This window comes from Dryocola boscaweniae, assembly GCF_025215095.1.
Taxonomy (GTDB): domain Bacteria; phylum Pseudomonadota; class Gammaproteobacteria; order Enterobacterales; family Enterobacteriaceae; genus Dryocola; species Dryocola boscaweniae.
In genome coordinates, this window is record NZ_JALHAP010000069.1 from 1 (window position 1) to 57259 (window position 57259).

55 protein-coding genes and 1 rRNA gene (1 of these 56 cut by a window edge) are annotated in these 57259 nt (G+C 51.0%); 25 read left to right on the forward strand and 31 right to left on the reverse strand.

Going from position 1 to position 57259, the window contains the following annotated elements; all coding sequences use genetic code 11:
* The first annotated feature begins 4 nt into the window (after positions 1–4).
* Positions 5–120, forward strand: a 5S ribosomal RNA gene (gene rrf / locus MUA00_RS02950).
* 88 nt (positions 121–208) lie between these two features.
* Here rrf and mobB read toward each other — a convergent pair.
* Entirely contained in the window at positions 209–715 is a 507-nt protein-coding gene (gene mobB / locus MUA00_RS02955) for a molybdopterin-guanine dinucleotide biosynthesis protein MobB (protein ID WP_271121717.1), read from the reverse strand.
* The gene (mobA, locus tag MUA00_RS02960) at positions 716–1345 is read right to left on the reverse strand and encodes a molybdenum cofactor guanylyltransferase MobA (protein WP_271121716.1); all 630 of its coding nucleotides are present in this window, start codon (positions 1343–1345) and stop codon (positions 716–718) included.
* A 24-nt stretch (positions 1346–1369) separates the two neighbouring features.
* Here mobA and MUA00_RS02965 point away from each other — a divergent pair, with 24 nt between their 5' ends.
* The 3 genes from MUA00_RS02965 (at position 1370) to dsbA (ending at position 3353) form a co-directional block, all read left to right on the forward strand.
* The gene (locus MUA00_RS02965; protein ID WP_271121715.1) at positions 1370–1639 is read left to right on the forward strand and encodes a YihD family protein; all 270 of its coding nucleotides are present in this window, start codon (positions 1370–1372) and stop codon (positions 1637–1639) included.
* A gap of 76 nt (positions 1640–1715) precedes the next feature.
* A complete protein-coding gene (locus tag MUA00_RS02970) occupies positions 1716–2702 on the forward strand; it encodes a serine/threonine protein kinase (RefSeq protein ID WP_271121714.1) in 987 nt (328 codons plus the stop codon).
* Positions 2703–2729: 27 nt separating this feature from the next.
* Positions 2730–3353 carry a thiol:disulfide interchange protein DsbA gene (dsbA, locus tag MUA00_RS02975; protein WP_271121713.1) on the forward strand — a complete coding sequence of 208 codons (624 nt, stop codon included), beginning with the start codon at positions 2730–2732 and terminating at the stop codon, positions 3351–3353.
* Positions 3354–3365: 12 nt separating this feature from the next.
* On the opposite strand, the gene MUA00_RS02980 is transcribed toward dsbA, so the two are convergent.
* Entirely contained in the window at positions 3366–4271 is a 906-nt protein-coding gene (locus tag MUA00_RS02980) for an acyltransferase (RefSeq protein ID WP_271121712.1), read from the reverse strand.
* A 447-nt stretch (positions 4272–4718) separates the two neighbouring features.
* Here MUA00_RS02980 and polA point away from each other — a divergent pair, with 447 nt between their 5' ends.
* Both polA and MUA00_RS21390 read left to right on the forward strand, forming a co-directional pair.
* A complete protein-coding gene (gene polA / locus MUA00_RS02985; protein ID WP_271121711.1) occupies positions 4719–7505 on the forward strand; it encodes a DNA polymerase I in 2787 nt (928 codons plus the stop codon).
* Between the two features lie 165 nt (positions 7506–7670).
* Entirely contained in the window at positions 7671–7718 is a 48-nt protein-coding gene (locus MUA00_RS21390) for a spot 42 RNA, inhibition of DNA synthesis (RefSeq protein WP_071892919.1), read from the forward strand.
* Positions 7719–7804: 86 nt separating this feature from the next.
* Here MUA00_RS21390 and yihA read toward each other — a convergent pair whose 3' ends face one another.
* On the reverse strand, positions 7805–8440 hold the full coding sequence (gene yihA / locus MUA00_RS02990; protein ID WP_271121710.1) for a ribosome biogenesis GTP-binding protein YihA/YsxC: 636 nt from the start codon (positions 8438–8440) through the stop codon (positions 7805–7807).
* A 570-nt stretch (positions 8441–9010) separates the two neighbouring features.
* Between yihA and yihI the strand changes: the two genes are divergently transcribed.
* Both yihI and hemN read left to right on the forward strand, forming a co-directional pair.
* Positions 9011–9526, forward strand: a complete 516-nt coding sequence (yihI, locus tag MUA00_RS02995; protein WP_271121709.1) for a Der GTPase-activating protein YihI — start codon at positions 9011–9013, stop codon at positions 9524–9526.
* A 190-nt stretch (positions 9527–9716) separates the two neighbouring features.
* Positions 9717–11090, forward strand: a complete 1374-nt coding sequence (gene hemN, locus MUA00_RS03000; protein WP_271121708.1) for an oxygen-independent coproporphyrinogen III oxidase — start codon at positions 9717–9719, stop codon at positions 11088–11090.
* Positions 11091–11209: 119 nt separating this feature from the next.
* Here the strand turns inward: hemN and glnG are convergent, their stop codons facing one another.
* The 3 genes from glnG to glnA all read right to left on the reverse strand — a co-directional run bounded on the left by glnG (position 11210) and on the right by glnA (position 15233).
* Positions 11210–12622 carry a nitrogen regulation protein NR(I) gene (gene glnG / locus MUA00_RS03005; RefSeq protein WP_271121707.1) on the reverse strand — a complete coding sequence of 471 codons (1413 nt, stop codon included), beginning with the start codon at positions 12620–12622 and terminating at the stop codon, positions 11210–11212.
* A gap of 8 nt (positions 12623–12630) precedes the next feature.
* A complete protein-coding gene (glnL, locus tag MUA00_RS03010; RefSeq protein ID WP_271121706.1) occupies positions 12631–13680 on the reverse strand; it encodes a nitrogen regulation protein NR(II) in 1050 nt (349 codons plus the stop codon).
* Between the two features lie 143 nt (positions 13681–13823).
* Positions 13824–15233: a glutamate--ammonia ligase gene (gene glnA / locus MUA00_RS03015; RefSeq protein WP_271121705.1), complete on the reverse strand. Its 1410-nt coding sequence runs from the start codon at positions 15231–15233 to the stop codon at positions 13824–13826.
* A gap of 430 nt (positions 15234–15663) precedes the next feature.
* Between glnA and typA the strand changes: the two genes are divergently transcribed.
* From typA to fabY, 5 genes are all read left to right on the forward strand, one after another.
* On the forward strand, positions 15664–17487 hold the full coding sequence (gene typA / locus MUA00_RS03020; protein WP_271121704.1) for a ribosome-dependent GTPase TypA: 1824 nt from the start codon (positions 15664–15666) through the stop codon (positions 17485–17487).
* A 152-nt stretch (positions 17488–17639) separates the two neighbouring features.
* Positions 17640–18239, forward strand: coding sequence for a glucose-1-phosphatase (gene yihX / locus MUA00_RS03025; RefSeq protein ID WP_271121703.1), 600 nt, complete (start codon positions 17640–17642; stop codon positions 18237–18239).
* The gene (locus MUA00_RS03030; RefSeq protein ID WP_271121702.1) at positions 18233–19105 is read left to right on the forward strand and encodes a virulence factor BrkB family protein; all 873 of its coding nucleotides are present in this window, start codon (positions 18233–18235) and stop codon (positions 19103–19105) included. The genes yihX and MUA00_RS03030 overlap by 7 nt, the downstream gene beginning before the upstream one ends.
* Positions 19102–19539 (forward strand): D-aminoacyl-tRNA deacylase, encoded by a 438-nt coding sequence (gene dtd, locus MUA00_RS03035; protein WP_271121701.1) that lies wholly within the window; start codon positions 19102–19104, stop codon positions 19537–19539. Before MUA00_RS03030 ends, dtd begins: the two co-directional genes overlap by 4 nt.
* A gap of 46 nt (positions 19540–19585) precedes the next feature.
* Complete coding sequence (gene fabY / locus MUA00_RS03040; protein ID WP_271121700.1) at positions 19586–20527, forward strand: fatty acid biosynthesis protein FabY; 942 nt, start codon at positions 19586–19588, stop codon at positions 20525–20527.
* A 24-nt stretch (positions 20528–20551) separates the two neighbouring features.
* Here fabY and MUA00_RS03045 read toward each other — a convergent pair whose 3' ends face one another.
* Positions 20552–22234: an AsmA family protein gene (locus MUA00_RS03045; RefSeq protein ID WP_271121699.1), complete on the reverse strand. Its 1683-nt coding sequence runs from the start codon at positions 22232–22234 to the stop codon at positions 20552–20554.
* A gap of 125 nt (positions 22235–22359) precedes the next feature.
* Complete coding sequence (locus MUA00_RS03050) at positions 22360–23751, reverse strand: nucleobase:cation symporter-2 family protein (protein WP_271121698.1); 1392 nt, start codon at positions 23749–23751, stop codon at positions 22360–22362.
* Between the two features lie 227 nt (positions 23752–23978).
* Between MUA00_RS03050 and gltS the strand changes: the two genes are divergently transcribed.
* A complete protein-coding gene (gene gltS, locus MUA00_RS03055; RefSeq protein WP_271121697.1) occupies positions 23979–25181 on the forward strand; it encodes a sodium/glutamate symporter in 1203 nt (400 codons plus the stop codon).
* On the opposite strand, the gene recG is transcribed toward gltS, so the two are convergent.
* From recG to gmk, 5 genes are read right to left on the reverse strand one after another with little or no spacing between them, the layout of a single operon-like run.
* Positions 25182–27263: an ATP-dependent DNA helicase RecG gene (gene recG / locus MUA00_RS03060; protein WP_271121696.1), complete on the reverse strand. Its 2082-nt coding sequence runs from the start codon at positions 27261–27263 to the stop codon at positions 25182–25184.
* A gap of 3 nt (positions 27264–27266) precedes the next feature.
* The gene (gene trmH, locus MUA00_RS03065; RefSeq protein ID WP_271121695.1) at positions 27267–27956 is read right to left on the reverse strand and encodes a tRNA (guanosine(18)-2'-O)-methyltransferase TrmH; all 690 of its coding nucleotides are present in this window, start codon (positions 27954–27956) and stop codon (positions 27267–27269) included.
* Positions 27957–27960: 4 nt separating this feature from the next.
* Positions 27961–30072, reverse strand: coding sequence for a bifunctional GTP diphosphokinase/guanosine-3',5'-bis pyrophosphate 3'-pyrophosphohydrolase (gene spoT / locus MUA00_RS03070; protein WP_271121694.1), 2112 nt, complete (start codon positions 30070–30072; stop codon positions 27961–27963).
* Positions 30073–30091: 19 nt separating this feature from the next.
* Positions 30092–30367 carry a DNA-directed RNA polymerase subunit omega gene (rpoZ, locus tag MUA00_RS03075; RefSeq protein WP_034461476.1) on the reverse strand — a complete coding sequence of 92 codons (276 nt, stop codon included), beginning with the start codon at positions 30365–30367 and terminating at the stop codon, positions 30092–30094.
* A 53-nt stretch (positions 30368–30420) separates the two neighbouring features.
* Positions 30421–31044: a guanylate kinase gene (gmk, locus tag MUA00_RS03080; protein ID WP_271121721.1), complete on the reverse strand. Its 624-nt coding sequence runs from the start codon at positions 31042–31044 to the stop codon at positions 30421–30423.
* 254 nt (positions 31045–31298) lie between these two features.
* Here gmk and ligB point away from each other — a divergent pair, with 254 nt between their 5' ends.
* Positions 31299–32987, forward strand: coding sequence for an NAD-dependent DNA ligase LigB (gene ligB, locus MUA00_RS03085; protein ID WP_271121693.1), 1689 nt, complete (start codon positions 31299–31301; stop codon positions 32985–32987).
* On the opposite strand, the gene MUA00_RS03090 is transcribed toward ligB, so the two are convergent.
* Positions 32984–33601 (reverse strand): trimeric intracellular cation channel family protein, encoded by a 618-nt coding sequence (locus MUA00_RS03090; RefSeq protein WP_271121692.1) that lies wholly within the window; start codon positions 33599–33601, stop codon positions 32984–32986. The two genes, ligB and MUA00_RS03090, sit on opposite strands and share 4 nt — an antisense overlap.
* Positions 33602–33829: 228 nt before the next feature.
* Here MUA00_RS03090 and MUA00_RS03095 point away from each other — a divergent pair, with 228 nt between their 5' ends.
* A complete protein-coding gene (locus MUA00_RS03095) occupies positions 33830–34177 on the forward strand; it encodes a hypothetical protein (RefSeq protein WP_271121691.1) in 348 nt (115 codons plus the stop codon).
* 37 nt (positions 34178–34214) lie between these two features.
* Here MUA00_RS03095 and MUA00_RS03100 read toward each other — a convergent pair whose 3' ends face one another.
* A complete protein-coding gene (locus MUA00_RS03100; RefSeq protein WP_271121690.1) occupies positions 34215–35078 on the reverse strand; it encodes a YicC/YloC family endoribonuclease in 864 nt (287 codons plus the stop codon).
* A 123-nt stretch (positions 35079–35201) separates the two neighbouring features.
* Between MUA00_RS03100 and rph the strand changes: the two genes are divergently transcribed.
* Both rph and pyrE read left to right on the forward strand, forming a co-directional pair.
* Complete coding sequence (rph, locus tag MUA00_RS03105) at positions 35202–35918, forward strand: ribonuclease PH (protein ID WP_271121689.1); 717 nt, start codon at positions 35202–35204, stop codon at positions 35916–35918.
* Positions 35919–35979: 61 nt separating this feature from the next.
* Positions 35980–36621 (forward strand): orotate phosphoribosyltransferase, encoded by a 642-nt coding sequence (gene pyrE / locus MUA00_RS03110; RefSeq protein ID WP_271121688.1) that lies wholly within the window; start codon positions 35980–35982, stop codon positions 36619–36621.
* A 28-nt stretch (positions 36622–36649) separates the two neighbouring features.
* Here pyrE and slmA read toward each other — a convergent pair whose 3' ends face one another.
* From slmA to coaBC, 3 genes are all read right to left on the reverse strand, one after another.
* On the reverse strand, positions 36650–37246 hold the full coding sequence (slmA, locus tag MUA00_RS03115; protein ID WP_271121687.1) for a nucleoid occlusion factor SlmA: 597 nt from the start codon (positions 37244–37246) through the stop codon (positions 36650–36652).
* A gap of 122 nt (positions 37247–37368) precedes the next feature.
* Positions 37369–37827: a dUTP diphosphatase gene (dut, locus tag MUA00_RS03120; RefSeq protein WP_271121686.1), complete on the reverse strand. Its 459-nt coding sequence runs from the start codon at positions 37825–37827 to the stop codon at positions 37369–37371.
* Positions 37805–39016, reverse strand: coding sequence for a bifunctional phosphopantothenoylcysteine decarboxylase/phosphopantothenate--cysteine ligase CoaBC (gene coaBC / locus MUA00_RS03125; RefSeq protein WP_271121720.1), 1212 nt, complete (start codon positions 39014–39016; stop codon positions 37805–37807). Before coaBC ends, dut begins: the two co-directional genes overlap by 23 nt.
* Positions 39017–39193: 177 nt before the next feature.
* Here coaBC and radC point away from each other — a divergent pair, with 177 nt between their 5' ends.
* The 4 genes from radC (at position 39194) to mutM (ending at position 41374) form a co-directional block, all read left to right on the forward strand.
* A complete protein-coding gene (radC, locus tag MUA00_RS03130) occupies positions 39194–39859 on the forward strand; it encodes a RadC family protein (RefSeq protein WP_271121719.1) in 666 nt (221 codons plus the stop codon).
* Positions 39860–40074: 215 nt separating this feature from the next.
* Entirely contained in the window at positions 40075–40311 is a 237-nt protein-coding gene (gene rpmB / locus MUA00_RS03135) for a 50S ribosomal protein L28 (RefSeq protein ID WP_004154798.1), read from the forward strand.
* A 13-nt stretch (positions 40312–40324) separates the two neighbouring features.
* On the forward strand, positions 40325–40492 hold the full coding sequence (rpmG, locus tag MUA00_RS03140; protein ID WP_002208990.1) for a 50S ribosomal protein L33: 168 nt from the start codon (positions 40325–40327) through the stop codon (positions 40490–40492).
* Between the two features lie 72 nt (positions 40493–40564).
* On the forward strand, positions 40565–41374 hold the full coding sequence (gene mutM / locus MUA00_RS03145) for a bifunctional DNA-formamidopyrimidine glycosylase/DNA-(apurinic or apyrimidinic site) lyase (RefSeq protein WP_271121685.1): 810 nt from the start codon (positions 40565–40567) through the stop codon (positions 41372–41374).
* Here the strand turns inward: mutM and coaD are convergent.
* From coaD to rfaQ, 7 genes are all read right to left on the reverse strand, one after another.
* Positions 41371–41856: a pantetheine-phosphate adenylyltransferase gene (gene coaD / locus MUA00_RS03150; RefSeq protein WP_271121684.1), complete on the reverse strand. Its 486-nt coding sequence runs from the start codon at positions 41854–41856 to the stop codon at positions 41371–41373. The genes mutM and coaD overlap by 4 nt on opposite strands.
* Positions 41853–42629 carry a glycosyltransferase family 2 protein gene (locus tag MUA00_RS03155; RefSeq protein WP_271121683.1) on the reverse strand — a complete coding sequence of 259 codons (777 nt, stop codon included), beginning with the start codon at positions 42627–42629 and terminating at the stop codon, positions 41853–41855. Before MUA00_RS03155 ends, coaD begins: the two co-directional genes overlap by 4 nt.
* Positions 42629–43903: a lipid IV(A) 3-deoxy-D-manno-octulosonic acid transferase gene (gene waaA / locus MUA00_RS03160; protein WP_271121682.1), complete on the reverse strand. Its 1275-nt coding sequence runs from the start codon at positions 43901–43903 to the stop codon at positions 42629–42631. Before waaA ends, MUA00_RS03155 begins: the two co-directional genes overlap by 1 nt.
* Before the next feature lie 163 nt (positions 43904–44066).
* Entirely contained in the window at positions 44067–45062 is a 996-nt protein-coding gene (locus MUA00_RS03165) for a glycosyltransferase (RefSeq protein ID WP_271121681.1), read from the reverse strand.
* A 20-nt stretch (positions 45063–45082) separates the two neighbouring features.
* Entirely contained in the window at positions 45083–46183 is a 1101-nt protein-coding gene (locus tag MUA00_RS03170) for a glycosyltransferase (RefSeq protein WP_271121680.1), read from the reverse strand.
* Positions 46184–46186: 3 nt separating this feature from the next.
* Positions 46187–47317, reverse strand: a complete 1131-nt coding sequence (locus MUA00_RS03175; protein ID WP_271121679.1) for a glycosyltransferase family 4 protein — start codon at positions 47315–47317, stop codon at positions 46187–46189.
* Complete coding sequence (rfaQ, locus tag MUA00_RS03180; protein ID WP_271121678.1) at positions 47314–48393, reverse strand: putative lipopolysaccharide heptosyltransferase III; 1080 nt, start codon at positions 48391–48393, stop codon at positions 47314–47316. The genes MUA00_RS03175 and rfaQ overlap by 4 nt, the downstream gene beginning before the upstream one ends.
* Positions 48394–48544: 151 nt before the next feature.
* Here rfaQ and MUA00_RS03185 point away from each other — a divergent pair, with 151 nt between their 5' ends.
* Positions 48545–49513: a polysaccharide deacetylase family protein gene (locus tag MUA00_RS03185; RefSeq protein WP_271121677.1), complete on the forward strand. Its 969-nt coding sequence runs from the start codon at positions 48545–48547 to the stop codon at positions 49511–49513.
* Positions 49514–49996: 483 nt separating this feature from the next.
* On the opposite strand, the gene MUA00_RS03190 is transcribed toward MUA00_RS03185, so the two are convergent.
* From MUA00_RS03190 to rfaD, 5 genes are read right to left on the reverse strand one after another with little or no spacing between them, the layout of a single operon-like run.
* On the reverse strand, positions 49997–50917 hold the full coding sequence (locus tag MUA00_RS03190) for a glycosyltransferase family 2 protein (protein WP_271121676.1): 921 nt from the start codon (positions 50915–50917) through the stop codon (positions 49997–49999).
* A 60-nt stretch (positions 50918–50977) separates the two neighbouring features.
* Entirely contained in the window at positions 50978–52042 is a 1065-nt protein-coding gene (locus MUA00_RS03195; protein ID WP_271121675.1) for a glycosyltransferase family 9 protein, read from the reverse strand.
* Between the two features lie 6 nt (positions 52043–52048).
* Complete coding sequence (rfaC, locus tag MUA00_RS03200) at positions 52049–53026, reverse strand: lipopolysaccharide heptosyltransferase RfaC (RefSeq protein WP_271121674.1); 978 nt, start codon at positions 53024–53026, stop codon at positions 52049–52051.
* Complete coding sequence (gene rfaF, locus MUA00_RS03205; RefSeq protein ID WP_271121673.1) at positions 53026–54075, reverse strand: ADP-heptose--LPS heptosyltransferase RfaF; 1050 nt, start codon at positions 54073–54075, stop codon at positions 53026–53028. The genes rfaC and rfaF overlap by 1 nt, the downstream gene beginning before the upstream one ends.
* A 16-nt stretch (positions 54076–54091) precedes the next feature.
* Positions 54092–55024, reverse strand: a complete 933-nt coding sequence (gene rfaD / locus MUA00_RS03210) for an ADP-glyceromanno-heptose 6-epimerase (protein ID WP_271121672.1) — start codon at positions 55022–55024, stop codon at positions 54092–54094.
* 218 nt (positions 55025–55242) lie between these two features.
* On the opposite strand from rfaD, the gene kbl reads away from it, so the two are divergent.
* Both kbl and tdh read left to right on the forward strand, forming a co-directional pair.
* A complete protein-coding gene (gene kbl, locus MUA00_RS03215) occupies positions 55243–56439 on the forward strand; it encodes a glycine C-acetyltransferase (RefSeq protein WP_271121671.1) in 1197 nt (398 codons plus the stop codon).
* Positions 56440–56449: 10 nt separating this feature from the next.
* On the forward strand, positions 56450–57259 hold the 5' portion of the coding sequence (tdh, locus tag MUA00_RS03220; protein ID WP_271121670.1) for an L-threonine 3-dehydrogenase. It continues 216 nt past the right edge of the window; the window shows 810 of its 1026 coding nt (coding positions 1–810); it begins with the start codon at positions 56450–56452; the stop codon falls past the right edge of the window.

The window sequence follows — 57259 nt, forward strand, 5'->3', positions numbered from 1 at the left end:
TATGCCTGGCGGCAACAGCGCGGTGGTCCCACCTGATCCCATGCCGAACTCAGAAGTGAAACGCCGTAGCGCCGATGGTAGTGTGGGGTCTCCCCATGCGAGAGTAGGGAACTGCCAGGCTCCAAATAAGTGAGAAGCCCTGCACGTCGTGCAGGGCTTTTTTGCCGTCTACGATTTACGAAAAGGCCCGCAGAACCGCAGGAAAGGCTCATTTCCCAAGCCAATCGGCAATAAAATCTGCAATCTGGTTTGGTAAATTGATATCCAGAACTGGAACCAGTACTCCAAAGATCTCTGTGTCACTCGCAATAGCAATAACATGGTCGTCGATTTTCAGTTCATCAATATTGTGCCCAATTCCTTGTCTGTAAAGCATGATCTTAGGTACCGCCTCGTGCTTAAAGCCCTCAACCAAAATTAAATCCAGCGTGGCGGGATTCATGCGGCTGGCGAGCCAGTGTAAATCCAGCTTGTCCTGTTCAGGCGTTTCAGTCATTAATGCCCAACGATTCTGATTGGCTACTATCGTCTGGGCGGCCCCGGCTTTGCGGAGTTCATAACTGTCTTTACCTGGTTTATCCACATCCACATCATGGTGGGTATGCTTGATTAGTCCCGGACGGATATCACGTTCAATAAGTAGAGGAATCAGTTGCTTAAGAAGGGTTGTTTTACCCGTTCCGCTCCAGGCCGCAATGGCAAGCAGAGGCACCATTTATTTGTCCTCCTGTTGGGCAAGATCTTCAGGTGAATTCACATTGATGAAGCACTGTTGTTGATTGGGGAATATCACCGGCTGCCCATCAACTTCACGCAGAAATACCATCACCCGACGTTCACCGGAACCGAGATAGTTTTCGAGTGCGGGTACGAGCTTCCGATGCAAAAGGGCAATTGTCGGATGATCGCGTTCTCCATCATTTACCCAAATAGCAGGGAACTGACCTCGTTTGTCCCAAAGCCGAATCGCTAGATCCGCCGGTATATTTGGCGTATCGCAGGGGCAGAACAGAAACCATTCATCGCTCAGTTTCTGCATCACCGACAACATTCCTGCCAGGGGACCGGGATAGTCTGGTAGCGAATCGCTCACAACGTTTAAACCTGACGACTGATATTTTTCAATATTACGGTTCGCACTGATGACCATGTTACCCACCTGCGGTGCAAGCTTTCCTGCAACATGCGCAAACAGCGGCAGACCTTTTAACGTAATAAGACCTTTATCATGCCCACCCATTCTCGTTGCACGCCCACCAGCCAGAATGACTCCTGTTACTTCTGCTAAACGTCTCACTAATATCGCCTCTTTTAATGTGGGTTTGAGCCTGCTAACTTGTGACATCTCGCAAGTGAAAGGAGCACTATCATGAAATGTAAGCGTCTTAACGAACTGCTCGAGCTGCTTCAGCCCGCCTGGCAGAAAGAGCCGGATCTCAATCTGATTCAATTTTTGCAGAAACTCGCTAAAGAGTCAGGTTATACCGGTGAATTAGCCGATCTCACTGACGATGTGCTGATCTATCATCTGAAAATGCGTGATTCTGAAAAAGATGCTGTTATTCCAGGCATTAAGAAAGATTATGAAGAAGATTTTAAAACCGCGCTGCTGCGTGCGCGTGGGGTAATTAAAGAGTAAAAGCTTGTAAGCCAGACCACTTTCGCGGCTACGAAATGTTATCCTGAATTATTCGTATTTACTGCCGGTTGCCTGGATGACGGACAGCGCTTTCAATTTTCAAACACTACATCCGGATACCATCATGGATGCCCTTTTTGAACAGGGCATACGGGTGGATTCCGGGTTAACCCCCTTAAACAGCTTCGAAAACCGCGTCTATCAGTTTCAGGACGAGGATCGCAAACGCTATGTGGTGAAATTTTATCGCCCTCATCGCTGGTCCGCTGAGCAAATCCAGGAAGAGCATGACTTTGGCCTGGAATTATTGGCTGATGAGGTTCCGGTTGCGGCACCTCTTGTTTATTCCGACAGGACTTTGTTGCGTCACCAGGGCTTTATGTTTGCGGTCTTCCCAAGCCTGGGTGGACGACAATATGAAACCGATAATATCGATCAAATGGAATGGGTTGGGCGCTATCTTGGCCGTATTCACCAGACCGGGCGGCGTAAGCTTTTTGAAAAGCGTCCGGCGATTGGGCTTAGCGAATATCTCTTTGAGCCCCGCGTCTTGTTTGAACAAACTTCTTTAGTTCCGGCAGCGTTAAAGCCCGCTTTTCTCAAAGCGACAGACGCCTTAATTGATGAAGTAAAACTTCACTGGCACGATCGCTTTGATGCCCTGCGCTTACATGGCGACTGCCATCCCGGGAATATACTCTGGCGCGATGGCCCGTTATTCGTCGATCTTGATGATGCCCGTAATGGCCCGGCTATTCAGGATATCTGGATGCTGCTTAATGGCGATAAAGCTGAACAGCGCATGCAGCTTGAAACGATAATTGAAGCGTACGAAGAATTCACCCCTTTCGATTCAGACGAAATTGCCCTTATCGAACCTTTACGAGCAATGCGTATGGTTTATTATCTCGCGTGGATTATTCGACGCTGGGATGACCCCGCTTTCCCCAGAAATTTTCCCTGGATTCTCGAGGAAGATTACTGGCGAGGACAGACTGCAACTTTCACAGAGCAGGTTCGGGTTCTGCGTGAACCCCCATTAAAATTAACGCCAATGTATTAGTCAGTATTATTCAGGAGAGAGTGGATTATGAAAAAGATTTGGCTGGCACTAGCGGGTATGATTCTGGCATTCAGTGCCTCGGCAGCCCAGTTCACCGACGGTAAGGAATACGTTACCCTCGATAAACCCGTTGCAGGCGAACCGCAAGTATTAGAGTTTTTCTCTTTCTACTGCCCGCACTGCTACCAGTTTGAAGAAGTGCTTCATGTCTCTGACAGCGTGAAGAAAAATCTGCCGGAAGGCACAAAAATGACTAAGTACCATGTGGAGTTCCTGGGTCCATTAGGCAAGGATCTGACTCAGGCATGGGCTGTTGCAATGGCGCTTGGCGTGGAAGATAAAATCACCGCCCCTATGTTTGAAGCCGTACAAAAAACGCAAACCGTTCAAAACGTGGCGGATATCCGTAAGGTGTTTATCGACGCGGGTGTGAAAGCGGAAGAGTACGATGCAGCCTGGAACAGTTTTGTGGTGAAATCTATGGTTGCTCAGCAAGAAAAAGCAGCCGCCGATCTGCAACTTCAGGGTGTGCCTGCCATCTTTGTGAACGGTAAATACCAATTGAATCCGCAGGGAATGGATACCAGCAGTATGGATGCGATGGTGAAGCAATATGCTGATGTGACCAAATTCCTGGTAGAGAAAAAGTAATAAAAAAGCCGGTCACTGACCGGCTTTCTTCTTTTGCATGATGGTGGCGAGCAGAACATCCTTTTCATACCAGAGCGTATTGAGCCATGACTGAAAGCGGCGTTTAAAGCTTTTGTCATTGACGTAATCACCATGTAAATCTTCCGCAATGGGTATCAGCGAAACGCGTACCACAATTCTCGTCATTTTCCCCGTTAACATGTCATAAAACGGAGAATGGATATTTTCCGGATAGCAAAGCGTGACATTTAAAAGCTTATCAAATTGCGCGCCAAGCACATTCAATGCCATCGCCATCCCCGCAGCTTTTGGGGGGAGCAGGTTCTGAAACGTTGAGCGAGTCTCAAGGCGTTTTTCCTGAGTAAACCGGGAACCTTCAACAAAATTAACTATAGTCGTGGGATGTGAGCGGAATTTCTCACAAGACCGGCGGGTTGTTTCCACGTCCTTGCCGCGTCGCTCAGGATGACGCAGTAAATAGCTGCGTGAATAGCGCTTCATAAAGGGCATATCCAGCGCCCAGCAAGCGAGACCGATAAAAGGAACCCATGCCAGTTGCTGCTTAAGAAAGTATTTATTCATAGGAATATGCTTGCGAAACAGCACGCATAAAATAACGATATCAGCCCAACTGCGATGGTTGCAGATTAATAAGTACCAGTTTTTCTTGTTAAGGCCTTCAAGTCCTTCAACATCCCATTTCAGGTGAGGATTAAGGCGCAGCAGCAGCGCTAAGCCTTCACACCAGCAGTACATCATAAAATCTGCGAATAACGAGATTGATCGCCAGATAACAGGCACCGGTAATAGCAGCTTAACGATGCCAGCAATAATAATCGGCACGGAACAGGCAACCGTAACCAGAATGGTGAGAGCGACACTTAGAATTAAGGTGATCGCAGCGAAAAATCTCGACATAAGGATGACTTTAAGAAGGTTAGGAAAACAAGATGACGGGTAAAAGGGCAACAGGCGGTGAATTTTATCAGAGTTTGATGCCGGGGATTACTCAAAAAGCCGCATTCGCCTCAATGCTTTTCATTTGGCCGGAAAATTCATGCGCCTTATAACATAAATAGTTTTTATATCCACATCGAGTAGTAATGAAATTCTTTTCGCCAGCAAGGATTGTTTTCAAATAACCCTTTGATATTAAAAGAGTTACAATAAGCCCGGCAAAGTAATTACTTCAGAATATTAGTTAGTTATAAAACTATACACAAAGTTATCCACAATCTCGATCTTGCGTAAGATCTCGCGGATCGATAAAACTTTTTGCCTAATCCGCCCCAAAAGCTCATGTTTTTGCTCTGGCTATGGCATCCTTTAGCTATAAATTTAAAACCAGGTATGGAACGGTACAATATGGTTCAGATCGCGCAAAACCCGCTTATCCTCGTTGATGGCTCATCCTATCTTTATCGGGCCTATCACGCCTTTCCTCCTCTGACTAACAGCCGGGGAGAACCAACAGGCGCGATGTATGGCGTACTGAATATGTTGCGTAGTCTGTTAATGCAATATCAACCGACTCATGCCGCCGTGGTCTTCGATGCGAAGGGCAAAACTTTCCGCGACGAGTTATTTGAGCACTATAAATCCCATCGCCCGCCAATGCCGGACGATTTGCGTGCTCAAATTGAGCCTCTTCATGCCATGGTTAAAGCTATGGGGTTACCGTTACTTGCGGTTTCTGGGGTAGAAGCGGACGATGTTATTGGCACACTGGCTCTGGAAGCTGAAAAAGCAGGGCGGCCAGTACTTATCAGCACCGGCGATAAAGACATGGCTCAACTGGTAACTCCGGGTGTAACTCTCATCAATACCATGACTAACACCATTCTGGGGCCTGATGAAGTTCGTACCAAATACGGCGTACCGCCTGAACTGATTATCGATTTCCTCGCTCTGATGGGGGACTCCTCAGATAACATTCCGGGCGTCCCGGGCGTTGGAGAAAAAACGGCTCAGGCCCTGTTACAGGGGTTAGGCGGCCTGGATTCGCTGTATGCCAACCCAGAAAAAATCGCCGAGCTCAGCTTCCGGGGGGCGAAAACCATGGCCGCGAAGCTTGAGCAAAGCAAAGAAGTGGCGTACCTCTCGTATCAGCTTGCGACGATTAAAACAGATGTCGAGCTGGAGTTAACCTGCGAACAGCTCGAAGTGCAGCAGCCGGTAGCAGAAGAATTACTTGGCCTGTTTAAGCACTACGAGTTCAAACGCTGGACAACAGATGTTGAAGCTGGAACCTGGCTGCAGGCGAAAGGCGCTAAAGCCGCCGCGAAACCGCAGAAAACCATTGAGATTGAAGTCGATCCCGAAGAAGAAGCCAGCGCGCTTTCTTATGACAACTACGTCACCATTCTTGATGAAACAGAACTGCTGGCGTGGATCGCTCGCCTGAAAAAGGCGCCCTTCTTTGCCTTTGATACTGAAACCGACAGCCTTGATAACATCAGCGCAAATTTGGTTGGCCTCTCTTTTGCGACCGAGCCTGGCGTTGCTTGTTATATCCCGGTTGCGCATGACTATATTGACGCGCCCGATCAGCTTCCGCTGGAACGCGTGCTTGAACTGCTCAAGCCGCTGCTTGAAGATGAAAAAGTCCTTAAAGTTGGCCAAAATCTCAAGTATGACCGCGGCATCGTTGGCAACTATGGCATCGAGCTGCGCGGTATCGCGTTTGATACCATGCTGGAATCCTATATCCTGGATAGCGTCGCGGGCCGTCATGATATGGATAGCCTGTCCGACCGCTGGCTTAAGCATAAAACTATTACTTTCGAAGAGATCGCCGGCAAAGGTAAAAAACAGCTTACTTTCAACCAGATCGATCTGGAGCAGGCGGGGCGCTATGCTGCCGAAGATGCGGATGTCACGCTGCAATTACACCTGAAAATGTGGCCAAAGCTTGAAAAAAGCGCAGGCCCGCTTAACGTCTTCAATAACATTGAAATGCCGCTGGTGCCGGTGCTTTCTCGTATTGAACGTAACGGCGTGAAGATCGACCCTGCTATTTTGCACACGCATTCCGGGCAGTTGACTAAGCGCCTTGCCGAGCTGGAGCAGAAAGCCCATGAAATTGCCGGTGAGCCGTTTAACCTCTCTTCACCAAAACAGCTACAGACTATTCTTTTTGAAAAACAAGGTATTAAACCGCTGAAGAAAACGCCGGGCGGCGCGCCGTCAACATCGGAAGAAGTGCTTGAAGAACTGGCGCTGGATTATCCGCTGCCGAAAGTAATCCTCGAGCACCGCGGTCTTGCGAAGTTGAAGTCCACTTACACCGATAAGCTGCCGCTGATGATTAACCCGAAAACCGGGCGGGTGCATACCTCGTATCATCAGGCTGTAGCGGCGACAGGACGTTTGTCTTCAACCGATCCGAACCTGCAAAACATCCCGGTGCGTAACGAAGAAGGGCGCCGAATTCGTCAGGCGTTTATCGCACCAGAAGATTACGTCATTGTTTCTGCAGACTATTCGCAAATTGAGTTGCGCATTATGGCACATCTTTCACGCGATAAAGGCCTGTTGACCGCTTTTGCTGAAGGCAAAGATATTCACCGCGCAACGGCGGCAGAGGTGTTCGGCCTTCCTCTGGAAAGCGTGACGGGTGAACAGCGTCGTAGCGCGAAGGCGATTAACTTTGGTCTTATTTATGGCATGAGTGCATTTGGTCTGTCGCGTCAGCTCAATATTCCCCGTAAAGAGTCGCAGAAGTATATGGATCTTTACTTCGAGCGTTACCCTGGCGTGCTGGAATATATGGAGCGTACCCGTAAGCAGGCAAAAGAGCTGGGCTACGTCGAAACGCTCGATGGGCGTCGTTTATATCTGCCGGACATCAATTCAAGCAACGCTGCACGCCGTGCAGGCGCTGAGCGTGCGGCGATCAACGCCCCGATGCAGGGCACTGCGGCAGACATCATCAAACGGGCAATGATTGCCGTGGATGAATGGCTGCAGAAAGATAAGCCTCGCGTAAAAATGATCATGCAGGTGCACGATGAACTGGTGTTTGAAGTGCATAAAGATGATGTTGAAGCCGTGTCCGGAAAGATCCACGAGCTAATGGAAGGCAGTATGACGCTGGACGTTCCATTGCTGGTGGAAGTGGGCTGCGGCGCAAACTGGGATGAAGCTCATTGATGCATCGTTTTTAGCGTCATTTTTTTGTAACTAAGCAACATAAGTCATAGCTTTTTGTGATGATGCTTCAAGAACGGTATGTAAATAGTGAAAAAAAACTACAAAAAATGCTTTTTCAACCGGATAAAAAGGAGTAGAGTTATTTGCGTAGGGTACAGAGGTAAGATGTTCTATCTTTCAGACCTTTTACTTCACGTAATCGGATTTGGCTGAATATTTTAGCCGCCCCAGTCAGTAATGACTGGGGCGTTTTTTATTGGGCGAAAGCCTGTAAAAAAGACGGGCTAACCCGTCATTTTTTACTCTTCAGCGGCTTCTTCTTCCACCGCTGGTGGGATGTCGTTGTACCAGCTATCCAGCTTTTGACGCAGTTTATCGACACCGATTTTTTTGAGCGATGAAAACGCTTCGATCTCAATGTTTCCGCCAAATGCTGTAGCCGCTTCGCGCACCATATTAAGCTGCGCTTTCCGGGCACCGGATGCCAGCTTGTCCGCTTTAGTCAGCAAAATCATCACTTCGATATTGCTGGCAACGGCCCAGTGCACCATTTGCTGATCGAGATCTTTAAGCGGATGACGAATATCCATCAGCACAACCAGTCCTTTCAGACTATTGCGCTTTTGCAGGTATTCACCCAGCGCACGCTGCCATTTTATTTTTACTTCTTCCGGGACTTCCGCATAGCCGTAACCCGGTAAATCCACCAGACGTTTATCCTCAGCAACCTCAAACAGGTTGATAAGCTGCGTACGTCCAGGTGTTTTACTGGTACGAGCCAGGCCCTTCTGATTCGTCAGCGTGTTTAACGCGCTCGATTTCCCCGCGTTAGAGCGGCCTGCGAAAGCAACCTCAATACCGGTATCAGAAGGTAAATGGCGAATGTCCGGTGCGCTAAGCACGAAGTGGGTCAGTTGATAGTTCCAGTTTGTCAAAAGGTTGTCTCCGTCAGGATGAGCATTGAGGTGGATTATACCTGAACGTGCGGAAAAGACCGTGTTTCTCACAAGGTACAGACATTCCCCTATAGAATGTAAGACATCTGCTATTTCTCGTGGCAGACATTGCGGTACCATTTAACTAACGGGTTTATATATATCCTTAAATAACAAAAGATTATATTTATGGTCATTGCAAAGAGTTGAACTTAAATAAAATTATAACCTTGTTGTATTTATGGTTAAGCGTAAAGTAGGTGGCACAGGCAAGGGAGCCGGAAAGGACAGCAACTCAGGATGAGGGTTCAGGAACGTCAGGATGACGAAGAACCAGGGAAAGCCGGGAAGCGCCGTCTGGAGACGAAGTAAAAGGATAAGGGACACAACACGGAAGTTGCTTGCGAAGGATAGACAAGGCGTCGATAGCAGACAAGGATTGTGTGACCCATAAGGGTTGTGAGACAAGAAAAAGGCGACAGGTTAACCTGCCGCCTTTTTTCTTTGCTTGCTTTCTGCTAGATTCCGCCGCAATTCTATACTGAATAAAACGGCTTAAGACAACTCATCATGAAGCAACAAAACTCAGCAGCACAAGGTAACAAACCGGCGAAAGTTCGTCGTAAATCGCGCGAAGAAATAGATCAGGAAGCTCGCGACCGTAAACGCCAGAAAAAACACCGTGGGCATTCGGCTGGCAGCCGTGCGAACGGTGGGAATCAGGCGCAAGGTGGCAAAGGTTCAGGACAGCCAAAAGATCCGCGCATTGGCAGCAAAAAACCCGTTGCTCTGGGCGTCACTGAAACCCCAGCCGCGAAGCCAAAACAGCACAAACCAAAGAGCGAGAAACCTATGCTAACACCACAGGCCGAGCTGGATATGCTGGAGAACGACGAGCGCCTGGACGCGTTGCTGGAACGTCTTGAAGAAGGCGAAACGTTGACGAAGGAAGAACAATCCTGGGTAAACGAAAAGCTCGACCGTATTGATGCGCTGATGGAAGAACTGGGCATCGCCTATGACGACGATGAAGAAGACGAAGAAAAAACCGATGATTTAATGCGTCTGCTCAAGGGTGGTAACTAACGTTTACTCCCATGGGATTACCCGTTCTTATCGTGGTTATTCCGCTGGTGTGTTATCTGCTGTGGTTATTCGTTAAACTACGGCGGTTGTCGCGATTGCAGAATTCGTTGCGCCGTAGGCTCTTCGCCCAAGGGAAGGGCGGGCCGCAAACGTTACGTAAACGCAGGCGGCATCACCGGAAGGAGTGAGTATGTCTGAGCAGTTAATCGACTGGGATCTGGCCCTGATCCAGAAATACAATTATTCAGGGCCCCGCTACACCTCTTACCCCACCGCGCTGGAGTTTTCTGAAGACTTTGGCGAGGCGGCGTTTCTGCAGGCGGTCGCTCGTTATCCTGAGCGTCCGCTATCGCTGTATGTGCATATTCCGTTCTGCCACAAGCTTTGTTATTTCTGCGGCTGCAATAAAATTGTTACCCGCCAGACGCACAAAGCAGATCGGTATCTGGATGCGCTTGAACAAGAAATCGCGCACCGGGCGCCGTTATTTGAAGGCCGTCACGTCAGCCAGATGCACTGGGGCGGTGGTACCCCTACCTACCTGAGCAAGGCGCAAATCAGCCGCCTGATGGAGCTGTTACGCGGCCATTTTCAGTTTAATCACGACGCCGAGCTGTCCATTGAAGTGGATCCGCGTGAAATCGAGCTTGATGTGCTGGATCATCTGCGTGCGGAAGGCTTCACTCGCCTGAGTATGGGCGTGCAGGATTTCAACAAAGAAGTGCAGCGTCTGGTTAACCGCGAGCAGGATGAAGAGTTTATCTTTGCCCTGATTAAGCGCGCCCGTGAGTTGGGTTTTACCTCGACAAACATTGATTTGATCTACGGCCTGCCGAAGCAAACGCCGGAAAGCTTTGCTTTCACCTTAGAACGCGTCGCTGAGCTTAGCCCGGACCGCCTGAGCGTCTTCAACTATGCGCACCTGCCGACTCTGTTTGCCGCGCAGCGCAAAATCAAAGATGCGGACTTGCCGAGCGCGCAGCAAAAGCTTGATATTTTGCAGGAAACTATTGGTTCGCTGACTACGGCCGGCTATCAGTTCATTGGTATGGATCACTTTGCTCGCCCGGATGACGAGCTTGCCATTGCTCAGCGTGAAGGAAAGCTGCATCGCAACTTCCAGGGTTACACCACGCAAGGCGATACCGATCTGCTCGGCATGGGCGTATCGGCCATCAGCATGATTGGCGATTGCTATGCGCAGAACCAGAAAGAGCTTAAGACTTATTATCAGCAGGTCGATGACCGGGGTGATGCGCTGTGGCGTGGTCTGGCCCTGACTCGTGATGACTGTATCCGCCGCGATGCCATTAAGCTGCTGATCTGCAACTTCCAGCTCAATTTTGCCGACGTTGAGCGCTTGTGGGATGTGGATTTCGCTCAGTACTTTGCAGAAGACCTGAAGCTGTTAGCCCCGCTGGCCAAAGACGGGCTGGTGGAGGTTGATGCACACCGCATTCAGGTCACGCCGAAAGGCCGTCTTCTGATCCGTAACATCTGCATGTGCTTCGATGTTTACCTGCGGCAGAAAGCGCGGCTCCAGCAGTTCTCACGGGTTATCTGAGTTATGTCGGATGACGCTTCGCTTACCCGACCTACGTTGAACCGATAGTTGTAGGGTGGATAAGCGAAGCGCCATCCACCGATAAAAAGGCGAATAGCTAAAGCTATCCGCCTTTTTTGTTACTCCATTCCCAGCTCTTTCAGCTTACGCGTCAGCGTATTGCGGCCCCAGCCCAGTAAACGAGCCGCTTCCTGCTTGTGGCCCTGGGTGTGGCGCAGCGCCGTTGTCAGCAAAGTGCGTTCCATTTCCGGCTGTGCTTCTGACAGCAAATTTTGATGACCGGAACGCAGCGCGCGATCGGCCCATTGCGCCAGCAGCGTTGCCCAGTTATCAGGCAGCGTCTGCGAAGCACCGGTTTCTGGCACCGTAGCTTCAAACAGCTCCCCCGGCAGATCCTGAATCAGCACTTCCTGGCCTGCGGCCATCACGGTCAACCAGCGGCAGGTATTTTCTAGCTGGCGCACGTTGCCGGGCCAGGCAAGACGCGTTAATGCATTTTCTGTCTCAGGATGCAAAAGCTTGGCTTCTACGCCCAGCTCGCGAGCCGCAACCTGCAAGAAATGACGAGCCAGACGAGGAATATCTTCCCGGCGTTCGCGCAGTGGAGGCAGGTGAACGCGGATAACGTTCAGGCGGTGGAATAAATCCTCACGGAATTTGCCTTCCTGCACCCGCAGTTCAAGGTTCTGGTGGGTTGCGGCGATAATGCGCACATCCACTTTTACCGGCGCATAACCGCCAACGCGGTAAAACTGACCGTCAGCCAGCACGCGTAGCAAGCGGGTTTGCACATCCAGCGGCATATCGCCGATTTCATCCAGAAACAGAGTACCGCCATCGGCCTGTTCAAAACGCCCTTGCCGAATCTGATTCGCCCCGGTAAACGCGCCTTTTTCATGGCCAAACAGCTCAGACTCGATCAAATCCTTCGGAATGGCCGCCATATTGAGTGCGATAAATGGCGATTTGACGCGAGGGCTGTGGCGATGCAGCGCATGAGCCACAAGCTCTTTACCCGTACCGGATTCGCCATTAATCAGCACGCTGATCGAAGAGCGGGACAAGCGGCCAATAATACGAAAGACGTCCTGCATGGCAGGCGCTTCCCCGATGATATCGGTGGTTGGCCCGAACACTTGTACATTACGCGGCTGCTGCTGCTCCTGATAATGGCTGATCGCGCGTTCGACCAGCGCAACCGCTTCGTCAATATCAAAAGGTTTCGGGAGATAATCAAACGCCCCTTGCTGATAAGCGCTGACGGCGGCATCCAGATCCGAATGCGCGGTCATTATGATGACCGGAAGCATCGGATGCCGTTGTTTTATTTGCTTTAACAGCGCCAGCCCATCCATACCCGGCATCCGAATGTCGGATAACAAAACGTCCGGGGTTTTGGTTGCAAGGGCGTCCAGCACCTCATTGCCACTCTCAAACGTGGTGCAGCTCAAACCAGCTCCGGTCAGCGCTCGTTCCAGCACCCAACGGATGGAGCTATCGTCATCAACGATCCAAACTATCCCTCGTTGCATACAAACCTCTACTTACGAATAGGCAGGAAAACGGAAAACTCGGTATGACCCGGCCAACTGTTGAATTCTATTTTCCCCGAATGCTGATCGATAAGATTGCGCGCTATAGACAGGCCAAGGCCGGTGCCTCCTTCGCGTCCGCTTACCATCGGGTAGAACAGCGTGTCCTGAAGCGCTGCCGGAATTCCCGGGCCGTTATCTTCGACGTCAATTCGGGCAGCCAGGCGGTAGCGCATACCGTGCAGCGTCAACTGGAAAGCGGTGCGGGTGCGCAGGACGATTTCACCTCCGTCGCTCCCCAGCGCCTGCAATGCATTGCGCACGATATTTAATAAAACCTGCTCGATTTGGTCGGGGTCGTGAGCAAACTCCGGCAGGCTTGGATCGTAATCCCGCACTAACGTGACGTTTTCTGGCAGCTCCATCGACACCAGTTGCATTACGCGCTCGGTAACTTTGTGAATGCTTTCTGTCACGTGCATTCCCGGCTGTTGCGGCCCTAAAAGCCTGTCGACCAGGTTACGCAGACGGTCTGCCTGCTCAATAATTACTTTGGTATATTCCGTCAGCGAAGGGTCCGGTAATGCTTTGGCAAGAAGCTGCGCCGCCCCCCGTAACCCACCGAGAGGGTTTTTGATCTCATGCGCCAGGCCGCGAACTAAATCACGTGCGGCGATTTGTTGGGCATGCTGTAACTGTTCCTGACTCAGGCGACGCTGGTTGTCCATCGGCGCCATTTCCATCAGGATTAAACCTTCCGGCAAACGCTGCGCCGTAAGAGAAAGAATATGGGAGCGGCCATCTATCACCAGCGTTACCTCGTTATCGGTAAACCCCTGGCCTGAGATAAGGCTCTCCTGCATTAAGCCAATATTAAGTGAGAAGTAACTCAACAGATCCGGCAGCGGCGTACCGTAAAGCTTGCGTGAACTCTGGGCCAGCAATTGCTGCGCCGCCGGGTTCGCGTAGTGGACAGCCAGTTCGTCATCCACGAGCAGAATGCTGTTGATTAAAGAGTTCAGGATCTGCCCAGCATCGGGCAGCGTGCCGGTTGCCATACAGCAGTCTCCAGTTTATGCACTATGTTGGTGCATTATAGTTGTCTGGTAACAAAAAACCTTGTTGTGTCAGGTTATTTGCGGAGAAAAAAGCCCATCCGAAGATGGGCTGAAAGTTTCCACGGCAACAAAAAAACGCTTAATTAGACGCTGTAGTACAACTCAAACTCTACCGGGTGCGGCGTCATGCGCACACGGTCGTTTTCTTCAACGCGCAGAGCGATGTAAGCATCGATCGCGTCGTCAGTGAACACGCCGCCGGCGGTCAGGAATTCACGGTCCTGATCCAGCGCGTTCAGTGCTTCTTCCAGAGAGCCTGCAACCTGTGGGATCTCTTTCGCTTCTTCTGGCGGCAGGTCGTACAGGTTTTTGTCCATTGCTTCGCCCGGATGGATTTTGTTCTTGATGCCATCAAGGCCAGCCATCAGCAGCGCTGCGAAGCACAGGTATGGGTTAGCAGCCGGGTCCGGGAAGCGAACTTCGATACGGCGTGCTTTCGGAGAAGCAACTACTGGAATACGGATAGAAGCGGAACGGTTGCGGGCAGAGTAAGCCAGCATAACAGGCGCTTCGTAACCCGGGACCAGACGCTTGTAAGAGTTGGTGGTCGGGTTAGACAGGGCGTTGATCGCTTTAGCGTGTTTGATAACGCCGCCGATGTAGTACAGAGCTTGCTCAGACAGGCCTGCGTATTTGTCACCAGCGAACAGGTTTACGCCGTTCTTGGACAGGGACATATGGCAGTGCATACCGGAACCGTTATCGCCAAACATTGGTTTTGGCATGAAGGTCGCAGTTTTGCCGTAAGCGTGAGCAACGTTGTGCACAACATATTTGTAGATCTGAATTTCGTCAGCTTTTTTGGTCATGGTATTGAAGCGGGTAGCCACTTCGTTCTGACCGGCCGTTGCCACTTCGTGGTGGTGAGCTTCAACAACCAGGCCCATCTGTTCCATGGTCAGACACATGGCAGAACGCAGGTCCTGCGCTGAGTCGACTGGTGGAACCGGGAAGTAACCGCCTTTTACAGCAGGACGGTGGCCTTTGTTGCCGCCTTCGTATTTGGTGCCGGTGTTCCATGCGCCTTCGATATCATCAATAGCAACGTGGGAGCCGGAGATAGAGCTGCCGAAACGGATGTCGTCGAACAGGAAGAACTCTGGTTCTGGCCCGAACAGCACGGTATCAGCAAGACCGGTAGAGCGCAGGTAGTCTTCAGCGCGTTTAGCGATAGAACGCGGGTCGCGGTCGTAGCCCTGTAAAGTGCCTGGCTCAAGGATATCGCAACGAATAATCAGGGTAGAATCAGCGAAGAATGGATCAATGACGGCGGTAGACGCGTCTGGCATCAGAACCATGTCGGATTCGTTGATACCTTTCCAGCCACCAATCGAGGAGCCGTCAAACATTTTGCCTTCTTCGAAGAACTCAGCATTCACCTGGTGAGCAGGGATTGTGACGTGCTGTTCTTTACCTTTGGTGTCAGTGAAGCGCAAATCAACAAATTTCACTTCATGCTCATTCAGCATCGTCAAAACGTGTTCAGCGGACATACTTAACTCTCCCGGATTGGTCATTGTCGTCGTGGTAACGAGGTCTTTCCCGTCGTACTTCAAGCTGCAAAGGTTTTGGCTGCGGCTCGAATTATTTAGGGACTATTCTATTAAAAGTGGCTCTACGCCCTGAAATGTTTAAAGCGAAATCTGTGCCAACTTTTAAATCACCCTAAAAAGGCGTTATCATGCGCACTATAGTGCAAAAGGGCTGCACCATGATGGATAACTTGCACCAATATAGTGCTCCAGTATGAATTACGGGCACCATATTGGTGCAATTTACGTTATGGCTCCCTTTTTAGCTCCGTGAAAGCGATCACAATCCCTTACTTTCTATATTGTTTGTAAAGGTTCTTTGTGATCCTGTTCTGTCCTTCGATTAATACGTGTACAATAACGCGCTATTTCTAATGCCTGAGGCAAAGTTGTGATCGAAAATCTGCGTAACATCGCCATCATCGCGCACGTTGACCATGGTAAAACTACCCTGGTTGATAAGCTGCTACAGCAATCCGGTACTTTCAGCGAGCGTGCTGAAACCACTGAACGCGTGATGGACTCCAACGATTTGGAGAAAGAGCGTGGGATTACCATCCTCGCTAAAAACACCGCTATCAAATGGAATGACTACCGTATCAACATCGTTGATACCCCAGGGCATGCCGACTTCGGTGGTGAAGTTGAACGTGTAATGTCCATGGTAGACTCCGTTCTGCTGGTCGTTGATGCAATGGATGGCCCAATGCCGCAGACGCGCTTCGTAACCAAAAAGGCATTCGCCCATGGTTTGAAGCCAATCGTGGTTATCAACAAAGTTGACCGTCCTGGCGCGCGTCCTGACTGGGTTGTGGATCAGGTGTTCGACCTGTTCGTAAACCTCGACGCGAGCGACGAGCAGCTCGATTTCCCAATCATCTATGCATCCGCATTGATGGGTATCGCGGGTAACGATCACTCTGATATGGCGGAAGACATGACCCCGCTGTACCAGGCGATTGTTGACCACGTTAAAGCACCAAGCGTTGACCTTGATGGTCCGTTCCAGATGCAAATCTCCCAGCTCGATTACAACAACTACGTTGGTGTTATCGGCATCGGTCGCATCAAGCGCGGTAAAGTGAAGCCTAACCAGCAAATCACTATCATCGACAGCGAAGGTAAAACTCGTAACGGTAAAGTCGGTAAGGTTCTGACTCACCTCGGTCTGGAGCGTATTGAATCCACCGAAGCCGAAGCGGGCGATATCATCGCGATTACCGGTCTGGGCGAGCTGAACATCTCCGACACCCTTTGCGATACGCAAAATGTTGAAGCGCTGCCGGCGCTGTCCGTTGATGAACCAACCGTTTCCATGTTCTTCAATGTCAACACCTCTCCGTTCTGTGGTAAAGAAGGTAAATTCGTTACCTCCCGTCAGATCCTTGACCGCCTGAACAAAGAGCTGGTGCACAACGTTGCGCTGCGCGTTGAAGAAACCGAAGATGCGGACGCGTTCCGTGTATCCGGTCGTGGTGAGTTGCACCTGTCCGTACTTATCGAAAACATGCGTCGTGAAGGCTTCGAGCTGGCGGTTTCCCGCCCGAAAGTAATCTTCCGCGAAATCGATGGTCGTAAGCAGGAACCGTTCGAAAACGTGACGCTTGATATCGAAGAGCAGCACCAGGGTTCTGTCATGCAGGCTCTTGGCGAGCGTAAGGGCGACCTGAAAAACATGAATCCAGACGGCAAAGGCCGCGTACGTCTTGACTACGTGATCCCAAGCCGCGGTCTGATCGGTTTCCGTAACGAATTCATGACCATGACTTCTGGTACCGGTTTGCTTTATTCCACCTTCAGCCATTACGATGATATTCGTCAGGGCGAAGTGGGCCAGCGTCAGAACGGCGTGTTGATCTCTAACGGCCAGGGTAAAGCAGTTGCGTTTGCGCTGTACGGCCTGCAGGACCGCGGCAAGCTGTTCCTGGGTCACGGTGCGGAAGTTTACGAAGGCCAGATCATCGGTATTCACAGTCGTTCTAACGACCTGACTGTTAACTGCCTGACCGGTAAGAAACTGACCAACATGCGTGCATCCGGTACTGACGAAGCGACCACGCTGGTTCCAGCTCAGAAAATGACTTTAGAGCAGGCGCTGGAGTTTATCGATGATGACGAACTGGTCGAAGTGACTCCGCTTTCCGTTCGTATCCGTAAACGTCACCTGACTGAAAACGACCGCAAACGCGCTGGTCGTGGCAGCAAAGAAGCTTAAGTTTCTTTCTCGCCGTAAATGGAAGCCCTGCCTGTTTAGGCGGGGCTTTTTTTGTACATTCGCTCGCAGAATTGAAGAGTTAATCAGGCTGCGATAGGCAAAGCATCTCTTTACCGCTACAGTTATTTGTCCACGGCGCAAAGGAGAGGCTTATGCTGTATATCTTTGATTTAGGTAACGTCATCGTTGATATCGACTTCAACCGCGTAATGGGGGTCTGGAGCGATTACAGCCGGGTACCGCTGGCAAATCTGCAAAAAAGCTTTGTGATGGGGGAGGCTTTCCATCGTCATGAGCGCGGGCAGATCTCTGATGAAGATTTCGCCACGGCAGTGTGTCAGGAGATGGATATGGCGCTAAGCTTCGATCAATTCGCCGCGGGCTGGCAGGCCGTGTTCGTTGCCCTTCGTCCAGAAGTCATCGCCCTGATGAAACAGTTGCGTGAACAGGGGCATCGCGTTGTCGTACTCTCTAACACTAACCGTTTGCACACGAATTTCTGGCCCGGCGAATATCCGCAAATCGCGGAAGCCGCAGACAAAATCTATCTGTCCCAGGAAATGGGGATGCGCAAACCCGACGCCGAAATTTATCAAAAGCTGCTGGAAGCAGAGAGTTTTTCTGCCGACCAGGCCATCTTTTTCGACGACAACGCCGATAATATTAAAGGAGCCCAACAGGTGGGCATCACCAGCATTCTGGTGACCGGAAAAGAAACGGTGCCTGGCTATTTTGCCAAAAACCCATGTTAAAAGACGTGCATCATCATACCCGTAAACACCTCAGGCCTTATATTGCCTGGGGTAAGCTGCTGTGGCAGCGCATTGACCAGGACAATATGACGACGCTTGCGGGTAATCTTGCGTATGTGTCGCTGCTGTCGCTGGTGCCTTTTGTCGCCGTTGTGTTTGCGTTATTTGCCGCTTTTCCGATGTTTTCAGACGTCAGCGTGCAGTTGCGGCACTTTATCTTCTCGAATTTCATCCCCGCCACGGGCGATATTATTCAGCGCTATATAGAGCAGTTCGTCGCAAACTCCAGCAAGATGACTATAGTCGGCGCGTGCGGGCTTATCGTTACCGCATTATTATTAATGTACGCCGTAGACAGCGCGCTCAACACCATCTGGCGTAGCACGCGCACACGCCCCAAAATATACTCCTTTGCCGTTTACTGGATGATCCTCACGCTTGGGCCTTTATTGGCCGGGGCGAGCCTGGTTATCAGCTCCTATTTACTGTCTTTACGCTGGGCCACGGGTTTTAACAGCATGATTGATGAGGTGCTGCGCATCTTTCCGCTTCTGCTCTCCTGGCTTTCGTTCTGGCTTCTCTACAGTATCGTTCCTACCACGCGCGTACCGGTACGCGATGCTCTGATTGGCTCGCTGGTCGCTGCACTTCTCTTTGAGTTGGGCAAGAAAGGTTTCGCGCTCTATATCACCATGTTTCCCTCTTATCAGTTGATTTACGGCGTGCTGGCGGTGATCCCGATTTTATTTGTCTGGGTCTACTGGACCTGGTGTATCGTGTTGCTCGGGGCAGAAATTACTGTCACCCTCGGTGATTACCGCAAACTTCGTACAGAAGCACAGCAGGAAGAATTGGAAGAACCATGATTGCATTGATTCAGCGCGTCACCCAGGCTCGCGTCACCGTGGAGGGTGAAGTGACGGGTGAAATTGGCCCAGGACTTTTGGTGTTATTGGGTGTCGAAAAAGAAGACAACGAGCAGAAAGCGAATCGCCTTTGCGAGCGGGTGTTAGGTTACCGCATCTTTAGTGATGAAGATGACAAAATGAACCTGAACGTTCAGCAAGCCGGCGGCAGCGTGCTGGTGGTTTCGCAATTTACCCTTGCGGCAGATACGGAACGCGGCATGCGCCCGAGCTTTTCAGGCGGCGCGGCGCCAGCGCTTGCCGAAGAGCTGTATGAATATTTTATCGAACGCTGCAAACAGCAAGGGATCGGGACCCAAACCGGCCGTTTCGCCGCTGATATGCAGGTATCGCTTATCAATGACGGGCCGGTGACATTCTGGCTGCAGGTCTAAACCCCGCACGGTTCATCGGCCTTGCGTAATCTAAGAGAGTACCGCTATGTATCACCTTCGCGTACCGCAAACCGAAGAAGAACTTGAAAGTTACTACCAGTTCCGCTGGGAAATGTTGCGCAAACCTCTGCATCAACCTAAAGGCTCCGAACGCGACGCCTGGGATGCTATGGCTCATCACCAGATGGTGGTGGATGAAGAGGGTAAACCGGTTGCTATAGGGCGTTTGTATATTAATGCCGATAACGAAGCGGCAATCCGCTTTATGGCGGTGCATCCTTCCGTACAGGATAAAGGTCTGGGCACGCTGATGGCGATGACGCTGGAATCCGTCGCCCGTCAGGAAGGCGTCAAGCGCGTGGTATGTAGCGCCCGCGAAGACGCGGTGGAGTTTTTTGCCAAGCTGGGATTTGAGAATCAGGGTGAAATCACTACTCCGCAGACAACGCCTGTACGGCATTTCCTGATGATTAAACCGGTGGCGTCGCTGGACGATATCCTGCATCGCGCCGACTGGTGTGGACAACTACAGCAAGCCTGGTACGAACATATTCCTCTTAGCGAGAAGATGGGCGTGCGCATTTTGCAGTACACCGGGCAGAAATTCATCACCACCATGCCGGAAACCGGTAATCAAAATCCGCACCAGACGCTGTTTGCGGGCAGCCTGTTTTCTCTTGCAACGCTGACGGGCTGGGGGCTTATCTGGCTGATGCTCCGTGAGCGTCACCTGGGTGGTACGATTATTCTGGCGGATGCCCACATTCGTTACAGCAGCCCAATCACCGGACGCCCGGGCGCGATAGCGGATTTAGGTTCGTTAAGCGGCGATCTCGATCGTCTGGCCCGGGGGCGTAAAGCTCGAGTAGCGTTACAGGTCGAGCTTTACGGCGATGACAAAATGGGCGCGGTGTTTGAAGGCGTATATCTGGTTCTGCCGGCTAAGCCTTTCGGGCCGCTGGAAGAGGGCGGTAACGAAGAAGAGTAGCCGCCCTGCGGATTATTCAGCAGGCTATGCGCCGGGAACCTCGCCTTTTTGCATCGTTTGCTGTAGCTGTTTTCCATCTGCGCTGGTGGCCTGAAGCGTCCCGTTTACCGTTGGTTTCAACGGTGTCTGGGCGGCAAGGCTACCGGTGACGGAAAGCTGCAGATTGCCTTCTCCCTCCAGCGGCAAAACCGGCCATCCCCACTGCTGCAAAGTATTAATCGGCACTGAACGGGCCCGAAGGTTTATCGCCGTATTTCTTTGCGGGGATTGCGAGACAGCTCCTGTCGCTTCAAGCATTCCTTTTCCGGCGAAAGCGCTCAGCTCCGTGACTGAAATCTGGTTCGTATTCGCCGTCAGAGCAATAGAAGGGCGACGAACGTCCACGCGATTAAAGGTTGCAGCCGCGGCATTCAGGCTGATATTGCCATCCCACAAACCCCACTGGCGGTCTCTCACCACTTCCAGATTATTTCCTGCGCCATCCAGCGCGGTGAGCTGGAACGGAAAGTTCGGATCGATATCGATAATCAAATTTCGATTAGCCGAAAGCTTTTTGATCGTCACTTTGTTTAGCCACTCCGGAACGGGCTCCAGCCAGCGCTTTTTCCAGTTTTCTGGCAGCGTATATTCCAGCCCGGCCAGCACAACTTCATCAAGAGCAAGCTGATTATCATGACTTATCCATTGTCCTGATGCGCGAATCATCCCTCTTTCCCATCGGGAGGTGAACTGGCGCAACACGGCGGCTTGCCGGGTAAAATCAATATTTACGATAGGGTCGTTAAGATGCAGTACGCCGTTTATAAACTCACTGGCATTTAGCGATAATCTGCCGTCATCGCTTTGCCATCCGCCGTTAGCAAGCGTCAGATTGCGCAGGCTCAGATCTAAATCTGTTACCGCCCAGTCTTTTCCTTCCAGACGCGCATCCGTAATCTCCAGGCTATCTACTTTCAGGGACGGAATAGTGGTGATGGGAGCAAGGAAATCGCTGATGGATTTATCCGTTTGCAAACGAATATCGTTGAGGCGCAGGCTGCCAATTTGCCATGAGCCGTCGGCATTACGATTTGCAGTACCGGTGAGCGAACCGCGAGCGATATCCGCGCCGACGTTGGAAAGCGTCACGCGATCGTCATCGATTGCGCCCTGCAACAGAACGTTACTTGCTGGCACGCCGTTAAGCATTAGCGAACCTGCGCTAAATTGAATATCTGCAGTGCTGCCCAGCACTTTTCCTTTTTCAGGCTGCCATGGCTTGACGCCTCCGGTCACCCGCTGCGCACGTAAATCCCACTCGGCTCCGGGGCTGTTAAGCGCCATATCGTTGAGTTGCAGTATGTCGGCCTGGAAGGGGAAGGACGCTGCGTTCGGACTAAGGTTCAGCGTGCCGTTATTTAGCAAAATAGTCTCAACGTGCAGCGGCTGCGAAAATTGGCGAGAGCTCAGGCCGATATCCACGCTTTGCGCAACGAGCGTTGCTGGCTGGCCTTTTCGACCAAATGTCACGTTATTAAGCGCGACGTGAGCTGGAGAGGCCCAACGGTGATCCATCTCCTCAAACGAAAATTGATAGTCGCTATTTTCGTTAACCCACTTGCTGACCTGGGCTGCGCCCCAGCGAGTTTGCAGCAAAATATACGCAGCAACCAGCACGACCAGAACGATCGCCGCCATTACTGCAATAAGCTTTCCTAGAAATTTCATTGTCTTCCATCCCATGAAGTTTCGGTAAGGGTGTTATGCCCCATTTACCGTTATAGCTCAAGGAGGAGTTTGTCAGGGCGGGTTTCACGCGCCGATGGCAACAAATCATCGGCGCGTGAGGTACATCAATCTTTCTCAGGCGGGAAAATCAGATTCAGAACGATCGCGGTGATACCGCCGGCAGCAATCCCGGACGAGAGTAGCGTCTTCAGCCAGTCAGGGGCAAACTGCAGAATCAGCGGTTGCTGAGAAACGCCCATGCCGACGGCCAGGGACAGCGCGATAATCATAATCGCCCGACGATTCAATGGTTCACGTGAAACGATGCGCACGCCGGATGCGGCGATAGTACCGAACATCACGATTGTTGCTCCACCAAGAACCGGCTCAGGAATATGCTGAACAAAACCACTCACCGCCGGGAACAGACCAAGCACGATCAGCATCAGCGCGACGACAAAACCGACGTAGCGGCTGGCAACGCCGGTGAGCTGAATAACACCGTTGTTTTGACCAAAACAGGAGTTCGGGAAGGTATTGAAAATAGCGGATACGCAGGAATTCAGACCATTCGCCAGCACGCCACCTTTCAGGCGCTTCATATACAGAGGGCCGGAAACGGGCTGTTCGGAAACATCAGAGGTAGCGGTAATATCTCCGATAGTTTCCAGGGACGTCACCATAAACACCAGCATCAGCGGGATAAGCAAATTCCAGTCGATGCCCAGCCCGTAATAGAGCGGCGTCGGAACCATGATCAAATCGGTATTTGTCGGGGCGGTGGTCTGCGGCAGCATATCCATCGCCCACGCCAGGGCGTAACCCACAGCCATCGCGATAACCAGCGAAGCCACGCGCAAATAGGGATTACGCTGGCGGTTGAGCAGAATAATCACCAGCAGCACGGCGCCGGCCAGCAGCAGGTTTTTCGGCGCGCCAAAGGTATGATCGTTCATCGCCGCATAACCCCCACCGATGGAGTTAAGCCCTACCTGAATCAGCGACAGGCCGATAATCATTACCACCACGCCGGAAACCAGCGGAGTAATAATGCGGCGCGCAAGATGCAGAACGCGGGAAAGCGCCATCTCTGTGCAGCTTGCGAGCATCAGCGTACCGAAGAGCGCCGCCATCATTGTCGGCACATCTGCACCGCCATTTTTCAACGCCATGCCGCCCATAATAAGTGGCGAGACAAAGTTGAAACTGGTGCCCTGAATCGACAGCAATCCTGAACCTACCGGGCCCCAGGCTTTGATTTGAATAATAGAAGCGACGCCGGAGGCGAACAGCGACATGCTGATAATGTGCTGTGTGTCAGATGCCGGCAACCCCAGCGCCTGGCAAATCAATAATGCCGGCGTGATAACCGCGACAAACATCGCCAGCAGGTGCTGACAGGCAGCGAAAAGGGTTTGCGGAAGCGGCGGTCTGTCTTCGAGGCGGTAAATCAATTCACTGGGGCGAGTCGATGCAATCGATTGCGCATTTTCTGACTCAACAGCATTTACAGACATCTCAGGAATTCCCTTGGTGGAAAAGCGGTAATTTTAACGAACTGAAGGGTAAAAGCAAACGATTGCACAGCAACGGAATCAATATTTAAAACTCATATAACGACGTTTTCATATAACGACTGGCTGCTTTTTGGTTAAAATCCAGATGCTGATTTTTCTAACAACTGAATTAACAGCGAAGGATAAATAATGCGCACAAATGAACGGTGCGCAAAAGGAGCGCCACTATGTTTCATCTCGATACCCTTTCAACTCTTGTTGCAGCAACGTTGGTATTGCTGCTGGGCAGGAAAATGGTCCACTCCGTACCGCTGCTTAAGAAGTACACCATCCCGGAGCCGGTAGCAGGTGGATTATTAGTTGCCCTGGCCCTGCTGGTTCTGAAAAAGAGCATGGGCTGGGAAATTGATTTTGATATGGGCCTCAAAGACCCGCTGATGCTCGCTTTCTTCGCCACGATCGGCCTGAATGCCAATATTGCCAGTCTGCGTGCGGGCGGCAAGGTGGTCGGCATTTTCCTGTTTGTGGTGGTTGGCCTGCTGGTTATGCAAAACGCCATCGGCATCGGCATGGCGAGCCTGTTAGGTATGGATCCATTAATGGGACTGCTGGCGGGATCAATTACTTTATCTGGCGGCCACGGTACGGGCGCGGCCTGGAGTAAATTATTTACCGAGCGCTACGGTTTCCAGAATGCCACGGAAGTTGCGATGGCGTGCGCAACGTTCGGCCTGGTTCTGGGTGGTTTGATTGGTGGCCCGGTTGCACGTTACCTGGTTAAACATTCTTCTACGCCGGAAGGAACGCCTGAGGACAGCGAAATTCCAACGGCCTTCGAAAAGCCTGAAGTAGGGCGAGTGATTACCTCCCTGGTGCTTATCGAAACCATCGCCATGATTGCCATCTGCCTTACCGCCGGGAAACTTGCGGCGCAGCTTATTCAGGGGACGGCCTTTGAGTTGCCGACCTTTGTATGCGTACTGTTTGTCGGCGTAATCCTCAGCAACGCCCTGGCCTTGCTGGGCTTTTATCGCGTCTTTGAGCGAGCGGTTTCGGTGCTGGGCAACGTTTGCCTTTCTTTGTTTCTCGCCATGGCGCTAATGAGCCTGAAGCTTTGGGAGCTGGCTTCCCTTGCGCTACCGATGCTGGCGATTTTAACGGTGCAAACCCTCTTTATGGCGCTGTATGCGATTTTTGTAACTTACCGTTTAATGGGTAAAAATTACGACGCAGCGGTGCTGGCTGCCGGGCATTGTGGTTTTGGCCTTGGCGCGACGCCCACGGCTATCGCTAATATGCAGGCCATTACCGAGCGTTTTGGCCCGTCGCATATGGCATTCCTGGTGGTGCCGATGGTGGGCGCGTTCTTTATCGATATTGTGAACGCGGTGGTGATTAAGGTGTATTTGATGCTGCCGATGTTCGGGTGATCAGGCGTTCGAGTAGCGTTCCGTTTCAGGCATCCAGCGTTCAATCAGCGCGGTTGCCTGCTCCGGATAGTGTTCGTGAATATGGCGGGCAAGCCGCTGTACTTCCGGAATCATCGCCTGATCGCGCAGTAAGTCCGCTACTTTAAACTCGGCGCTTCCCGTCTGGCGAGTGCCGAGTAATTCTCCCGGCCCACGAATTTCCAGATCCTTTTGCGCAATCACAAAACCATCGTTGCTGTCTCGCAGGACCTGCAAACGCAACTGAGCCGTTTTAGAAAGCGGTGATTTATAAAGCAGCACGCAATGAGAGGCGACTGCGCCGCGGCCAACGCGGCCGCGTAGCTGGTGGAGTTGTGCAAGCCCCAGACGTTCCGGATTTTCGATAATCATCAGGCTGGCATTGGGCACATCCACGCCGACTTCAATAACCGTCGTAGCTATCAGCAGATGGATATTGCCCTCTTTAAATGCCTGCATCACCGCCTGTTTCTCCTGCGGCTTCATGCGTCCGTGCACTAACCCGACGTTGAGATCGGGCAGGGCCGTTTTGAGCTCTTCCCAGGTGACTTCCGCCGCCTGTGCTTCCAGTAATTCCGACTCTTCAATTAGCGTACAAACCCAGTAAGCCTGACGTTTTTCCGTGGTGCAGGCGCTACGTACCCGTTCGATAATCTCGTTACGGCGCGTATCTGCGATAGCAACGGTAGTGACAGGCGTGCGGCCCGGCGGAAGCTCGTCGATAACTGACGTATCCAGATCTGCGTAAGCGGTCATTGCGAGCGTGCGGGGAATGGGCGTGGCAGTCATGATGAGCTGGTGCGGATGGAAGCCCTGAATTTGCCCTTTTTCCCACAGCGCCAGCCGCTGATGAACGCCAAAGCGATGTTGTTCATCAATAATAACCAGCGCCAGCCCGGCAAACTGCACCTGCTCCTGGAAGATGGCATGAGTGCCGACAACCATCGACACCTGGCCGCTGGCAATGGCTTCCTGCTGCGCAATGCGCGCTTTACCTTTTTGCTTCCCGGCCAGCCAACCAACCTCAATGCCCAGAGGCGCAAACCACTGACGGAAATTATTAGCGTGCTGTTCAGCGAGCAATTCTGTAGGGGCCATCAGGCCAACCTGCTTGCCGTGCGCAATGGCTCGAAGAGCTGCGAGCGCGGCAACAAGTGTCTTACCAGAACCTACATCGCCCTGCACCAGACGCATCATCGGCACGTCCAGCGCCATATCACGTTCGATTTCCGCGACGACTCGCTCTTGCGCGCCGGTTGGCTTAAATGGCAAAGCAGCGAGCAGGCGGTTTTTCAGTTCATCATGATTAACTAATGGCAGCGCATGATAACGCTGAGCGCCCGCGCGTAACGCAAGCATACTCAGATTATGGGCCAGTAATTCTTCAAGGATTAAGCGCCGCTGGGCGGGATGTTTACCTGCTTCCAGATCCGCCAGTTGCATATCAGGAGGCGGACGATGCAGCGTGCGCAACGCTTCCGGCAGGCTCATCAGTCCCTGATTTAATTCTGGCGGTAACAATTCGTTAATGGCGCAGGTATCGAGCAGTTCAAGCGCCTGATCGGTCAGTTTACGCAGCGTGGCCTGACGAATACCTTCGGTGGTTGGATAGACCGGCGTTAGCGTCTCCTGCAGCGCCGGCGCGCTGAGATCGCCCTGTACGCGGTATTCAGGGTGAATCATCTCCGCACCGTGCTGACCGCGTTTGGCCTCGCCATAAGCGAGCACACGCTTACCCGTTGCAAGGCTGTTTTTCATTGCCGCATTGAAGTTGAAAAAGCGCATCGTCAAAATGCCGGTGCCGTCGGTGATCTGACAGGTCATCATGCGGCGACGACCAAAACTGATATTGCAGTTCAGCACTTCCCCTTCCACCGTGGCGTAAATGCCGGGCTGGAGATCGTTAATAGGGTAAAGGTGGGTGCGATCTTCATAACGCAGCGGGAGATGAAGCAGCAAATCCTGGATAGTGTGCAGGCCAATTTTGGCCAGTTTGCCGCTCTGGCTGGCGCCCACTCCGGCAAGCGTGCTTAACGGTATGGCATCCAGCAAACGGCCTTTCATAACTTACTCCGCAGACTGCATTGTGGCCCACCAGGCGGCATCAGCTTCGATCTCGCCCTGCTGATTCACATGGGGGTAGGGCAGGCCTTTACGGCGGGAGACTCGCGCCAGTACCGGATAGCCGCCTTCAAATAGCAGGCGCTGTTGTTCAGATTCCGGCAGGGTGCTGTTTTCGCGCTGATACATACCGGCATTCTGGCGCTGACGCTGTGCCTCATAAAGGATGAGCGCGGAGGCGACAGAAACATTGAGCGACTGCACCATGCCAGTCATCGGAATGATAATGTCCCGATCGGCCAGCGCTAACGCTTCCTGAGTGATGCCGGTTTTCTCCTGGCCCATCAGAATACAGGTCGGACGCGTGTAATCAATTTCGCGGAAATCCACGGCTTTATCAGAAAGATTAGTAGCAAGGATTTGCATACCGCTGCTTTTTAATTGAGTAACGGCATCGCTAATTGTGCGATGGGTTTTAACTTCAACCCAGGAGTTGCTGCCTGCAGCGGATGAAGCCATGGTGCGCATACGATTTCCCGGCCACACGGCGTGGACCTCATGCACACCCACCGCGTCTGCCGTGCGGATAATCGCCGAGACGTTATGAGGTTTATGGACCTGCTCCATGCAGACGGTCAGATCAGGCTGACGCCTGGCGAGCATTTCGCAGATACGCGCATAACGTTGTGGATTCATAACATTAGTTTCTGTTGCGGGTGACTTTAATCACGTCCGGCATCACGCGGATTTTACGCATGATATTCGCCAGATGGACACGGTCGCGAGCAGTCAAACGAATGAACGCACTGTAAACGCGGCCGTCTTTCTCTTCGGTATTCAGACTCTGAATATTTGAACCCGCGTTGTTGAGCGCCGCTGTGAGATTCGCCAGAGCGCCCTGGTGGTTAAACATATCCACCTTGATCTCGGTGATGAATTCCTGCTCAGCCTCTTTGTCCCATTCGACAGCCATAAACTTCTCTGGCTCTTTCTGGTAGCCGCGGATGTTCCGGCAGGATTCATGGTGAATAACCAGTCCTTTGCCAGGGCTGACATGGGCAACTATTGGGTCGCCGGGAATCGGGCGACAGCATTTCGCAAAAGTAATCAGCACGCCGTCTGCGCCTTTGATCGGCAGATGGCTATGCGGCAATGCGTTCGCTTGCAGCGTAGCCTGCGATTCCCCTTGCAGGTTTTTCGCCACCACCACGCTCATGGCATTGCCCAGACCAATTTCCGCCAGTAAATCATCAAGCGAGGCGAGCTTCATACGCTCAAGCTCACGCTGAATATTTTCTGGCGGCACTTCGGCCAGCTTGCGGCTGCCGCCTAAGGCATGATTTAACAGGCGGCGCCCCAGATTGACAGAATCGTCTCGTTTGAGGTTCTTCAACATCTGACGAATTTTCGCGCGCGCTTTAGAACTGACCACAAAGTTCAGCCAAGCGGCGTTCGGGCGTGCGCCCGGCGCGGTAATGATTTCGATAGTCTGGCCGCTGGTGAGCGGCTGTGACAACGGATAAGGTTGACGGTCTACCCGGGCGCCCACGCACGCATGACCGATATCGGTATGCACAGCGTAGGCGAAGTCCACAGGCGTTGCCCCTGCCGGAAGTTCGACAATACGTCCTTCCGGGGTGAAAACGTAAATCTCATCCGGGAAGAGATCGGATTTAACGCTCTCGATAAATTCAAACGAGCTGCCGGCGCTCTGCTGCAATTCCAGCAGGCTTTGCATCCAGCGCTGGGCGCGGATCTGGGCGGTAGTGCTGCTCTCACCCTGCTCTTTATAAGCCCAGTGGGCGGCAACCCCCATCTCAGCCATCTGATCCATGTCTTCAGTACGGATTTGCACTTCTACCGGTACGCCATGCGGACCAATCATGGAAGTATGCAGAGACTGATAGCCGTTAGCTTTTGGAATGGCTATATAGTCCTTTACCCGCCCAGGACGTGGCTTGTACAGGCTATGCATTTGCCCAAGGACGCGGTAACAGGTATCCATGTCATGAACGATTACGCGAAACGCGTAGATATCCATGATCGAGTGGAAACGCTGCTCTTTGAGCGTCATTTTGCAGTAGATGGAATAAAGATGTTTCTCGCGACCGCTGACGCGGCACGGAATGCCCGCCTCCTGTAAACGCCCGTCGATTTCGGAGAGGATTTTTTGGATCATCTCTTTGCGGTTACCCCGCGCCGCTTTTACCACTTCTTTAATGACGCGGTAGCGGTTCGGATAAAGCGCTTCAAAGCCCAACTCCTCCAGCTCGGTTTTCAAATGATGAATACCAAGACGGTGAGCCAGCGGGCTGTAGATTTCGAGGGTTTCACGGGCGATGCGACGGCGCTTGTCCGGACGCAGCGACCCAAGAGTACGCATGTTGTGCGTACGGTCGGCGAGTTTGATCAGAATGACGCGGATATCCTGCACCATCGCCATGATCATTTTGCGGAAGTTTTCGGCCTGGGCCTCTTTCTTATCGCGGAACTTCAGCTTGTCCAGCTTAGAAACCCCCTCCACCAGCTCGGCAACGCTTTTGCCAAACAGTTGTTCCATATCCTGGTAGGTGGCAGGGGTATCTTCAATCACATCATGCAGGAGCGCTGCCATCAGCGTTTCATAGTCGAGTTTCATCTCGGCCAGAATGCAGGCAACCGCTACGGGATGGGTGATATAGGGTTCACCGCTTGAACGTGCTTGTCCCTCGTGAGCATCACGCGCGACAAGATAGGCTTGCCGGAGGCGCTTTATCTGCTCCTCTGGCAAGTATTTTTGAATCAGCTGATTCAGGCTTTCAAACAGATACAAGGGCTACCCGCAGGGCTAATTAACGACGACCTTCAGCAATAGCGGTGACGGCCTGCAGTTCTGCGGCTTCCTGCTCTTGCTGCTCCTGGCGATCACGAACATCGAGAATCTGGTTGGTAATCAACCCTTCTTCGATTTCGCGCAGTGCGATAACGGTCGTTTTATCGTTTTCTTCAGGTACCAGAGGATCTTTACCACCGGTTTGCATCTGACGAGCGCGACGTGCGGCGACCAGTACCAGGTCAAAACGGTTACCAATTTTCTCTACAGCGTCCTGAACGGTTACGCGTGCCATATTTTAAAGCTCCACAGATGAAGAAATGACTGGGCATGATACTGAAACTGGGCTCAGTCTGCCAATAGTTTGCTGATTAAAGCGTCATGTCGCGCTTTTTGGCGACCCATTCGCAGACGCTCGGCACGAATAATAATCTTTAAATCTGACAGCGCGGTGTCGAAATCATCGTTGACGATTAGATAATCATATTCCGCGTAATGGCTCATTTCTGCAACAGCCTGCTCCATACGCTTCGCTATGACTTCCTCGCTGTCTTGCCCACGGCCACGAAGGCGACGGTCTAATTCATCTTTCGACGGCGGTAAAATAAAGATGCTGCGCGCATGCGGCATTTTATTGCGGATTTGCTGCGCGCCCTGCCAGTCGATATCAAGGAAAACGTCCACACCGGTTGCCAGGACTTGCTCAATCGCATGACGCGAGGTGCCGTAGTAATTACCAAAGACTTCTGCGTGTTCAAGGAAAGCGTCTTCAGCAATCATCTGCCTGAATTCGTCCTGACTTACGAAGAAATAGTGTTCGCCATGGTTCTCGCCGGGACGTACGCCACGCGTGGTATGGGAAACAGAAACCTGTGTATCATACAAAGGTTGTGTTTTTAACAGAGCCTGAATGAGGCTGGATTTCCCCGCGCCACTTGGGGCGGAAACAATATAAAGCGTGCCTTGAGCCATGAGTTCTAACTTATTCGGTAAGGATAAAAGAAGAGCGTCTACCGGCCTATTATACACGGCGGTACGGCAGCACGGAGAATTTGTCATGTTCCTGGCATGATTTTCTGTGGTTTTGCGTAGTGCTTTCCAGTTCATTCCACTCGCTTATGCAACTTCAAATCTTTATCTGAAAATGTCTCGCATCGCTTTAAATTCATTCTCGCGGCTAATGCTTTCTCGCGTTATACCTCACTGCAACGGACAGGGAGGGAGTTATGAAAGGGTTAATCAAGTTGGGTTTGATTTTAAGTGTCCTGACAGGAATCGCTTCGGCTTCGTGTCCGGTTTGGTCGCCGTTGCAGGCAACGCAGGAAATGGAAAAATTGAAAATTCAGCTTAGTCAGTGGGATGAGGCCTATTACCGAGACGGGGAAAGCCGTATCAGCGATGCGGTATACGATAGGCTTCGTTCACGTTTAAATACGTGGCAGCGTTGTTATCAACCTACGACATCGCTTTTACAGCCAACCCTTTCGACTAACGGAAAAACACGGCATCCCGTTGCTCATACAGGCGTTAAAAAACTGGCGGATAGCGCGGCGGTGGCTCGCTGGCTCGAAGGTAAATTCGATTTATGGGTGCAGCCGAAAGTGGACGGCGTGGCGATCACTCTTGTGTATCAACAGGGTAAGCTTGCACAACTGCTCAGCCGTGGGAACGGGCTTAAAGGCGAGGACTGGACCGCGAAAGCAGCCATGATAGATGCAATTCCTAAAAAACTATCAGGCCCGCTGGCCGATAGTATTTTACAGGGCGAACTGTTCTTAAAGCGCGACAAACATGTGCAGAAAACGATGGGGGGCATGAACGCAAGAGGTAAGGTCGCAGGTGCTATGATGCGGCAGACGAATCCTGCCTTTCTTAATGATTTTGACGTATTTATCTGGGCCTGGCCTGATGGCCCGGCAAATTTCCAACAGAAAATGGAAATATTAGAAAGAGCAGGTTTTCCGCTTGCAAAGGCCTGGTCAAAGCCCGTTTCAACCTTGAGTGAAATCTCCTCTGTGCGGAACCTCTGGTTTATCTCTTCCCTGCCTTTTGTGACCGACGGTATCGTTATTCGTCAGGGCGCCGAACCTGCCGGGAAATTCTGGCAGCCAGGACAGGCATCATGGCTTGCGGCCTGGAAGTATCCACCGGCCCAACAAATTGCCGATGTAAAGAAAATTCGCTTCACCGTTGGGCGTACAGGAAAGATTGCCGTGGTGCTGGACCTGGAACCGTTACAACTCGACGATAAACAGGTTAAACGCGTAAATATCGGCTCGGTTAAGCGTTGGCAAGAGTTGGATATTGCGCCGGGCGATCAGGTAATGGTGAGCCTTGCAGGTCAGGGGATCCCAAGAATCGACGAAGTTGTCTGGCGCGTAAGTTTACGTGACAAGCCACAGCCGCCATCGCAACCCAACAGCACTCCTTTAAGCTGTTTTTTTATGGCTGCGGAATGTCGTGAACAGTTTTTTGCCCGGCTTTCCTGGGCGAGTTCTCTGGATGTGCTGGATATTAAAGGCGTAAGCAAACGTACCTGGCAGCAGCTACATCAGTCTTTTCATTTCAATCATATTTTTTCCTGGCTGTTACTGAATACCGAGGATTTGATGCGAATTAAAGATATTTCGCCCGCCCGTGGCAAGCAGATCTGGCATCAATTCGCGATGGCTCGCCAGCAATCTTTTCACCGCTGGCTAATGGCATTTGGCCTGCCTTTGCCAGGGCCTGCGATGAACTTACTGAAAGACACTCATTGGCATCAGCTAATAGCGCGCAATGAGTTGAGCTGGCAGGAATTACCGGGCATAGGCGCTGAGCGAGCGAAAAAACTGGTGCAGTTCGTAAATTATCCGCAAATCAAAGCGCTGGCGGATTTTCTGGCACAGCAGGGTATTACCGGTTTTGCTGATTAATGATCGGCATGCTTATAGTGAAAAACAGGCAAGCCCAGACGTAGGCGCAGCGCTAATAATCGCGTTGAAAAACCAAAGATTAGCGTCGCGATCACCACAACGTCATGACTGGATACATAGTGCTGCAACAGAATATATAGCACTGCAGAGGCAAAGGAGATGCCAGCGTAAAGCTCTTTCTGAAAGACTAATGGGATGCGTTTGCAGAACATATCCCGTAAGACGCCGCCGAATACGCCCGTCACAACGGCCGCAATAATTGCGATGATCGGGCCTTCACCCATATCCAGTGCGATTTGGGCGCCGATAATGGAGAACACCACCAGGCCAAGAGCGTCAAGAACGAGGAAAAGTCGGCGCAGGTGAGGCATCACAGGGGCAACGATGGTGGTTACTACGGCCGCTATGGCGACAATCACCACATATTCAGGATGTTTTACCCAACCTAACGGGTAATGTCCGAGCAGGATATCGCGCACTGAACCGCCGCCGAGGGCGGTAGCTGTGGCAATGATAATGACACCGAAGGTGTCCATGCGGCGTCGGCCAGCGGCCAGCGCGCCAGTCATCGCTTCGGCAGTAATGCCGATGAGATAAAGAATATGTAGCAGCATGCACACCTCCTGAGAAAGGTGCAAAGGGTAGTCTTTTGTGGATCAAATCACGATTGAGATTTTCTAAGTTGATTTATTTGTGATTAGTTTTATTAATGTGAAAGTGGTGATTTAAACAGCTTATTGCTGCCTAATTAAAATATAGGTCTGTAAAAAGGATTAGTATAATTATTGAATTTAAGGGAATTGTAACGATGGATACCTCAGCGATGCTAAGAGCGTTAGCAAATGGAATCAATCCTGAAACTATTACCTTCCGGTTCGGTAGCAAATAAACCCGAAGCCATACGAATGCTATTTACACTGGCCGAGGAGTTAGCCGTAGAGCCGGAAAAACAGAAAAAATCGAAGCTAACTCCAGAGGAGCGGCAGCAAAAGAATATTGCTGAAGGACGACCAGCGAAATCGCATTTTCCCTGGACTGAAGAAGAGAGGCATCGTCTTGAGGAGAGCTATAACCAGAATGCTGCTATCGAAGCGCCAGGAACGCAGTTTGAACGTTCTCCACGCGCAGTAGCCATTCAGTTGGAAAAGATGGGATTGATAACGGCAGAAGAACTTATGGCGTATACGTAAAAAATGAAGAAGCCCGATGAAACGGGCTTCTTTGGCGTTACTCAATATTCTGAATCTGCTCGCGCATTTGCTCAATCAGCACCTTGAGTTCAATGGCGGAGTTCGTGACATCAGCATTAATGGATTTAGATGCCAGCGTGTTCGACTCGCGGTTGAACTCCTGCATCATAAAGTCGAGGCGGCGGCCAACGGCTTCTTTTTTCTTCAGGATGTTATAGGTTTCTTTGACGTGCGCTTCCAGACGATCCAGCTCTTCAGCAACGTCAATACGCTGCACCATAAGAACCAGCTCCTGCTCAAGCCGGGTGTTCTCAAGCTGAACCTGGGCTTCTTCGAGCTTACTTACAAGGCGCTCGCGCTGCCATTTAACAACTTCTGGCATCTGCGCGCGTACTTTAACGATTTCTGCGCTGACGCCTTCAAGACGTTGTTCAATTAAGGCCTTCAGAGCCAGGCCTTCAGTTTCACGGGCGATAATGAAGTCATCCAGGGCGCCGTCCAGAGCGGCAAGGATTTCAGCGGCGATAGCATCCAGATCCTGCTCCTGAGCGGACATCACGCCCGGCCAGCGTAAAATATCAACCGGATTGATTTCACCTTCATCGCTTTGCATTTTTACCCAGTTCGCGGCTTCAACGAGCTGTTTAGCCAGTTTTTCGTTAAGCAGAAGAGAGCTTTGCGCACGAGTATCAGGTTCGAAGCGAAGATTACATTCGATTTTTCCGCGGGTTAAGCGGGTGCGAATGTGTTCGCGTGCCACAGGTTCGAGGCTACGGAACTGCTCCGGCATGCGAATATAAGTTTCGAGATAACGTTGGTTTACCGAACGTAACTCCCAGGAGGCGCTGCCCCATTCGCCTTTTACTTCACGGCGGGCATAGGCGGTCATACTGCGGATCATAAATCGTTACCGTATAGAGCAATGGATGGGGGGATTATAGCCATGCCTGGCCGGGCAGGATAGGAATAAGCGCTCGAAGTCCGTATAATGCGCGCCACATTCGTTTTAGCCGGAGATAAACCCATGCGTCCATCAGGTCGTAGCGCCGAACAAGTGCGCCCAGTCACCCTGACCCGTAATTACACCAAACACGCTGAAGGTTCCGTGCTGGTCGAATTTGGCGATACCAAAGTCTTGTGCACCGCCACCGTTGAAGAAGGCGTACCGCGTTTTCTGAAAGGACAGGGACAAGGTTGGATCACCGCCGAATATGGCATGTTGCCGCGTTCCACCCACAGCCGTAACGCTCGCGAAGCGGCGAAAGGCAAACAGGGCGGCCGCACCCTGGAAATCCAGCGTCTGATTGCCCGCTCTTTGCGTGCAGCCGTGGATTTGAAAACCCTCGGCGAATATACCATTACCCTGGATTGCGATGTGCTGCAGGCTGACGGCGGTACCCGTACCGCATCTATCACCGGAGCCTGCGTTGCGCTGGCTGACGCGCTGAACAAACTGGTTGCCATCGGCAAGCTGAAAACCAACCCGATGAAAGGGATGGTCGCTGCGGTTTCCGTTGGCATTGTTAATGGCGAAGCCGTGTGCGATCTGGAATATATTGAAGATTCCGCCGCTGAAACCGATATGAACGTTGTGATGATGGAAGATGGCCGTATGATTGAGATTCAGGGCACCGCCGAAGGCGAGCCGTTCTCACATGAAGAGCTGCTGACGCTGCTGGCGCTGGCGCGAGGGGGAATTGAATCCATCGTCACGTCGCAGAAGGCGGCGTTAGAAAATTGATTTTAAGGCGACTGAAGCAGTCGCCTTTTTTATGCCTAAAGAAACCCAAAGGAGCGAATCCATGAAACCGTATCAGCGCCAGTTTATTGAATTTGCGCTTAACAAGCAGGTACTGAAGTTTGGCGAATTTACGCTGAAATCCGGGCGTACCAGCCCCTATTTCTTCAACGCCGGACTGTTTAATACCGGGCGCGATCTGGCACTGCTGGGCCGTTTTTACGCCGCTGCGCTAATGGATTCCGGTATTGATTTTGACCTGCTGTTTGGGCCTGCCTACAAAGGTATTCCTATCGCGACAACCACCGCGGTTGCGCTGGCAGAACATCATGAACGTGATGTGCCTTATTGCTTCAACCGTAAAGAAGCCAAAGATCATGGTGAAGGCGGCAACCTGGTGGGAAGCGCGCTGCAGGGTCGTGTGATGCTGGTGGACGACGTTATTACCGCAGGTACGGCGATTCGCGAATCCATGGAAATCATCGCTGCAAATGAAGCAACGCTTGCGGGCGTGCTGATTTCTCTGGATCGTCAGGAGCGTGGACGTGGTGAAATCTCTGCAATTCAGGAAGTTGAGCGTGATTATCACTGCAAAGTGATTTCTATCATTACCCTGAAAGATTTAATTGAGTATCTGGAAGAGCAACCGGAAATGGCAGAAAGCCTGGCTGCGGTGCAGGAATATCGTACTCAGTACGGCGTGTAAGAAAAAGGGCCTTTAAGGCCCTTTCCATTTAACGAAGCTGTGCGGCCACTAACGGCCAGCGGATATCAAAGTCATCCGTCGGCAAATAGCGGAACTCGCTGCGTACAAAGCGAGAAAGCATGCCTTCGCAAAATGCCAGCAGTTGGCTTGCCAGCAGCGCTTCATCGGTAATATAACCTTCCCCTTCACGCATTTTTTTCTCGCGCATGACCTGACGTAGCTGTACTTCGATGCGTTCAAATAGCTGGTTGATTCGTCCCTGTAAGCGATCCTGTTCAAACATCAGCGCGTGGCCGGTCAGAATACGGGTCAGGCCAGGATTTTTTTCACCGAAACCCAACACCAGCAGGACGATAAGACGCAAGCGAGACAACGTATCTTTTTCATCCTTCAGGATGAGATTGATGCGGGTGATCAAACTGTCTTCAATGAACTCGATAAGGCTATCGAACATTTTCGTTTTGCTGGGAAAATGACGGTACAGCGCCGCTTCAGAAACGCCCACCGTGGCTGCAAGTTTAGCGGTAGTGATGCGTTGGCTGCCGTCGCTGGATTCAAGCATCTGGGCCAGAGATTGAAGTATTTCCTCGCGACGATTCCTTTTCGCAATCTGTTTTTCTGCCATGTTTTAAAATACCCCTGAAATAAAGCACCTGCCAGGCAAGCAGCCACACAGCGCCCGCAAGCATGTCGCTTGCGGTCTGTTTTAACGTTATGAACGCGTGTGGTTACGTTTATAAAACGAGTTTACTGACGGCCAGAATGGCCAAAACCGCCTTCGCCACGGTCACTGATATCAAAATCTTCGACCAGGTTGAATTCGGCTTGTACAACGGGCACAAACACCATCTGTGCGATGCGTTCGCCAGGCTCAATGGTGAAGCTATCTTGCCCGCGATTCCAGACAGATACCATTAGTTGACCCTGATAATCAGAATCTATCAGCCCTACCAGGTTGCCAAGAACCACGCCGTGTTTATGGCCAAGCCCGGAGCGTGGCAGGATGACGGCCGCCAGCGACGGATCGCCGATATGAATTGCAAGCCCTGTTGGTACAAGCGTGGTCACGCCCGGGGCCAGCTCTACGGCATTGTCCAGGCACGCGCGCAGGTCGAGTCCGGCAGAACCAGAAGTAGCATAAGTCGGCAGTGGGAACTGCTGACCTACACGCGAGTCCAGAATCTTAACGTCGATTTTTTTCATCATAACGGGTAACGATCTCGTCCAATAAAAGATGGCCAAGGAGTGACTTATCGCTTAACGGTAAGACTTTATCTCCCTCCTGCCAGAAAAGGTGTAACGCATTGCTGTCGCTATTAAAACCCTGACCTGCCAGTGAAACATCGTTGGCACAAATCAGGTCGAGATTTTTTCGGATACGCTTTTGCCGGGCGTATTCTTCCACATTAGTTGTTTCGGCGGCAAACCCAACAACATAAGGGCGGTTATCAGAAAGTGCGGCAACGCCTGCAACGATGTCCGGGTTTTTAACCATTTTTAGCGTAATTTCATCGCCTTGCTTTTTGATTTTTTCATCCGCGACATTTGCCGCACGGTAATCTGCCACGGCGGCACAGCCGATAAAAATATGCTGTCCTGATACATTTTGTTGAACAGCCGCTTCCATTTCCAGAGCGGAGGTGACGTCAATACGTTTCACCCACGCAGGGGCGGATAAAGATACCGGGCCGGAAACCAGCGTCACATTCGCGCCCCGCGCAGCCGCAGCCGCAGCAATCGCGTATCCCATTTTCCCTGAGCTGTCGTTGGTGATGTAGCGTACCGGGTCGAGACGTTCACGCGTCGGCCCGGCGGTAATCATGACGTTAAGATGTTGCAGATCTTTGACGACGCTAAAATGGCCAACGGCCAGCTCCACGATATCTAACGGATCGAGCATGCGGCCTGGACCTACGTCGCCACACGCCTGGCTGCCGCTGTCTGGTCCCCATATCAGTAAGCTGCGGGAAGCCAGGATTTCAAGATTATGCTGGGTTGCTGCAGCGCGATACATCTGTTGGTTCATGGCTGGAACAACTGCGACGGGAGCGGGGGTCGCAAGGCAAATGGTGCTAACTAAATCATTCGCCATACCCGCTGCCACACGAGCAATAAGATCGGCCGTAGCGGGAGCGAGGATAACCAGGTCTGCCCATTTTCCTAATTCGATATGACCCATTGCGGCTTCCGCTGCGGGATCAAGCAAACTGTCTGATACCGGATATCCGGATACGGCCTGCAGGCTCAATGGCGTAATGAAGGCTTTGGCCGCCTCAGTCATTGCCACACGTACATCTGCTCCGCGATCGCGCAGACGACGCACCAGTTCTGGCGTTTTATAAGCAGCGATGCCGCCGCTAACACACAGAACAATTTTTTTGCCGGAAAGCCCCATCATGATTTTTCCCACTGGAAGTCTTAATCGTGGGCCTATTTTATCACACTCCTTCGTTCACGACTTTTTGCAGTTTGCGAGACATCCCGCACGTTGACGTTCTCCGCATCGCGAGTAATCAGGGAGTCATGCACAATGGCTGCGCAAACGGATGTGAAGATTCTGATGGAGATAAAAATGGACTGGGATAAAAGTGGATTACCGCGTGAGAAGCTCCTGAAATTTGGCGTCAGCTCATTAACCGATGTGGAATTACTGGCGCTCTTTTTACGCACGGGGTTGAGGGACGTGAACGTACTGGTACTGGCGAGCGGCCTGTTGGAGAAGTTCGGTTCTCTGAGCAGATTGCTTTCGGCTGATTATTCACAATTTAAGGACATTAAAGGGATTGGTGAGGCCAAATACACTCAACTGAATGCTATTGCGGAGCTGGCAAGGCGCTATTATGCCTCGCGAGGAGTAGAAGAAATCACGTTGAAGAGTCCTGATACGGTTCGGGAATTTATTCAAAGCCAACTGACCACGGCAGAGCGCGAGATCTTTATGGTGATATTTCTCGATAACCAGCATCGAATTATTAAGCACGCGGCGATGTTTTCTGGAACTCTGAACCATGTAGAGGTGCATCCACGAGAAATTGTGCGCGAAGCGATGAAATCTAATGCAGCGGCGGTCATTCTTGCGCATAATCACCCGTCGGGTAGGGCCGAACCGAGCAAAGCTGACCGTGCCATTACTGAACGTATCGTGAAAGCCTGCCTTTTTATGGAAATTCGCGTGCTTGACCATTTGGTTATTGGTCGCGGAGAGTACGTTTCTTTTGCTGAACGTGGGTGGATTTAAGCCGATTTGCGCGATCCTTGGGGATCTTTGTCTGTTCGGGACTTGAGCACATGCGTCAGGCAGCGTATACTACGCCACCTTTGAGAATCTCGGGTTTGGCATTATGCGCCTGGCACTGTGGTTCACATTGAACCGCCAGGGACCAGGCTTGCAGCCTGACGAGGCGCCATAACCCTATACGAAGCTCGAGCTAATTTGATTTTTGGAGAATAGACATGTCCCGAGTCTGCCAAGTTACTGGCAAGCGTCCGGTGACCGGTAATAACCGTTCCCACGCAATGAACGCGACCAAACGCCGTTTCCTGCCGAACCTGCACTCTCACCGTTTCTGGGTTGAGAGCGAGAAGCGTTTTGTCACACTGCGTGTATCTGCTAAAGGTATGCGTGTAATTGATAAGAAGGGTATCGAAACGGTTCTGGCCGATCTTCGTACCCGTGGCGAGAAGTACTAAGAGGAACTAAGTCATGGCTAAAGGTGTTCGCGAGAAGATCAAGCTGGTTTCTTCTGCTGGTACTGGTCACTTCTATACCACCACGAAGAACAAACGTACTAAGCCGGAAAAACTGGAACTGAAAAAGTTCGATCCAGTTGTTCGTCAACACGTACTGTACAAAGAAGCTAAAATTAAATAATTTTAGTGACTTTGATGAAAAACCTCGCTTCGGCGGGGTTTTTTTGTTTTGGGCTTTAAAGCCGGAGGAGAAATGCCAGAGTTACCTGAAGTCGAAACCAGCCGACGCGGCATTGAACCGCACCTGGTAGGCGAAACCATTTTGCATGCTATCGTGCGTAACAGCCGTCTGCGCTGGCCGGTTTCCGATGAGATTCATGCCCTGAGCGACAAACCCGTCTTGAGCGTTCAGCGCCGGGCTAAATATCTGCTGCTCGAACTGCCGGACGGCTGGATTATCATCCATCTTGGTATGTCTGGCAGCTTACGTATTCTTCCCGAAGAGCGGCCCGCTGAAAAGCACGACCATGTCGACCTGGTGATGAGCAACGGCAAAGTGCTGCGCTATACCGATCCACGTCGCTTTGGCGCCTGGCTGTGGGTTAAAGAGCTTGAAGGCAGCAATGTGCTGGCACATCTTGGGCCAGAGCCGCTTAATGAAGAATTTAACGCCGAATACCTGCGTGAAAAATCCGCCAGGAAGAAAACCGCCATTAAACCCTGGCTGATGGATAACAAACTGGTGGTGGGCGTGGGGAATATTTACGCCAGCGAATCTTTGTTTGCCGCCGGGATCCATCCCGATCGCGCCGCGCAATCGTTATCAAAAACCGAATGCGAGTTGCTGGTTAAAGTCATTAAAGCGGTGTTGTTAAGATCGATTGAGCAGGGCGGTACAACCTTAAAAGATTTTTTACAGTCTGACGGTAAACCCGGTTATTTCGCGCAGGCGCTACAGGTTTACGGGCGCGATGGGAAGCCATGCAGAGTTTGCGGGGCGCCGATTATTGCCAGTAAACACGCTCAGCGCAGCACGTTTTATTGCCGAAACTGCCAGCATTAAAACTGCTTTAGTTTCTCAAGTAATGCCTGGCGAACAGGTTCCGGCAGAAAATGCGCGACATCGCCGTGGTGGCGCGCCACCTCTTTCACCAGAGAAGAAGACACGAAAGACCACTCTTTTGAGGGCATCAGGAAGACGCTTTCCAGCTCCGGCATCAGGTGACGGTTCATATGGGCAAGCTGCATTTCGTATTCAAAATCTGCCGCTGTGCGTAAACCCCGTATCAACACGTTGGCTTGCTGCGCCTTTGCAAAATTCGCCATAAGATCGCTAAAGCCTACAACTTCAACGTTCGGCAGATGCGCCGTCACTTGTTTGGCTAGAGCTACACGCTCGTCGAGAGAGAACATGGTTTTTTTGTGCGGGCTGTTTGCGATGGCCAGAATAATAGAATCAAACATCATGGCTCCGCGCGTCACGATATCCAGATGACCATTCGTGATGGGATCAAAAGTACCGGGGTAAATCGCTCGGGTGCTCATAGCTGCTCTTTTTCCGTATAACCCTGGTTCAATGCCCAAAGTTCTGTGTATTTATTAAACGTGTATTGTGCGTTAACCACCGCCAACAACCAGCCTTGTTTTCCGTCCAGAAAACCTGCGCGTAAGAGCAGCGTTTTGCAGAAGGCCCCCAAAGTGTGGCTTAAAATCCCAACCAGCGAGACTTTTTTGCCGCGCTGATGACGCTCGTGCGCCCAGGCTGTTGCGTAGCTAAGTTGCTTACGCTGGAAGCTTGCAAAATCCCGGCAGGTAAGATGGAGCAAATCACCTTCAAGCGGAATGATTTTAGCCCCCGGCGCGCTCAGCGATTCATGAACCTGATTGTCATTATAGCGATAGCGTTCACGGGCATAGAGACGGGTTACACGGTCCGGATACCATCCGCTGTGGCGCATGAAGCGGCCCAGAAAAAGATTACGGCGGGCAATGCTGTAGACGGCGTCAGGCTGTGGATTGACAAGCACAGCTTTTATCGAGGCGGCAAGCTCGGGCGTTACTCTTTCGTCAGTATCGATCATTAAAATATAGTCGCCGCTGGCGTAACCTTGCGCACGCTGGCGCTGTATCCCGAAGCCCTGCCAGTTTTCATCCACGAAGACTTTTACATCGGCCTGACGAGCGATATCGACGGTTGCATCTGCGCTCCCGGAATCCAGCAGGACCACTTCGTCAGCCCACGCCACCGACGCCAGACATTCCGGCAGAATATCCGCCGCGTTTTTGGCGATCATCACTACCGATAATCGGTTGGACATTAATGACTCCGCTGCGGCAGATAGGGTTGCAGTAACTGTAGTAAACGCTGCAAAGCGCCCTGGTTTTGATGCAACACTTCTACAGCATGGCGGCCATAGTACAAACGATAGTCTTCATCGGTCAGGAGCGTGGTGATTTCATTGACCAGAGACTCTGCATCAGTGACGGTGATCATTCCGTCAGCCTGCTGTAGTTTTGCGCAGATATCTTTGAAGTTGAAAATATGCGGACCCATCAGAACCGGTATGGCGTGGGCCGCAGGCTCCAGCGGGTTATGGCCGCCTCGCTCCACCAGGCTTCCGCCAACGAACGCCAGGTCGGCAATCCCGTATAACAGCATAAGCTCTCCCATCGAGTCGCCAATCACCACCTGGGTGCTGCCTGACGGGATTTCACCGCTGCTGCGTAGCGTGTAGCTGAAGCCGCCTTTTTGCACCAGCTCTTTAGCGTCTTTAAAGCGTTCCGGATGGCGTGGTACCAGTATCAGTAACAGGTCAGGGAATTTCGCCAGCAGTTGGCGGTGTGCATCCAGAATAATGCTTTCTTCGCCATCGTGAGTGCTGGTGGCAATCCAGACTTTACGGCGCGGAGCCCACTGACGACGCAGCGTAATGGCGCGGGCGGCAAGCTCGGGCGTGACAGAAATATCAAATTTCAGACTGCCGGTAACCGTGAGCTGGGAGCGTTTCAGACCCAACTCAAGGAAGCGACTTGCATCTTCTTCATTCTGCGCGGCGATAAGCGTGATTCTGCTCATCAGGCGGCGCGTGAAATTACCGAGCTTCTTGTAGCCTTTCGCGGAGCGTTCGGATAAACGAGCGTTGGCGATGACTAACGGAATTTTACGGTTATGCAGCGCGGTAATCATGTTCGGCCACAGCTCTGTTTCCATAACGATGACCAGTTTCGGACGTACAGTATCCAGAAAACGGTTCATGGCGCAGGGCAGATCGTAAGGCAAATAAACATGGTGGACGTTTTTGCCAAACGCCGACTGCACTCGTTCAGAGCCGGTTGGCGTCATCGTCGTGACGGTAATAGGTATTGTTGGATATCGATGGCGAAGAGCACGAACCAGCGGAATTGCTGCGAGGGTTTCCCCTACGGAGACGGAATGCAGCATGATACCGTCCGGCGCCACTTTCCCTCGACAAAAGCCATAGCGTTCTGCCCAGCGTTTACGATACGCAGGAGCTTTACGGCTACGGAGCAGAAGTCGCAGCCACACGAAGGGCTGAATGAGATAGAGCAGAGCGGTATACAACGATTCCAAGCGAATTTTCCGTATTTTCATTATCGGCGGGCAAATTCTAAGCATTCACAGGGCGTAAAGCTATTGTTTTGGTGATATTCGACGGCTTTACCGATTGTTCGGGCAACCTGAAGGCGAAACATTCTAATTGCGGGCCGTCAGACGCAGCCCGCGAAGAGCAAATTTATCCAGGCACCCGCGTGGCTTTTTTCAGTTTCAGGTAGCGGCGGCCTAAGCGCCAGCGCAGACGGAAACCTCGGGCATTCTTCCAGATAAGACGCCAGATCCCGCGGTCGAAAAACTCCTTAACGATCATTTTTTTCTTCTGCGGGTCTTTCATATTATTGAAGGTATGCAGGATCCCGAGCCCTTCTTTGGCGATTTGCCAGTTGCAGGCAGGAATGTTTTTTACCTGTTCCGGATAACGCTGGTTAATGGCCTCGAGCATTTCAAGAATTTTGATGTAATGGCGCGCCGAGCGAATCAGCGTGTCATCGGTATCCGGTTTATGGGAAACCGATGCGGAATGAATGTAGTAATCGTAAAATCTTTCATTCGTGTACTGAACGCGCTGCGCGGCGAGTAATACTTCGGTGGTCCACGGAATATCCTGATGACGTAAGCCTGGTTCGAATTTAAAACCGTGTTCGCGGATAAAATCATGTCGGTAGAGATTTAGCCAGGTAACGTGCAGAAACTTACGTGAATCCAGCGCCTTCTTCAGCCAGGCGGGACCGCTCATTACGCCAGTTGACTGAAGTTTGTCTTCAGGAAAGATGGGACGCGAAGGTTTTCTGTTGTTTTCGTAAACGTAGTTGCCATTGCAGGTAACCACATCCAGATTGCTGGCTAGCGCCAGGTCGAGCAGGCGGCGGTACATGCCAGGTTTGAAATCGTCATCAATGTCAGGAAAAGAGAGATACTGGCCGGTGGCCACGGCAAGGCCGGTATTACGGGCGACAGATACGCCCTGATTTTCCTGCTCGATAACCAACATGCCCGGAAACCTGTCGCGCCAGGCGTCGATAATCGCCATGGAGCCATCGGTTGAACCATCGTTCACCATGATGACTTCCATTCCTTCGATGGCCTGGGCTTCAAGGCAGGCAAAAAACTTCGCCAGGAAAAGTTCGCCGTTATAAACAGCAACGACAACGCTAAGTAAAGGAGTCTGGGGCATAAAGTTACCTGAAAATACCGTTATTTTTTTTCTGTCGCCAAAGACAAGTACTGCTGGCAAATAGCGCCGATACTGTAGGACTCAATGGTGCTGGCATCAATCACCGGGGGATGGTTATAAATATCCACCATCGTATCTGCCAGTTGCTGATCGCTCATCCCGGAGAGGCCGCGTGCCAGCGGGCCGGTGAGAATTTCTTCCGGGCCGCCCGGGCAGTGCGTGCTGACTGCGGGCGTCTGGCAAATCAGCGCTTCCACCAGCACGTTGCCAAAACCTTCACAGTCGGAACTCAGGAGCAACAGGCGTGCGTTAGCTATCCAGGGATACGGATTCGGCACGAAGGATTTAAGGATGACGCGGTCGGCAACGCCTGCGGCAGTGGCCATCGTTTTTAACTGTTCAATGCGTTCATCGCTGCCGTTGCCCATCAGGATTAATGGCGCCTGAATGCCGCTTAATGCATACGCTTTGATGAGTCGGTCATGGCGCTTGTGTTCATGGAAGCGACCAACGTGGATGAGATAGTCCTGGCCCGCCATTTCACAGGGCTCTTTAGCGCGCTGGTGGATGCCATCAATGTCGAAAGGATTATGGATAACCGTGCTTTTTGCGGGGGTGATGTCAAAACGTTCGGTAATGTCGCGCAGTACCGCTTTCGATACGGCAACTACGTTGCTGTTCTCATACACGCGTTTTATTTTCTGGCGTTTTAACCAGCGGGAGAAGCCATGGCGATGCTGAAGATAAGAGAAAGAGAACATACCGTGTACGCAATACCATAACTTTTCGCGTGGAATGGTTTTAGTGTGCGCGACGATGCGGTCAGTTTTGTGCAAATGAGAAAAGATGAGATCAAACTGGCCCCCTTTCTGGGCCTGTTCAACGGCCTTATCCAGCAGCGCTGCACGGCGGGATAACTCGGTAAGCTTGCGCCACGGTTTCTTACAGGTATCCAGAATGATTTGGTAATCGACCCCATCCGGGATTTCATAATCACAGACGCGACGCAAAGAGAAGACCGAGACCTGATGGCCCATACCGACAAGTCCCCTGGAAAGGGTTAGCACGGTTTTCTCAGCACCGCCGCCGGGTAATCCATCAATAATCATTAGGATGCGCATCGTCTAATCCAGTATGTTTTGATACAGCGAAATAAGTTGCTGTGAAAGTTTTTCCGGCGTCGCTTCCCTGACCCGTTCACGCGCATGAACTCCCATGATTTCATTCAGATGGCGTGCCGGGATAGCCATTACCGCGTCCGACAGTTCCTGAATGTTCAGGGCATCGCAAACATATCCGTTTTGTCCGGTTGTTATAAATTCGGCCCCGCCGCAGGTGGGCGTGGTAATAACCGGTAAACCACATGCCATTGCTTCTAAGATCACGTTAGGGAAGGGATCATAAAGCGTTGGCAGTAATAATCCATCAGCGGCCTGATAAAATGGCAGCGTATTTTTCTGCATTCCCATGAAAATTACTCGATCCTGACACCCCAGAGTTTGTGCCAGCGCCCGATAATTTTTTTCTGCTTTGTCTTGTCCCACCACAATCAGGTAACGATCGCTGTTAGCTACTGCCCGGATAGCGCTGGCAAGGCCCTTGCGCTCAAATCCCGAACCCACGAACACCAGCGCAACGGCCTGCTGTGGAAGGTTGATTTCCTGTCGCCATTTTGCCCGTTGTTCAGACGTAGCCGGAACGAAGCGGGAGGAATCAATAGCATTATAGATGACATGTATCTTATTAGCAGGTATAGCAAAATCTTCAATGATTTCGCGTTTTACCATTTCGGCGTTACAGATGACAGCTTTCAGCTCCGGTGCCTGGTACATTGCCTGTTCGGCCTGCATGACATAGCGATGGAAACGATCGCGAAGCAGTAGCTGCCGCCGCCATGCCGGCAGAATTCGGGCGCGCTGAAGCAACCAGCGACGATGTACCCCATCACCGGCGCGATAGATATCGCAGCCGGCTATACGTTCGTGGCTTTGCACGAGGTCAAATTTTTCACGTTGCCATAAGGCGCGTGCGGCGTCCGCAAAGCCTTTTTCACGGCTGATACGGCCCCATTTCATGGGATCACAAATATGTATATGCCAGTTCTCCTGGCGCTCGCCCTGCCACTGACGGGTAATAACGTTCAGTTCCAGATCATGAGCGCTCAGGGCTTCCAGCGCGCGTGAGACAAAACGTTCGGCACCGCCGTCCGGACGGTACTTTTGGCGGACGATGGCCAGGCGGCAGCGTTTCTTCACAACTGTTTCCTTGCGCTCGCAACCACGGCATCCACTGGAATCGCATCCAGATAGCGCTCGCTGGTTTTAGTATCAATTTGATCCGGATCCGGAAGCGGGCCGTAATCACCGGCCCAGATAACTTCCCCTTTTACCTGCCAGGGGCTCCAGAAAGTTAGTTTCGATGGGCCAAACAGGGCGATGCAGGGAGTTTGTAGCGCAGCGGCCATATGCATAGGAACGGAGTCGACGCCGATAAAAAGGCTGGCATGATCGATAAGCGCGGCTAGCTGACGCAGGCTCAATTCGCCTGCCAGGGAATAAACACGTTCCGGGGGACATAATGCTCGGATGGTTTCAATCATCGCTTTTTCGTTTTTATCCGGCCCGGATGTAAGCACAATCGTATGCCCATCTTTTTGCAGCGTGGAAATCGTCTCCGCCATTTTTCTTTCGTCCCAGCACTTAAAGAACCAGCGGGATGTGGGCTGTACCACAATAAATGCACCTTCAACGTTTTTTACTTTTAATTTTTGCTGAACCGCCAGCCAGTCATCTGGCTGATAGCTCATGGTGACATTATTAACGGGAGGAACATTCAAGGGGGCAAGGATAGAGAGATTTTGCTCAACGGTATGCATAGTTTTATGCCCGATAACCGGTGCGAGCTGCGTGTGGCTGCGGCTCCAGAACCAGCCACGGCGTTTGTTAAAGTCAAAACCAATGCGGGCCGGAGCGCCCGTAAAGCGAGTGACAATAGCGCTACGCCACTGATCGGCAAGATTCACCACCAGACTGTATTTTTGCTGGCGCAACGTTTTAAGAAGCTGCCACTCTTTGCATAAATGCTGGCGGGTGCCCAGTTTGCGCCATTTACGGTCGATACCGTAAATGCGATGTATAAACGGATGAGCAGCCAGCATATCGCGCGTTTCTTCATAAAGCAGAACATCAATCTGAGCCTGCGGCCATGTCTGATGCAACGCATTGATCACCGGCGTTGTCAGCAACATATCACCGTGATGGCGCAGTTTTATGAGTAATATACGAGTTTGCGGCCCGTCAGCGCGTGTATGCAAAGCGTTATTCATTATCATCTTTAGGTGATTAACCAAAGCGTGATTCTAATAGACCTTGAGTATGGTTGCTACAATTCTACTCAGGAGTCGGTGCATTCCTGGAAACCGGTTTGCCCTTAACTGGCAGGCTGCGTAACATGGCGTAAACATCGTTAGCTCAGAGACGGCAATGACTACCCCAGCATTTATCATCACCATTGATACCGAAGGCGATAATCTGTGGCAAAACCATCGACAGATTAAAACTGAGAATGCGCGTTTTCTTCCGCGTTTTCAGATGCTTTGTGAAAAGTATGCTTTCAAACCCGTCTGGCTAACAAACTATGAAATGGCCGTTGACGCAGACTACATTGCCTTTGCCAAAGACGTTATTGCGCGCGGGCAAGGTGAGGTGGGAATGCATTTGCATGCCTGGAACAGCCCGCCAGAGTTTGATTTAACCGGTGATGACTGGCGCTGGCAGCCTTATCTTATCGAATATCCGGATGAGATTCTGCGTGAAAAAGTCGTCTATATGACAACGCTTCTCGAAGAGACTTTCGGTACTAAAATGGTCAGCCATCGAGCCGGGCGGTGGGCTTTTGACAGCCGCTACGCGCGCTTGCTGGTGGAGCTGGGATATAAAGTCGATTGTTCGGTTACGCCTCGGGTGAACTGGCGAAATGCTAAAGGTTCGCCTGCCGGAAACGGCGGAACAGATTATCAACGCTTCCCGACAGGCGCTTATTTTATGGATCTGGATAGCATCAGCCAGCCGGGCGATTCCCCGCTGCTGGAAGTGCCGATGAGCATCCAATATAAACACAGCGCTGTGATGAACAGTTTTAAGCAGGGCTACGATCGGCTACGGGGAAAATATCGCAGCCCATCAGTGAACTGGCTTCGCCCGTCAGGTGCAAATGCCGCGCAAATGATTGCAGTAGCGGAAAAAACGCTGGCAGAAGGGAACGATTATGTGGAGTTTATGCTCCATTCTTCAGAATTTATGCCCGGCGGCAGTCCAACCTTCAAAGATGAAGCGGATATCGAACGGTTATATCAGGACCTGGAAGCGTTATTTTCCTGGCTTTCTGAGCGGACCCGGGGAATGACTTTGGCTGAGTATTATGAACTTAAGAAAACGAAACCGGGCATATAGCCCGGTATGTATTCAAATTTGTCCGTCCTGCTTTGTAAGTAGAATCCCGCAGATCCCTATTAAAGCCATGTAAAATAAAATGGCTTCAGAGCTTAAAAGCAACACATCACTAAGGCCATAAACGAACATACAATTAATCGTAAATAATAAATAAGGGTTTTTGAAATGCCTAAATAAACAAAATATTAGAATAACATGCCGGGTAAAAATAAATTTTAAGAGGTTTAAATCATTAATATAAAATATAAAATATAAACTTAAGCTTGTGATGTAGTGACAAATGAAACCATTTGATCATCCATAGAATTAAAGTAAACAAATGTTAATTTTATTGAATGCTAATTTTTATATTATATAAGTAAATGAAATGGAAATAGATAATTAAACAAGTATATAGAAGTATCTTTTTCTCTTGCATTACCTGACGAGCATAGCCGAAAGAAAATAGCACAAAAAAGAACGTGTTTTGGTAAAGCCGTGATCTTAGTTTTTCCATAATGTACTCAATGCTTTTCGCTTATAGCTAAATCGCACAGTTGAATTTAGAAAAAAACCGGGCGAATGCGTCATAATAACATGTTTTTTTACGATGTCTTTTTGGTGTTTATCATTTAATAATGCCTTGTGCTTTATAAAAATATCCAGCCAATGACACAATACCAAATGATGAAAATCATTTGGTAACACTTCTTCCATTTTCAGAGTGCAGTCTATTAAGTTAGCTATTTTATCTTCGTCTGGCGTTGAAGATAAGCTTCCTTGATGTTTTATATAGTAATAATGGCTGTCGTATTGAAAATAGATACTACTGGCGTCCATAAGCATCTGTGGGAACACATAAAAATCTTCGTAACAAGCCATTGCTGGGATCTTATGGTGCAGATAAATTTCTTTCTTAATAAATTGACCAATTAAGTGTGCCTGAAGATCTTTATGAATTAAAAAGCGTGTAATAGTATCTTTTCGCGATAATTTCTCAGGGTATAAACCTGACCATTGATGATCAATTTTATTTAAGTCGCGGATTTCATGCAGTCGAGTCAATAACATATCGGGACGAGTTTCGCGCAGAAAATCTATGATTTGCGGTAAGGTCTCTTTTTTCATTAAGTCATCGCTGTCTAACATAGTTATGTATTCCCCCTGCGATAAAGAAATACCATGTTGACGTACGCGACCTATGTTTTTAAAGGTTACAGAAGAAATAATCACCTGTGGATAAGAAATAGCATAATGAGCTATTTTCTCTCCAGTTCTGTCCTCAGAAGCATCATTAATAATGATAATTTCGGCTTGAGCAAGAGAAGGACCAAGCGCATCCAGCAGACTTTGGAATGTGGCATCAATAGTTTTTTCGCAGTTATGTGCTGCAATAATTATGCTCAGAAGCGGGTTATTTGTCATGGACCTACTCATTAACAGCAAAAACCTATCAGAATTATATTCTTTAACGGATACTTCAGCTTAGCGGTTAACAATAAAATGATGAATCTTGATTAGATCCTCATCACTCAATGCAAACAGCTCTTCGCGAGAACGATCAAAGAAATATGGAGCTTCAAAAATATATGATTTCTCATTTTCTCTGTTACCTAACAGCAACACTTCTCCTAAAGGCCTCTGTTCGGCGATACAGCATGGTCCATAAATGAGGATAATGGGAACGCCAACCGCATCTGCTATATAAACATTTCCGGAATCTGAAGCAATGTAGAAATCCATTTTGCTAATAGCAAAAGGTACATCTTCTAAGGGAAGTTTGCCGATAAGGCTGATGATATTGTCTTGTTCGTCTATCTCGCGATAAAGATCGTCCAACCACACCTGTTCATTTTTTGGGCCAAAGATATAGTAATTGCAGTTCAGGTTGGCCAGGGTTTTGAAGATTTTCTTCCAGATAATCGGCGGGATGGTTTTTGACTTATTTCCTGCGGAAATGCTTAGTCCGATTTTTATTACGTTTTGTTTATCAAGCTCCGCTGGATACGCCTTTGGTTTCCGTAAAGGAAAAGTGGCATGCTTTGGAGAATCGCGCCAGGTTAGGTTACGGTCCGCAAGCTTAAGATAATCATCAACGGTTAGCTGGTCCTTGCTGTGTTCCACCACGCCACTGGCGGTCCAGTAAAACAATCCATGGTACCAGCGTCGGGTGTAGGTGCTTAAAAACTGTTTATTAGCGGCGTTACAGGCAGCAGCGAAGAAGAGGTTTGTGCTGTTGGGCTGCAGCAGATAAACATTTTCATAGCGGTTCATCAGCTTAAAGGCCAGGCGAAATTTACCCCACAAACTTTTTTTGTGTTCTTCAATCAGAAAAATGGTATCGATGGTTTCGTCGTTTTTAGCCAGGGGCAGAACGGTTTTACTAATCAGTACATCGCTGTGTTTAAGATGAGCGAGCAGAGGCGTAACGTTCACGAAATCGCCAATTTTGGCCGTCTGAATCATCAGATTCCGGCCTGTCTTTTTGTAAAACAGCTTGCCGATCAGCTTGAACGGAAGCAAAAGAATGAAAATGAATAGATAGCTCATTAATCGTTATTCTATGGCTAATTGAGTTGTTGTCTGGAGAATGCTAAACGCTTCAGATGCCGTAATGTTAGCCATACTCTTTCCTGCGCCAATGATTTCATGCTGATTCTGCCCGTAACCGCCAATCAAACCCGGATCGGTCGGTCCATACAGTGTAATATTTGGCCGATTAAGGGCGGCAGTGAGGTGACTCAATCCGGTATCTACCGAAACGACGGCCAGCGCTCCTGCAAGTTGCTTAGCCACTTGTTCAAGAGACAAACGCGGCAACACTTCAACGTAGTCGAATCCTTCAGCCAGGCGGGCTGCGCGTTCACGTTCATGTTCTGCACCCCACGGGAGTTTAATACGTAAGCCCGTTTTATGCATTAATTGAATAAGATCTCGCCAGTTCGATTCCGGCCAGTGTTTTTCATCACGCGTCGTGGCATGAAGAAAAATAACATATTGATTCGCATCTGCGGGCGTTGGGGTAAGAAAATGCCGGGCTATTGCGTAGTCGCCCTGTTGCGTGGGTTTTTCGTATCCGAGGCTTTTTGCAAATAATTCTCTGGTGCGTTCAACCGCATGCCGCTGTTTTTCGATGGCGTGGCGTTTGTCATAGAATAAGCATGCCAGTGGTTCACGGGCGCTATTCCAGTCCATACCATGTTTTACGCCATGCGCTTTACGCGTAACCAGCGCGGCGCTTTTAATCAAGCCTTGCGCATCGATAACGGCATCGTATTGTTCAGTAAGCAGATCCCGGTAGAACGCTTTGCGCTCTGCTTTGACTGGAGCCGAGAACCAGTTTTTACGCCAGCGGCGAATCGCAACAGGAAGAACCTTATCTACCGCCGGGTGCCATGATGGAATCTGTGCGAAACCTTCTTCGACCGCCCAGTCAAAGCGTATACCCGGAATCGCCTTTGCAGCGTCGGTCAGCGCAGGCAGCGTGTGCAGGACATCGCCCATAGATGATGTTTTGACGATCAGTACCCGCATTAAACTTCCTTCCCGGCTGGCAGCAGAGCGGCTAGCTCATCCATTACGCGCTCAGGTGTAATATCAATCAAGCTTTGGTGATAGCCTTCAGCGGCATCGCCTTTACGTACTTTGTGATAGCCGCGGATAAGACGAATTACGCGTGCCTGGTGAGATAACGGCGGAGTAAAATCCGGACTGCTTGGCCCATATAAAGCAACCAAAGGGCGATTAAGCGCAGCGGCTACATGCATCAGACCAGAATCATTCGTTACAACGGCTTTGCAGGCGGCCAGTAAAATGACGGCCTGCTCAAGCTCGGTATCGCCAGCCAGATTACGGCAGTGTGCCTGCTGGTTAGTTGTCAAAGCGGCGAGAATATCATTCCCGGCCTCTTTGTCTTTGGCTGAACCAAACAACACAACCTGATAACCGTCATCAATAAGTTTGCCAGCAAGCGTTGCATAATGATAATGCGGCCAGCGCTTAGCCGGGCCAAATTCGGCGCCCGGACAAAAACCGATGATGGGGCGTCCGGCATCCAGATTGAACGCGGAGCAGGTTTGCGCTTTTTCGCCTTCGCTGACCTGCAGTTGCGGCCATAGCAAAGGCTGCGGAAGATCTTTTGCCGATTGCATCACGCCTTTGTCATAGGCCAGCGCAACGTAGCGCTCCACCATTAGCGGCCAGGCTTGTTTATCCAGGACACGCGCGTCATTGAGCAAACCGTAGCGCATCTCGCCACGCCAGCCTGTACGCTGCGGCACATTGGCAAAGAAAGGAACTAATGCGGATTTGAAAGAATTCGGCAGGACGTATGCTCGATCGTAGCGCTTTTCTCGCAGGGCATGGCCCAGGCGACGGCGTTCGCCGATTTCCAGCGCGCCATGACCAAGCGGCATCGCCAGCGCTTCATTAACTTCAGGCATGCGCGACAGCAACGGACGGCACCATGCCGGTGCCATCACATCGATTATCGCCTGGGGATAGCGCGCCTTGAGCGTGCGATAGAGACTTTGCGACATCATCATGTCGCCTACCCATGACGGGCCAATCACCAGTATTTTCATGCGTCAGACTACCTGCTTATGCGTCACGATTCAGCCAGGCCATGTATTCTGTTACGCCTTCGGCAACAGTTTTAAATGGCTTGTCATAGCCTGCGGCGCGCAGATTAGTCAGGTCGGCCTGAGTAAATGCCTGATAGCGGCCTTTCAGTTTTTCCGGGAAAGGAATGTACTCAATGCTGCCTTTTTTGTGGAACGCCAGGGCTGCATCGGCGATAGCCTGGAAGGACTCGGCACGACCGGTACCGCAGTTATAAATACCGGATACGCCGTTTTGCCAGAACCACAGGTTCACTGCCGCTACGTCGCCCACATAGATAAAATCGCGCTTAAAGCCGTCGCTGCCTTCAAACAGCTTTGGATTTTCGCCGTTGTTTAACTGGGTGTTCAGGTGGAACGCGACGCTCGCCATGCTGCCTTTGTGGCCTTCGCGTGGTCCATAAACGTTGAAATAACGGAAGCCGGTAATTTGCGAGTTCGCTTCAGGCAGGATCTGACGCACATATTCATCGAACAGGAACTTAGAGTAGCCGTAAACGTTCAGCGGCTGTTCATATTCGCGGGATTCGATGAAATCGCTGTTTCGGCCGCCGTAGGTCGCAGCGGAAGAGGCATACAGGAACGGAATTTCGCGCTCCTGGCAGTAATGCAGCACTTCTTTGGAGTACTGATAGTTATTATCCATCATGTACTTGCCATCCCACTCGGTGGTAGATGAGCAGGCGCCTTCATGGAAAATCGCTTCGATTTCGCCGAACTCTTCACCTGCCATCAACTGGATCAAGAAATCTTCTTTATCCATGTAGTCAGCAATATTCAGATCGACCAGGTTTGCAAACTTGGTGCCGTCTTTCAGATTGTCTACTACCAGAATATCAGTATAACCAATATCATTCAGTGACTTAACAATGTTGCTGCCGATAAAACCAGCACCGCCGGTGACAATAATCATAAGCGTGACCTTAACAATATAGGGGGGCCGTGAGGCACAATACCTCACGCGCTAATGGCTCTTATCATACCATTACAATCAAAGACCCGCCTAATCAGACGAAGTTTCTGTCCCTCGTGATTTATCCTGCAAAAATCAACTTCTCTGAAGCGTAATCTCGTCTCCTGGTATAGGTTTGGGTAATATGTGCCGAAATTTGCCCTGCCTGGAGAATCGCGATGCGCGAAGATTTTTACCAACAGTTAACGTCTCAGCTTGATACCGCACGTGCGGAAGGCCTTTTTAAAGAAGAACGTATTATCACCTCAGCGCAACAGGCGGATATCACTGTCGCTGACGGTAGCCACGTCATTAACTTCTGCGCCAATAACTATCTGGGGCTTGCGAACCACTCGCAGCTTATTGAAGCGGCAAAGCAGGGGATGGATAAACACGGTTTCGGAATGGCTTCCGTACGCTTTATTTGCGGCACGCAAGACAGCCATAAAGAGCTGGAAGGCAAGCTGGCGGGCTTTTTGGGAATGGATGACGCCATTCTTTATTCTTCCTGCTTTGATGCTAACGGCGGATTGTTTGAAACACTGCTTGGGCCGGAAGACGCAATCATTTCTGATGCGCTAAACCATGCTTCGATTATTGACGGCGTGCGTCTGTGTAAAGCGCAGCGTTATCGCTACGCTAACAATGATATGCAGGAGCTGGAAACTCGCCTGAAGGAAGCTCGTGCGGCAGGCGCCCGCCATATCATGATTGCTACCGATGGCGTTTTCTCCATGGATGGCGTGATTGCCAACCTGAAAGGCGTATGCGATCTGGCGGACAAGTATGATGCGCTGGTCATGGTTGATGACTCGCACGCGGTAGGTTTTGTAGGCGAAAATGGCCGCGGAACCCATGAATATTGCGACGTTATGGATCGCGTGGACATTATCACCGGCACCTTAGGTAAAGCGCTCGGCGGCGCTTCTGGTGGCTACACCGCTGGACGCAAAGAAGTCATTGAATGGCTGCGTCAGCGCTCGCGTCCTTATCTTTTCTCCAATTCCCTGGCTCCGGCAATTGTTTCAGCATCCATCAAGGTTCTGGAAATGCTGGAAACCGGTGCGGAGCTGCGCGAGCGCCTGTGGGCTAATGCAAGCCTGTTCCGCGAAAAAATGACGGCGGCTGGATTCACCCTGGCAGGAGCCGATCACGCCATCATCCCGGTGATGCTCGGCGAAGCGGTTGTGGCGCAAAACTTTGCCCGCGAGCTGCAAAAAGAAGGCATTTATGTCACCGGTTTCTTCTATCCGGTGGTACCAAAAGGTCAGGCGCGCATCCGTACACAAATGTCTGCGGCTCACACTACGGAGCAGATTGAACGTGCGGTTGCAGCGTTTACGCGTATCGGTAAACAGTTAGGCGTTATCGCCTGAGGGAGCGGTCATGAAAGCATTAGCAAAACTGAAAGCAGAAGAGGGCATCTGGATGACAGATGCGCCCAAACCGGAAATGGGCCATAACGATCTGCTGATCAAAATCCGTAAGACCGCGATTTGCGGTACCGATGTGCATATTTATAACTGGGATGAATGGTCACAGAAGACTATTCCGGTGCCGATGGTTGTCGGCCATGAGTACGTGGGCGAAGTGGTCGGTATTGGCCAGGAAGTAAAAGGTTTTAAAATTGGCGATCGCGTTTCCGGCGAAGGTCACATTACCTGCGGCCATTGCCGCAACTGTCGCGCGGGCCGCACGCACCTTTGCCGCAATACTAGCGGCGTGGGCGTTAACCGCCCCGGCTGTTTTGCTGAATATCTGGTGTTGCCTGCTTTCAACGCCTTCAAGATCCCGGACAATATTTCCGATGATTTAGCCTCTATCTTCGATCCATTCGGTAACGCGGTTCACACGGCGCTTTCGTTTGATCTGGTCGGTGAAGACGTGCTGGTTTCTGGTGCTGGCCCTATTGGCATTATGGCGGCGGCAGTCGCTAAACACGTAGGCGCACGGAATGTCGTGATTACCGATGTGAATGAGTATCGCCTTGAGCTGGCGCGCGAAATGGGCGTAAGCCGCGCGGTGAACGTCAGCAAAGAAAGCCTGACTGACGTAATGCATGAGCTAGGCATGACCGAAGGTTTTGATGTGGGCCTGGAGATGTCCGGTGCGCCGCCGGCTTTCCGCTCCATGCTTGATACCATGAATCACGGCGGCCGCATCGCAATGCTGGGCATTCCGCCGTCAGATATGTCC

What these genes read in the sequence shown, in the direction of transcription:
- mobB (WP_271121717.1), bottom strand. Translation starts at nt 715, where the DNA reads ATGGTGCCTCTGCTTGCCATTGCGGCCTGGAGCGGAACGGGTAAAACA.
- mobA (WP_271121716.1), bottom strand. Translation starts at nt 1,345, where the DNA reads ATGTCACAAGTTAGCAGGCTCAAACCCACATTAAAAGAGGCGATATTA.
- MUA00_RS02965 (WP_271121715.1), top strand. Translation starts at nt 1,370, where the DNA reads ATGAAATGTAAGCGTCTTAACGAACTGCTCGAGCTGCTTCAGCCCGCC.
- MUA00_RS02970 (WP_271121714.1), top strand. Translation starts at nt 1,716, where the DNA reads ATGACGGACAGCGCTTTCAATTTTCAAACACTACATCCGGATACCATC.
- dsbA (WP_271121713.1), top strand. Translation starts at nt 2,730, where the DNA reads ATGAAAAAGATTTGGCTGGCACTAGCGGGTATGATTCTGGCATTCAGT.
- MUA00_RS02980 (WP_271121712.1), bottom strand. Translation starts at nt 4,271, where the DNA reads ATGTCGAGATTTTTCGCTGCGATCACCTTAATTCTAAGTGTCGCTCTC.
- polA (WP_271121711.1), top strand. Translation starts at nt 4,719, where the DNA reads ATGGTTCAGATCGCGCAAAACCCGCTTATCCTCGTTGATGGCTCATCC.
- yihI (WP_271121709.1), top strand. Translation starts at nt 9,011, where the DNA reads ATGAAGCAACAAAACTCAGCAGCACAAGGTAACAAACCGGCGAAAGTT.
- hemN (WP_271121708.1), top strand. Translation starts at nt 9,717, where the DNA reads ATGTCTGAGCAGTTAATCGACTGGGATCTGGCCCTGATCCAGAAATAC.
- glnG (WP_271121707.1), bottom strand. Translation starts at nt 12,622, where the DNA reads ATGCAACGAGGGATAGTTTGGATCGTTGATGACGATAGCTCCATCCGT.
- glnL (WP_271121706.1), bottom strand. Translation starts at nt 13,680, where the DNA reads ATGGCAACCGGCACGCTGCCCGATGCTGGGCAGATCCTGAACTCTTTA.
- glnA (WP_271121705.1), bottom strand. Translation starts at nt 15,233, where the DNA reads ATGTCCGCTGAACACGTTTTGACGATGCTGAATGAGCATGAAGTGAAA.
- yihX (WP_271121703.1), top strand. Translation starts at nt 17,640, where the DNA reads ATGCTGTATATCTTTGATTTAGGTAACGTCATCGTTGATATCGACTTC.
- MUA00_RS03030 (WP_271121702.1), top strand. Translation starts at nt 18,233, where the DNA reads ATGTTAAAAGACGTGCATCATCATACCCGTAAACACCTCAGGCCTTAT.
- dtd (WP_271121701.1), top strand. Translation starts at nt 19,102, where the DNA reads ATGATTGCATTGATTCAGCGCGTCACCCAGGCTCGCGTCACCGTGGAG.
- fabY (WP_271121700.1), top strand. Translation starts at nt 19,586, where the DNA reads ATGTATCACCTTCGCGTACCGCAAACCGAAGAAGAACTTGAAAGTTAC.
- MUA00_RS03045 (WP_271121699.1), bottom strand. Translation starts at nt 22,234, where the DNA reads ATGAAATTTCTAGGAAAGCTTATTGCAGTAATGGCGGCGATCGTTCTG.
- MUA00_RS03050 (WP_271121698.1), bottom strand. Translation starts at nt 23,751, where the DNA reads ATGTCTGTAAATGCTGTTGAGTCAGAAAATGCGCAATCGATTGCATCG.
- gltS (WP_271121697.1), top strand. Translation starts at nt 23,979, where the DNA reads ATGTTTCATCTCGATACCCTTTCAACTCTTGTTGCAGCAACGTTGGTA.
- recG (WP_271121696.1), bottom strand. Translation starts at nt 27,263, where the DNA reads ATGAAAGGCCGTTTGCTGGATGCCATACCGTTAAGCACGCTTGCCGGA.
- trmH (WP_271121695.1), bottom strand. Translation starts at nt 27,956, where the DNA reads ATGAATCCACAACGTTATGCGCGTATCTGCGAAATGCTCGCCAGGCGT.
- rpoZ (WP_034461476.1), bottom strand. Translation starts at nt 30,367, where the DNA reads ATGGCACGCGTAACCGTTCAGGACGCTGTAGAGAAAATTGGTAACCGT.
- gmk (WP_271121721.1), bottom strand. Translation starts at nt 31,044, where the DNA reads ATGGCTCAAGGCACGCTTTATATTGTTTCCGCCCCAAGTGGCGCGGGG.
- ligB (WP_271121693.1), top strand. Translation starts at nt 31,299, where the DNA reads ATGAAAGGGTTAATCAAGTTGGGTTTGATTTTAAGTGTCCTGACAGGA.
- MUA00_RS03090 (WP_271121692.1), bottom strand. Translation starts at nt 33,601, where the DNA reads ATGCTGCTACATATTCTTTATCTCATCGGCATTACTGCCGAAGCGATG.
- MUA00_RS03095 (WP_271121691.1), top strand. Translation starts at nt 33,830, where the DNA reads ATGGAATCAATCCTGAAACTATTACCTTCCGGTTCGGTAGCAAATAAA.
- MUA00_RS03100 (WP_271121690.1), bottom strand. Translation starts at nt 35,078, where the DNA reads ATGATCCGCAGTATGACCGCCTATGCCCGCCGTGAAGTAAAAGGCGAA.
- rph (WP_271121689.1), top strand. Translation starts at nt 35,202, where the DNA reads ATGCGTCCATCAGGTCGTAGCGCCGAACAAGTGCGCCCAGTCACCCTG.
- pyrE (WP_271121688.1), top strand. Translation starts at nt 35,980, where the DNA reads ATGAAACCGTATCAGCGCCAGTTTATTGAATTTGCGCTTAACAAGCAG.
- slmA (WP_271121687.1), bottom strand. Translation starts at nt 37,246, where the DNA reads ATGGCAGAAAAACAGATTGCGAAAAGGAATCGTCGCGAGGAAATACTT.
- dut (WP_271121686.1), bottom strand. Translation starts at nt 37,827, where the DNA reads ATGATGAAAAAAATCGACGTTAAGATTCTGGACTCGCGTGTAGGTCAG.
- coaBC (WP_271121720.1), bottom strand. Translation starts at nt 39,016, where the DNA reads ATGGGGCTTTCCGGCAAAAAAATTGTTCTGTGTGTTAGCGGCGGCATC.
- radC (WP_271121719.1), top strand. Translation starts at nt 39,194, where the DNA reads ATGGACTGGGATAAAAGTGGATTACCGCGTGAGAAGCTCCTGAAATTT.
- rpmB (WP_004154798.1), top strand. Translation starts at nt 40,075, where the DNA reads ATGTCCCGAGTCTGCCAAGTTACTGGCAAGCGTCCGGTGACCGGTAAT.
- rpmG (WP_002208990.1), top strand. Translation starts at nt 40,325, where the DNA reads ATGGCTAAAGGTGTTCGCGAGAAGATCAAGCTGGTTTCTTCTGCTGGT.
- mutM (WP_271121685.1), top strand. Translation starts at nt 40,565, where the DNA reads ATGCCAGAGTTACCTGAAGTCGAAACCAGCCGACGCGGCATTGAACCG.
- coaD (WP_271121684.1), bottom strand. Translation starts at nt 41,856, where the DNA reads ATGAGCACCCGAGCGATTTACCCCGGTACTTTTGATCCCATCACGAAT.
- MUA00_RS03155 (WP_271121683.1), bottom strand. Translation starts at nt 42,629, where the DNA reads ATGTCCAACCGATTATCGGTAGTGATGATCGCCAAAAACGCGGCGGAT.
- MUA00_RS03165 (WP_271121681.1), bottom strand. Translation starts at nt 45,062, where the DNA reads ATGCCCCAGACTCCTTTACTTAGCGTTGTCGTTGCTGTTTATAACGGC.
- MUA00_RS03170 (WP_271121680.1), bottom strand. Translation starts at nt 46,183, where the DNA reads ATGCGCATCCTAATGATTATTGATGGATTACCCGGCGGCGGTGCTGAG.
- rfaQ (WP_271121678.1), bottom strand. Translation starts at nt 48,393, where the DNA reads ATGATAATGAATAACGCTTTGCATACACGCGCTGACGGGCCGCAAACT.
- MUA00_RS03185 (WP_271121677.1), top strand. Translation starts at nt 48,545, where the DNA reads ATGACTACCCCAGCATTTATCATCACCATTGATACCGAAGGCGATAAT.
- MUA00_RS03190 (WP_271121676.1), bottom strand. Translation starts at nt 50,917, where the DNA reads ATGACAAATAACCCGCTTCTGAGCATAATTATTGCAGCACATAACTGC.
- MUA00_RS03195 (WP_271121675.1), bottom strand. Translation starts at nt 52,042, where the DNA reads ATGAGCTATCTATTCATTTTCATTCTTTTGCTTCCGTTCAAGCTGATC.
- rfaC (WP_271121674.1), bottom strand. Translation starts at nt 53,026, where the DNA reads ATGCGGGTACTGATCGTCAAAACATCATCTATGGGCGATGTCCTGCAC.
- rfaF (WP_271121673.1), bottom strand. Translation starts at nt 54,075, where the DNA reads ATGAAAATACTGGTGATTGGCCCGTCATGGGTAGGCGACATGATGATG.
- rfaD (WP_271121672.1), bottom strand. Translation starts at nt 55,024, where the DNA reads ATGATTATTGTCACCGGCGGTGCTGGTTTTATCGGCAGCAACATTGTT.
- kbl (WP_271121671.1), top strand. Translation starts at nt 55,243, where the DNA reads ATGCGCGAAGATTTTTACCAACAGTTAACGTCTCAGCTTGATACCGCA.